Genomic DNA, 57671 nt, shown 5'->3' on the forward strand with positions numbered 1-57671 from the left:
TTGCCGAGACCGCCACGGCCGCCCTGCGCGGCGACGAAGGTGGTGCCGGGGCCGACCAGGTCGGCCAGGATCTCGCCGTCCTCGGTCATCACGACGGTGCCGGACGGGACGCGCATCTCCAGCGTCTCCCCCGCCGCACCGGCGCGGTTGCCGCCCTGGCCCAGCTTGCCGTTGCCGGCTCGGGCGTGCGGGCGGAAATGGAAGTCGAGCAGCGTGTGGACGTTCGGGTCGACGACCAGCAGCACGTCGCCGCCGTTGCCGCCGTTGCCGCCGTCCGGGCCGCCGAGGGGCTTGAACTTCTCGCGGTGCACCGAGGCGCAGCCGTTCCCACCGTCGCCGGCGGCCAGATGGATCACCGCTCGGTCCACGAACCGGGACGCCATGACTTGCCTCTATTCACTCTCGAGAAAAAGGGGGATACATAAAACAAACGAGGGGTGGGCCCGGATATTCCGGCCCACCCCTCGTCAGAGGTTCTAACTCGAAGCCGGAACTCAGGCTTCGGTCGGCACGATGTTGACCGTCTTGCGGCCACGCTTCTCGCCGAACTGGACCGCACCGGCGGCCAGCGCGAACAGCGTGTCGTCGCCGCCACGGCCGACGTTCACGCCGGGGTGGAACTTGGTGCCACGCTGGCGGATCAAGATCTCGCCCGCGTTGACTTCCTGACCGCCGTAACGCTTGACGCCCAGTCGCTGCGCGTTCGAATCGCGACCGTTGCGGGAGCTGGACGCACCCTTCTTGTGAGCCATGGCTCAATCCTCTTTCTGACGAAGATCCGGAGAAAGTCCTACTTGGAGATGCCGGTGACCTCGACGCGGGTCAGCTTCTGCCGGTGACCCTGGCGCTTGTGGTAGCCGGTCTTGTTCTTGAACTTGTGGATCCGGATCTTCGGACCCTTGGTCTGCTCGACGACCTTGCCGGTGACCGAGACCTTCGCCAGCGCGTCGGCGTCCGTGGTGACGTCGCCACCGTCCACAAAAAGGACTGCGGGGAAGGTGTGCTCGGTACCCGGCTCGCCTTCGAGCTTCTCGACCTCGACGACGTCGCCGACGGCCACCTTGTACTGCTTGCCGCCAGTCTTGACGATCGCGTACGCCGACACGGAAGTCTCCTGCTTACTCGACAACGGGTGGGGGCTTGCGTGACCCGGCCCAACAAGAAATTCTCGGTGGGCAGATTCTGCGCAAGGTGCCCGCCGCTAAGTGGCGGGCCGCTCTATAGGTTACGTGGGGCTCCCCGGTGCGATCACACCGGGGTGCCCCTAGGTGTTCACTAGCTCTTTTCCGACGCCTTGACCGGCGGACCGGCCGGTCGTGAGGCCGCCCGTCGCGGACGACGGCGGGTCGTGGAGCGCACGGCCGGGGCCGGGACGTCCACCTCGGGCTCGGTCTCCTCCTGGGCCACCGGGGTCTCGGACGCGGAAACCTCTTCCGTCACAACGGTCTCAGCAGTCACCGGAATCTCGGGTGTTTCGGGCTCCGGGCCGGATTCCGCGACGACGGCGATCTCTTCTTCACGCACGGCCGGAGCCTCGTCGTCCGAAGTCGTCACCGGCTCACCGGCGAGTTCGGACGCGGGCGCCTCGGCGACCGGCTCCCGCACCGGCTCGGAAGCCGCCTCGGCCGCCTGTTCGACGGTCGCGTCGGCAACGGGCTCCGAATCCGCCGCCACCGGCTCAGCGGGCCGCTCAGCCACCTGAGGGGCGTGGCCGTTGAGCGCGGCGCCCTCGACGTTCTCGGTGGCCTCGTGCGAGTGCTCGCCCTTGGCCGCCTTGGTGGCGTTGGCCACGGCTTGGACCGCCGAAACCACCGACTCGCGCTGAGCAGGCGCCGTCGGCGCCTCGGTCTTGGCCGCGGCGGGCTCGTTCTGGCCCTGATCCTCGCCCTTGCCCCGGCCGCGGGACCGGCGTGAGCCCTGCTCCTTGCCGCCACCGCCACCACCGCCGCCGTGGTTGTGGCCGTTTCCGCCACCACCGGTGCGCTGCGGCTCGGTCGAGACGACCACGCCACGGCCCTTGCAGTGCTCACACGGCGTCGAGAACGCTTCGAGCAGCCCGGTGCCGATCTTCTTGCGGGTCATCTGCACCAGGCCGAGCGAGGTGACCTCGGCGACCTGGTGACGCGTGCGGTCGCGGCCGAGGCATTCGGTCAGCCGTCGCAGCACGAGCTCGCGGTTGGATTCGAGCACCATGTCGATGAAGTCGATGACGATGATGCCGCCGATGTCCCGGAGCCGGAGCTGGCGGACGATCTCCTCCGCCGACTCCAGGTTGTTCCTGGTCACCGTCTCTTCGAGGTTGCCACCCGATCCGGTGAACTTGCCGGTGTTGACGTCGATGACCGTCATCGCTTCGGTGCGGTCGATGACGAGGTAACCACCCGAGGGCAGCCAGACCTTGCGGTCCAGCGCCTTGGTGATCTGCTCGTCGATCCGGTGGTCGGCGAAGGCCGAACCGGTGCCCGTGTACCGCTTGACGCGATCCGCCAGGTCCGGCGCCACGTGCTGCACGTAGTTGTAGATGGTGTCCCAGGCCTTGTCGCCCTGGATCTCCAGCTTGGCGAAGTCCTCGGTGAACAGATCGCGCACGACCTTGACCAGCAGGTCCGGCTCTTCGTAGAGCATGACCGGGGCGCTGTTCTTCTTGCCGCCGTTGCCTGCTTCGGCCTTCTCCTTGATGACGTCCCATTGCGCCTTGAGGCGGCGGACGTCGCGGTCCAGCTCCTCCTCGCTGATGCCTTCGGACGCGGTGCGGATGATCACACCGGCGTCCTCGGGGACGATGCGTTTGAGGATGTCCTTCAGGCGACGGCGCTCGTTCTCCGGGAGCTTCCGGGAGATGCCGGTGGCGCCGCCCGCGGGCACGTAGACCAGGAAGCGGCCCGGCAGCGAGATCTGCGTGGTCAGGCGGGCGCCCTTGTGCCCGACCGGGTCCTTGGTGACCTGGACCAGCACGGAGTCGCCGGTGGAGAGCGCCTGCTCGATCTTGCGGGCCTTGCCCTCGAGACCGGCGGCGTCCCAGTCGACCTCACCGGCGTAGAGCACGGCGTTGCGGCCGCGGCCGATGTCGATGAAGGCGGCCTCCATCGACGGCAGCACGTTCTGCACGCGGCCGAGGTACACGTTGCCGACGATCGAGCCGGTGCCCGACGAGGTCACGAAGTGCTCGCACAGGACACCGTCCTCGAGCACGCCGATCTGCGTGGAGTCGCCCTTCTCGGCGACGACCATGGTGCGCTCGACCGACTCGCGGCGGGCGAGGAACTCGGCCTCGGACAGGATCGGCGCACGACGACGGCCCGCCTCGCGGCCGTCCCGGCGGCGCTGGCGCTTGGCCTCGAGCCGGGTCGACCCGCGCACGCTGCGGACCTCGTCCCTGGCGGGACGCTCGATCTCGGCGGCCTTGGCCTGGCGCACGTGGACGACCGTATTGGGCGGGTCGTCGCTGGTGGCCTCGGCGTTGTCGTCGTCCCCGCCCTTGCGACGGCGGCGGCGACGGCGGCGCTTGCTGCCACCATCCGAATCGCCCTCGGTTTCCGAATCGGCCTCGGCGGACGCCTCTTCGGCGGTCTCGGCGCCGGCCTCTTCGGCCTCTGCGTCCTTGTCCTTCGCGCGCTGCTGACGGTTACGCGGGGCTTCGGGCTGCTCGTCTTCGTTCTCGGACTCGGCCGAGCTCTCGTCGCCGCCCTTGCCCCGGCCGCGACCACGACGCCCGCGACGACGGCGGCGACGGCCGTTGGCGTCGTCACCGTCCTCGTCGGTGCCGTGGCCTTCGGCCTGCTCGGTCTGCGTCTCGTCCTCGTCGGAGGCGGTTTCCTCGGTCGGGGCGAAGGCGGGCTCCGGCTTGCGGACGGGCTTCGCCGCGACGGGCTCCGGCGGCAGGAACACCGGCGACGGCGCGGCGAACACCGGGACGTGCACGGCCGCCTTCGCGGGCCTGGTCGTCGGCTGCGGCGGCTCCGGCGTCACCGGGGCGGCGAGCGCGGGCGGAACACGCCGCGAAGGGGCCTCCACCTGGGAGGCGGGCTCCGGCTCGGCCTCGGGCTTGGTCTCGGGAGCCGCCGGGGTCTCGGCGACGGGAGCTTCGGCGGCAGGGGCCGCCTCGGCGGTTTCGGGCTCGTCTCCGCCGGCGAGGGCTTCGGCGAGCTTGTGCGCCACCTCACGGGTGACGCTGGACTGCGCGCTCCGGACGGTTTCGCCGAGCTCACCGAGCTTGGCCATCAGTTCACGGCTGTTGGATCCCAGCAGCTTCGCCAGCGCGTGCACCCGGATCCGGGGAGGCAGTTCGCCCAGCTGGCCTGCGATGGGTGTGGCGGTATTCCCGCCGGTGACGGCGGGTGTGTCCGCGTTCGACATATATCTCCTCCGCCCCCGGGCGCGTCGGCTGGCTCACACCGGCTCGACGCGGCCGCGCAGGGGCCCCTTTCTGTTCGTTCCGCCGTGGTGGTCACCAGCAGCGGGAATCCTTGCCCGGCACCGCGACGGCGCCGGGGTTGTCCGGGCGCCGCGTACGGCTGAAGGTCTGCTCGGCGGAGCGCTGGCCACGTTCGCGACATCGGGCCGCCCGCCACGTCGTCGAGCCTCATACAGCGGCGACGCGTGTGGAGGATGTGCAGCACACCACCGGGCCACGAGACCGCGAGCGCCACCTCTCACGTGTGCCCGTCGGCCAGCGGCCACCGCGAGTATCCCACACCCCGGCCCCACTCCGGTGTACTCGGTGCCACAGAGCCTGCTCCCGGGCGCGCCGCGGCCACCGGCCGAGCGAACTTCGCGGAAGAGCTTGTCGACCCGGCCGAGGGTGGCTAGCGTGCCGCTCGGGGGGTACCGACGTCCAGCCCAGCCCAGGCCGCGGTGCCCTCGTTGTCCGATGTTCTCCGGTGGGAGGTCCGGTGTCCCTGCTGGGGCGGTCCCTGCGAGCGGCCGTGTGCGCCTTGGTGGTGCTCTGCGGCTCGGTCGCCGCTGTGGCGACGGCCGAGGCCGCGCCATCGTGTCATCCCCAGGGACGGGCGCTGCGTTACGTCGTCGCCTTCGACAAGGGCACTTCCGAGGCCGAGGCCAGGGCCGCCATCGACGGAGGCTGTGGCAGCACGACGACCTACTATCCGCAGATCGCGGTGGCCGTGGCGACCTCGGCCGACCGTGCGTTCGCCGAACTGGTCCGGCCCGCCGCCGCGTTCAGCGCGCAGGCGGAACGGCTGGCGGTGCAGCGGGCCAACGGCTCGTCACCGGCCAGATCCGCGCCCGCTCGCGCCGAACTCCAGCCGACGGATCCGGCGAAGGTCCCTTCCACCGACCGCACCGGCGAACAGTGGGACATGCGCGCGATCGGCGCCGACAAGGCCCGCGTGATCGAGCCGGGCGACCGGGACGTCGTCGTCGGCATCCTCGACTCCGGCGTCGACCCCGCCCATCCCGAACTGGCGAGCGCCCTCGACCCCGAGAAGTCCGCGGGCTGCCTGACCGGCGTGCCCGACCGCAATTGGGCCGCGACGACGTCAGTGCACGGCACCCACGTCGCGGGGATCATCGCCGCGGCCGACGACGGCAAAGGCGTCACCGGGGTGGCGCCCGGCGTCCGGATCGCCTCGGTGAAGGTGATCGACGATCGCGGGTACGCCGACCCCGAAGCCGCCGTCTGCGGGCTGATGTGGGCCGCCTCACAGGGCATGGCGGTGACGAACAGCAGCTACTTCGTCGACCCGTGGTCGCTCTCGTGCGCCCACAACGACGAACGGGGCGTGGTGAACGAGGTCATGGCCCGTGCCGTCGAGTACGCGACCTCGGCGGGCACCCTCACCATCGCGGCGGCGACCAACGAGGCCTCCGAGCTGGTGCCGTCGCCGCGCTCGGGTGCCCGGTCCGGCTCCGAAGGCTGCCAGGCGCTGCCCGCGGGCCTGCGTGACGTCGTCGCGGTGTCGTCCGTGAGCGAGGAGCGGGTCAAGGCCGGCTACAGCTCGTACGGACTGGGCGTGATCGACGTGGCCGCTCCCGGCGGCGAGGCCGGGCGATGCGTGCTTTCGACCGTTCCCGGCGGATACGCACCGCTGTGCGGGACGTCGATGGCGGCGCCGCACGTCGCCGGGGTCGCGGCGTTGCTCGCGTCGAAGCATCCCGGCTACGGCGCCCGCCAGCTGAGGCGGACACTGGACGCCCAGGCCACCCCGATCGCGTGTCCCGCCGACTACGACCTGACCGGTGACGGCTCGCAGGACGCGTACTGCACCGGATACGCGGGATTCAACGGCTTCTACGGGCATGGGATGGTCGACGCGCTGGCCGCGGTGGCGCCCCGGCGGACCGGCGCGAACCCGGCCCGGTGACGGGTCAGCGCAGCAGGAGCTTGCCGAACCGCTTCGAGGACGCGTAGATCCCGACCGCCGCCAGCGCCACCAGGTACGCCACGTTCCCGATCATGCCCCACGACAGGACGCCCACCGAGAGCCCGCGCATCAGCTCGATGCCGTGGTACAGCGGGAAGACCTGCACGATCCACTGGATCCCCGCCGGGTACACCGAAAGCGGGTAGAACGTCGTGGAGAACAGGAACAGCGGCATCAGCACGAGGTTGATGTAGTCGAACTGCGACACCGACCGCAGGAAGGTCACCAGCACGATGCCGATGGCCGAGAACGCCATCGCGATCAGCAGCGCCGCCGGGATCATCAGCAGGGCCCACCACGAGCCGGGCAGCCCCATCACGGTCATCACGCCGAGGAACGTCGCCGAGTAGATCCCGCCGCGCAGCACCGACCAGCCGACTTCGCCGAGCGCGATGTCCAGCGGCCCGATCGGGGTGGCGAGCATGGCGTCGTACAGCTTGGCGTACTTCAGCTTGAAGAACAGGTTGTACGTCGAGTCGAGGATCGCGCCGTTCATCGCCGACGCCGCGAGCAGGCCGGGCGCGACGAAGGCGACGTAGCTCATCGCCTGCCCGCCGGGCCCCACGACCTCGCCGACGAGCTTGCCGAAGCCGAGCTGGAAGGCCATCAGGTAGAACAGCGGCTCGAAGACGCCGGACACGAACAGCATCCAGGCGTGCGAGTACGTCAGGAAGGTGCGCTCCAGCACCGCCGTCGACCGGCCGCTGTACAGCGCGGACGGCAGGATGCGCAGCAGCACCCCACGCCTCGGCTTTCCACGTCGCAGCGCTTCGGTGAGGACTGCCATCAGACCACCAGCCGTCGGTAGAAGTACTTGTGCGCCAGCGCCCAGCCCACCCCGGCCAGCACGACCAGGAAGGCGAGGTGGCCCAGCGTGGCGAGCGGGCCGACGGTGCCGAGACTGACCGCCCTCGCCGCCTCGTTGCCGTGCCACAGCGGGGAGATCCAGGCGATCCACATCAGCGGGGCGGGCAGTTCGGTGATGGGGAAGAACGTGCCGGAGAACAACGTCATCGGGATCAGGACGAACCGGAACACCAGGCCGAACCGGGTGCCCTCGTCGTAGGTGGTCGCGGCCAGCGCCATCACCGGGGTGCCGCACGCGATACCGGTGAGCGTCCCGATCAGGATGACGGCGAGCACGCCGAAGCTCGTCCAGGATCCGAAGAGCGCCGCGATGACGGCGTAGATCGTGCCGGCCAGGGTCAGCCGCAGGCTCACCCACATGATCTGGCTGCCGAGTACCTGCCCCGGCGTGATCGGGGTGGCGGTGACGGCGATGTAGTCCTGCTGCCACTTGAACCCCGAAAGCACCGGGTAGCTCGACTCCCCCACCGCCAGCTGCGCGGCACCCGCCACGAGCAGCGCGGGGGCGACGTACTCCAGGTACGAAAACCCGCCCGTCGCCGCACCGGCCTGGACCTGTGAACCGAATCCGAGCCCCATCGCGGCCAGGAAGAGCACCGGTTGCAGGCCCGTCGAGTACAAAGTGGACACCCAATACCGGCGGTACCACATCCAATGGCCCTCGACCCGCAGCCAGGCTCCCGCCCAGCGCGAGACCACGCGGCCCGTCGACGCCTTCGTCTGCGCGGTGGTCATCAGTCCACCAGCGTCCGGCCGGTGAGGCGGAGGAAGACGTCCTCCAGCGAACTGCGGCGGACCAGGCTCGACAGGGGACGCAGCCCGCGCGCGTGCGCCTGCTCGAGGGTGGCCTCGCCGGTCATCGTGTAGAGCAGGACACGGTCCGGCAGTACCTCGACGCGTTCGGCGAGGCCCTCGATCCGCTTCGCGGCCGCCTCCTGCTCGCCGTTCGGGAAGCGCAGCTCCACGACCTCGCGGGTGGAGTACCGGCTGATCAGGTCCGCGGGCGAGCCTTCGGCGGCGATCCGGCCGTTGTCCATCACGACCAGCCTGTCGCAGAGCTGCTCCGCCTCGTCCATGTAGTGCGTGGTGATGATGAGCGTGGTCCCGCCCGCTTTGAGCCGGAACAGCCTGTCCCACAACAGGTGGCGGGCCTGCGGGTCGAGCCCCGTCGTCGGCTCGTCGAGGAGGAGCAGCTCCGGGTCGTTGACCAGGGACCGCGCGATGGTCAGCCGCCGCTTCATCCCGCCGGAGAGCGAATCGACCTCCGCGTTCGCCCGGTCGGTGAGCTGGGCGAACTCCATCAGCTCCTCGGCCTTGCTCCGCACGTGCGACCGGGAAAGCCCGAAGTAGCGGCCGTAGATCTGCAGGTTCTGCCGGACGGTGAGCTCGGTGTCCAGGTTGTCCTGCTGCGGCACCACCCCGAGCCGGGCGCGGATCTTCGGCCCCTCGACGTCCGGATCCATGCCGAGGACCCGCAGGTCGCCGTCGGTGCGCGGGGAGACGCTCGCGATCATCCGCATGGTGGAGGACTTGCCCGCGCCGTTGGGCCCGAGGAAGCCGAACGCTTCCCCCGGGCGGACCTCGACGTCGATCCCGCGTACGGCCTCGAAATCGCCGAACCGCTTGACCAACGCCTTCGCCTGCACCATCGCCGGTTCGTGCTCTGAGTCACCCACGGTAGGCACCCTAGGACCTGCCACCGACAAAACTCGACCGGTTTATCCAGCCCTTGTTGGACGGTGGCCGCTCGTCGATACTCACCGACCATGAGCCTCAAGCCCAAAATCGCCCTGTTGTCCGTTTTTGTCAGCGCCGGGCTCCTGGTGGCGCCCGCCGCGCGGGCCGAGACCACCGCGGCCACTGTGGACCCGCGGCCGTCCACCGCCAAACTGGCCTTCGAACTGCACAAGCTGGCGGTGCTCAGCCACGGCAAGATCCGGGTGGACAGGATCGGCCGCAGCAACGAGGGCCGACCGGTGTGGGCGGCGAGGGTCGGCCACGGCAAGACGCGGATCCAGTACGTCACCCAGCAGCACGGCGACGAGCCGCTCGGCACCCCCGCCGCGCTCGAGTTCCTGCGCAAGGTCGGGGTCGAACACAGCCCGTGGGCGCGGAAGCTGCTGGCGAAGGTGACCGTCGACATCGTCGTGCGCGCCAACCCCGACGGGCACGAGCGCGACTGGCGCTACAACTACGCCCCGGACGCCACTCCCGAATACGGTGAGAAGGGCAAGGGATACGACATCAACCGCTACCACGACCCGGCCGTGGCGCCGAAGGACAATCCTGCCACCGAAGCGGGCCTGATCCAGCGGCGGAACGCGTCGTTCAAGCCGGACATCATGGTCGACTACCACATGCAGGGCCGTTACCGGGACGGAGGAGGCAAGGAGATCACGGCTTCCACGATGTGGCCCACGCATCCGGGCGTGAAACAGTCCGATGTGGACTTCGCGAAGCAGATCGCGGTCGTGGTGCGGCGGTCGATCGACGCGAACGGCGGCCATGTCTCGCAGTATCCCGGCGGTTCGTACCAGGGCATCGCGCGCAACGGGTACGGGCTGCTCGGCAACGGCAGCGTGCTGATCGAACTGAGCCTCATCCCGGAGCGGGAGCAGCAGCAGATCCAGGACGCGCTGGCCTCGATGGTCGCGATCGCGCAGTCCGCGGCCGACGGTTCGGTGCGGAAGGTGGACCCGGCCGACGCCGAATCGATCCCGCCGCGGGGTCCGGCGCTGCCGGGCACGGTCGAAGAGGCGCACGAAGCCGCCTGACGCGTGCAATGAAAGGTCCTTTCCTTGCGAATTTCGCAAGGAAAGGACCTTTCGTAGCGCTAGCGGACGGTGACCGACAGGCTCTTCGTGACCCCGTTGACGGTGACCGAAAGGCTCGCCGTCCCGGGCCGCAGCGCGGTCAGCACCCCGGTCGCCGGGTCGAACGACGCGACGTCCCACGGCATCGCGGGCAGGAACCCGCCGGCGACATGCGTGCCCCAGCCGCCCTTCCAGTCCGCGCTGACCGGGTACGAAACCGGAACCTGACGGGCTCCCTGCGTCACCACCGCCCGGATGTCCGCCTTCTCCCCGCGCGCCAGTGACGAGGGCCCGGACAGCGTCAGCGCGTCGACGTTCGGCCGGGTCTCGAACCGCACCGGCTGCGCCTTGTCCCCCGGCTCGAACCGGACCATCGTCCAGCCGACGAACCCGCCGTCACCCGGCGCCGCGGCGGGCGACTTCCCGGAGTTGCCGTTCACCAGATACGGCACGCCGTCGACGCGCGAAAGGTTGAAGACGCCCGCGTGCGAAGCGATCGCGGCCGCCTGCTTCCCGGATTCGCGTTCGAAGGCGGTCAGCCAGCCGGTCAGCATGGCGGCCTCCTTGCGGTCGGCCAGCTGCGAATTCCCGGCGGGGCTCGGATCCTTGACCGGATGGTGCATCGCGACGACCACGCCGCGGATCCGCCGGTCCGCCTTCGCCCCGTCCAGCGCCTCGCGCAGCATCCGGATCTGGTCGAACCCGCCCGCGCGCAGCGAACCGCGCGAGGAATCCATCAGCACCAGCCGGATCCCGGCGACGTCGGCGACGCGATGGGTCGCCCCGAACGCCGCCTGGAACTCCGCGAGCCCGTGCCCGCCGTCGGCTTCGTGGTTGCCCGGCACGTAGTACCACGGCGCCTTGCCGACGAGTTCCTCGTCGATGACCGACTTCGCCAGCACGAAATCGGCGGCCGTACCGCGGTCGACGAAGTCGCCGTTGATCAGCACGAGATCCGGTTTCGCCGCCACGGCCTCGCGCAGCGCGCGCCGGGCCTGGGCGACCAGCGGGCCGTCGGGCTGGTCGGCGGTGAACTGCGCGTCGCTGACCACGGCGATCCGCAGGCCACCGGTCGCCGCGCCGTCGGTGATCAGCGCCGGGTCACGCGGCGCCGGATCGGCGGGGACGGCGGCCTCGGGCGCGACCTCGAAGGTGAGGTCGTCGAAGACCAGCCGTCCTTCGTACTGCTGGGCAGGGACGTTCTCGACGGCGTAGAACTTCGTCAGCCGCTGCCCGTCGGGAAGGCCTGCCGGGATGGCCGCGCGCACGTAGCGCCAGCCCGTCCAGTCGACGCTCAGCGACAGGTCCACGACGGACGGGACGTTGGCGGCGTCACGGAGTTCCGCCCGCAGCCAAGCGCCCTTCGCGTCGCCGTTGACCCATAGGCCGACACGCTGGGTGCCGGGCGGCAACGCGATCGGCGCCGCCGAGTTGACGTAGGCCGCGCGCGTGGCGTTGGTCCCGTTCAGCCGGTAGTCCAGCGCGAGACCGCGTCCGCCGTCACGGCCGGGTACCTCGGAAAGCGCGGCGCCGACGACGGCCGGGAACACGCTGGCAGTCCAGCCCGCCGGGCCGTCCAGCGGCGCGGCCACCCGGGATTCCGTGCCGACGGACGCCGCCAGATGCGTCACCTTCCCGCCTGCGGTGGCGGTGATCGCCGAAGCGCCCGAGGCCTTCAACGCGGTGACCGCGAACCCGTCGCCGGACGGTTCGATCTTCACCACCGCGGGGTCGTAATCGAGTTTGACGTCGTCGGGCTCGATCCACGTGCCGTAACCGTCGGCGTCGTAGCCGAACACCTTGAACGTGCTCTTGGCGCCTTCGCCGGACAACGCGACCTGTTCGGTGCTCGTGCCAAGGCGTACCGGTGAACCGAGGACGTTCAGCGTGGTCTTGCCCCTGACGCCGCCGCGTTTCGCGTAGACGTCGACGTCCGCGGGCGCGTCCGGCCGGAGCCGGTCGGCGTGCGCGGTGAACACGCCGTCGGTCACGGTGCCGCGGAAGGGATTCGTACTGAGCCACTGGACGTGGGCGTCGACGGCGGCGCCGGTCTCGTCGTGACCGCCGGCGGCGAGTTTCCGCGTCAGCCCGGAAAGCACACGCGTCGCGTCGGCGGTGTCCTGCGCGGGACGGGGCGCGAATCCGGTCAGGCGTCCGCTTCCCGGCGTGGTCGTGACGCCGATCCCGTTGGGCACCAGGCGTTCCCCGCCGTCCGACGGCGAGTTGCGGATCAGCGGTGCCTTCTCGCCCTCCTCGCGGGCGAGCATGGTCGACGAGCCGCCGCCGTCGAGGTTGAGGGCGTCGTCCGCGCCGAGCGACTTCATGTGCCGGGCGAGTTCCAGTTCGGTCATGCCGCGGCTGTCCGCCTGGCGGCCGTCGACCGTCGCCAGCCACATCTTCGTGCCGTCGGCGGAGAACCCGACCGCCGTCCGGGGGTGCATGGCGACGTTGTCGACCGGCTGGACCGCGCCGTCACGCAGCAAGACCTTGTTCCCGCCGACCGAGACGGACAGCTTGCCCGCGTCGCTCTTCGGCGCGTACGCGACGCCCACCTTGTCACCGGGCTTCAAGCCGGACAACGAGTCCACACCGCCGTCACGGGCGAGCAGGATCGCCGCTCCCGCGGCGATCGGGCCGTCCGCGGGCAGCGGCCGCACCTGCGTGACGACGCCGTCCGAGATCTCGACCTCGACGACGCGCTGGGCCCCCGCGACCGAGGTCCGCCGCGAGGCCGCGCCCCACAACGGCGTATAGACGCCGATCGCGTCACCGCTCAGCACGGGGCTGTTGAAGTTCGACGCGGGCACGACCCGGCCGTCGGGCAGGGTGACCGACGCGTCGAGGAACACCTCCGCGAGCCGGGCCTTGCCTTCCTCGGTGATCGACGCGGTCAGGTTGTGGCCGCGCGCGGGGGCCGTCTGGAGCTTCCCGGCGTCGATGCCGACGCCGATCGGCGCTCCGGTGGCGTTGATGTCGAAGAAGTCCCCGTTGACCCCGGCGACCGCACCGGACCTGGCGACCTGGTGCGAGAGCGGCGTCCGCGCGGAAACCGTGCCGGGGCTGAGGTAAGACGGCTTGAGGGTCTTGCTGGTGAGATCGACGGCGAGGGTGTCGCCGCGGATCCAGCCCGCCGGGTCGTACCGGTCGAACTCGGTGAGACTCAGGCCCGGTGCCACGCGCGAAGTCGCGCTGGTGGTGACGAGACCGTCGTCGGGCGCGGCCACGGCGTACGCGGACGGCCCCTCCTTCGCCGACGAGGCCGCTGGGGCGGCTTCGACGGGCGCCGGACCGAGCGGAGCGGCCAAAGGATCGGCGTGCGCCGGTGCGGCGACGAACAATCCGGGCAGCAGGGCAGCGAGCAACAATAAGCGTGAATTTCTCACGAGATACCCCACGATCGAGTGACAGGCAGCACCGCTCAGCACAGCGGACGCGGACCGCCAGGAGAAGACCCCGGGGTGAACGTGAACCGAACGGCGTAGGGCGCGAAGGTCAGGGCGTGACCGGCCCGGCGAGGAAGGTCTTCGCCGCCGCGGCGTCACCGGTGATTTCGATGCCCGCCCCGTCGAACTCGATCCGTTGCCATAGCAGCAAATCCAGCCCTTCCGCGGTCCCTTCGACGACGGCACCCGCCGCTTCGGCGGGGTCTGCCCACCGAGAGCCGGGAACGTCGGTTTCACCCGGCGGTGTGATCAACCAGGCGTGTCCGGTATCGGAGGTCTTCAGCAGCAACGGGACGGTGACCGCCGGCGGGGTGTGCCAGCGTTTCACCTTCGGCAGCATGCCGAGGAGGACCTCGTCCACGCCGTCGGCGGCGAGGGACGGGTCCAGGGTGTATTCGGTCCCTGCCGCGCGGTGCGCGTCGAGCAGGTGCACCGCGGTCTCGTGGACCTGGCGGCGGAACCAGAAGGCCTTGGTCTTGGCGGCCGCGGTGAAGTTCCAGGCGCCGTCTTCGGGAGATGCCTCGCGCAGTGCCCCGATGAGGTCTGCCGCGCTTTCGCGGTACCAGGCGGCGAGGTCCGTGCCGGGTTCGTCCTCGAAGCTCTGCGGGCCGAGTTCGCCGGTGCGCACGATCCCGGCCGCCCAGCGGTGCACGTTGCCGAGGTGCACGACCAGGTCACGCAGGCGCCAATCACCGCAACACGGCACGGGCGCGGCTTGGTCCCCGGTGCTCGCGACCCGCGCGAAACCGGCGGTGAGTTCCCGCAGGCGCTCCAGGTACTCGTCCGGTGTCATCGAAACTCCCCGATTCGTGGACGGCACGGCGATACCGCGCCGTCCACGAGTGTGTCAGACCTCGGGGAACCAGAGCTTGAGCTCGCGCTCGGCCGACTCCGGGGAGTCCGAACCGTGCACCAGGTTGTACTGGGTCTCCAGTGCGAAGTCGCCGCGCAGGGTGCCGGGGGTGGCCTTCTCGACCGGGTCGGTGCCACCGGCGAGCTGACGGAAGGCGGCGATGGCGCGCGGGCCCTCGACGGCGATCGCGACCAGCGGGCCCGAGGTGATGAACTCGAGGAGGTCGCCGAAGAACGGGCGCTCCTTGTGCTCGGCGTAGTGCTCCTCGGCGACCGACCGCTCGACGGTGCGCAGTTCGAGGGCGGCGAGCTTCAGGCCCTTGCGCTCGATGCGAGCGATGACCTCGCCGACGAGGCCGCGCGCGACGCCATCGGGCTTGACGAGGACCAGCGTGCGTTCAGTCACGGCGGTATTTCTCCTTGGGTGGGATTCGTGCTATTCGCCCGGAGCCTACTGGGTGCTTCGCCGCTCACTTCACGTCGGACCAGGGAATGGCCTCGATGCGTTCGAGGTGCTCCTCGCCCCACTCCCCGAGTGCGACCATAGCGCTGTTGAGGGAATCCCCGAATCCGGTCAGCGAGTACTCCACCTTCGGCGGAACCTGGTGGTACACCTCGCGATGCAGCAGTCCGGTGGTCTCCATCTCGCGCAGTTGCAGGATCAGGACCCGCTCGCTGATGCCGGGCACAGCGCGCCTCAGCTCCCCGAACCGCAGCGGACCGTCCTGGAGCGCGAACAGGATGAGGCCTTTCCATTTGCCGCCCATGACGGCGATCGCGGCGTCGAGGCCGCAGGTGAACGTCCGGTTCTTGGTCATCGCTTCACATACCTTTTTGTCAGTACCCGGCAAAATAGTAGGTACTTGATCTAATGTACGCAACCGCCCAGCATGGAGCCATCCCGAAGATTTCCTTTGACTGGAGCGAAAAATGCCGAAGACGCCGGTGACCGTCGTGGGCCTCGGTTCGATGGGCTCGGCCCTGGCGGACGCCTTTCTGGCGGCCGGGCATCCGACCACCGTGTGGAACAGGACTGCCTCGAAGGCCGATCCCCTTGTCGCACGGGGAGCGACCCTGGCCGCGACGGCCGGGGACGCGGTGCGGGCGAGCCCGTTGACCATCGCCTGCCTGACGACCTACGAAGACACGCGCGCGGCCTTGGAGCCCGCTTCCCTGACCGGACGCGATTTGGTGACTTTGAACAGCGGCTCACCGGCGGGAGCGCGCCGGATGGCCGAATGGGCGAAGGAGTACGGCGCGCGATACCTCGACGGCGCGATCAAGAACGTGCCGTCTGCCGTCGGAGCGCCGGACACACTGCTGTACTACGGCGGCGACAAGGCCGTCTTCGACGAGCACCTGGATACGTTGCGGGTGCTGGGCGGCGACACCGTCCACCTCGGCGAAGAGACCGACCTCGCGGCGCTGTACGAAACGGCCGTCGGCGGCACCCTGCTGCCCGCGCTGGTCGGGTTCTTCCAGGGTGCCGCCGCGCTGCGGTCGCGCGGGCTCGAAGCCGCCACGCTCCTGCCCTACGCCACCAAATGGTTCGAGATGATCATTTCGGTGCTTCCGATGTACGCCAAGGAAATCGACAGCGGCGACTACTCGGATCCCGCGGCCTCGGTGGACATCTTCCACGCCGGCGCCGCCGCCGACCTCGAACTGGCCGAGGAAGGCGTCGACGTCGGCTGGCAGTCGCCGATGCACGACCTCGTGCGGCGGGCCGCCGAGGCCGGGCACGGCGACCGCAGCATCGCGGTCCTGACGGAACTGCTCAGCGTTGGGGCCGCAGGGTCTTCGACCACAGCGAAGCGCCCGTAGCGTCCCTCAGGTCGACCGTGAGCGCGCCGCTTCGTCCGTCGATGTTCACCTCGCCGAAGTGCTGGAAACCGTCTGCGGGCGAGGTGTTCGCGGCGGGCGGGGCGTGCACGAACACCGCTTCCGGCCCGAAGGTCGGGTCGAGGGTGTTCGGGCCGAACGCGCCGGCGTTGAGCGGGCCGGACACGAACTCCCAGAACGGATCGAAGTCGGAAAACGACGCGCGATCCGGCGAGTAGTGGTGCGCCGCGGTGTAGTGCACGTCGGCGGTCAGCCAGACGACGTTGCGCACCCGGCGCCGCGAGATCTCCCGCAGCACCCAGGCGAGTTCGGTCTCGCGGCCGCCGGGGGCGCCGGGCAAGCCGTTGGCGACGCCCTCGATGGCCTTGCCGTCCGGGACGGTGAGACCGATCGGGAGGTCGGCCTGGATGATCTTCCAGGTGGCGGTGCTGCGGTCGAGCGCGTCGACGAGCCATCGGGCCTGGCGGTCGCCGAGGACACGGCCGGGTTTAGTCTGGTCCGAGGTGTTGGCGTCCTTGTAGGTCCGCATGTCCAGCACGAAGACCTCGGCACGCGAGCCGTGCCGGAAGTTGCGGTAGACGCGGCCGTCGACGGCCTGGCGCCGGTCGATCGGGTGCCACTCGTGGAACGCCTGGAACGCGCGGGCGGCGAGCACGTCGACGCGTTTCTCGGTGTATTCAGGGCGGTCGTTGAGGATCTCCCCGGGGTACCAGTTGTTCACGACTTCGTGGTCGTCCCACTGGACATAGGCGGGCACGTTCGCGGTGAAGCGCTTGAGGTTCCCGTCGAGCAGGTTGTAGGCGAACTGGCCGCGGTACTCGTCGAGCGTCTCGGCGACCTTCGCCTTCTCCGGGGTGACGATGTTGCGCCACACACGCCCGCCGGGCAGCGCGACGGTCTCGGTGAGCGGCCCGTCGGCGTAGACCGTGTCTCCACAGTGGAGGAACAGATCGGGGCGGCGATCGGCCATCGCGCGGTAGATCGTCATACCGCCGAGTTCGGGGTTGATGCCCCAGTTCTGCCCGGCGACGTCGCCGGACCACAGCAGCCGGACGTCCGAGCGGCCGACCGGAGCGGTGGCGAAGCGGCCGGTGACGGCCTCGCTGCGAGTGCGGCCATCGAGGTCTTCGGCGGTGACGCGGTAGTGGACCTCGGTCCCCGGCAGGAGGCCCGCGATGCGGACCTTGCCGGTGCCGCCGGTCTCCGGGCTCATCACCGGGCCGAGCACGCGGCGCGCGTGCCGGAACGACGGATCCCTGGAGACCTCCACGATCAGCCGCGAAGGCCGGTCGGCGCGCGACCAGACGATGCCGGAACCGGTGGTGACGTCGCCCGACTGGACACCGTGGGTGAGCACCGGACGGTCACGGCGGAGCAGCGGGACGGGATTCGCGGTCGCGGTTCCGGGGAGGAGCAGGCCGCCCGCGACGGCTCCGGCGCCGGTGAGACCGGCTTTGAGCAGCGTGCGGCGGTTGTGGTGGGAAGCGGTCATGGCGCGGTTCTATCCCGCGGCCACGGCCGGTGGGCCAACAGCGGTTGACCTGGTGATGAACGAACGGACGGTAGCTGTTCCGGTGGTCTCCGCGACTCTATTCGGCTTGTCACCGAATGACGTCCTTCGCGTGTTCTGGGCGGCGAAGCAAGCTTTCGCAGCCTAAGAAGCGCTAAAGCTTGCTTCGCGCGGCGGCCGCTCCTTTAAAACCGGCCGTCTCCAGACGGCGACGCCGTTACTGCGGTTGCTGCTGGCTGGGCAGGGTCCCGGCCGCCATCCGCCGCGCCACGTCCCGCCGCAGCCACAGCAGCCACAGCCAGATCCCGAGGAAGATCACCCCGAGGATCGCCACGGCGGGAAGCGCGACGAAGAAGGCGATCAGCGCGACCTGCAACACCAGCACCGCGGGCACCGCCCAGGGCTTCTTCAGGAAACCGCACAGCACTATCAGCGCGACCGCGATGACGATCACCGACCAGCCGGTGAGCGAGCCGACGCCGCCGCCGAGTTTCGCCACCACCGGCAGCGCGAGCGCGACGGTGATGCCCTCCATGATCAGGGAACCGGCCATCACGCCACGGAATGACTTCATCGGGTCCTTGGCGGGCGGCTTCGGGGTTTCGTCGGTCACGCCGGCTCCTTACCGAACAGGGTCCTGGCCTCACCCGCGGTGACGATCGAGCCGGTGACCAGCACGCCGCCGCCCGCCAGGGGCTCCTCGGGGTCGTCGCTCTGCTCGACGAGGCCGATGGCGGTCTCGATCGCGGCGTCCAGGCTGGGCTCGGCCACGACACGGTCTTCGCCGAAGATCGAGATGGCGATGTCGTTGAGCTCGTCGAGCGGCATCGCGCGCGGGGACGAGTTCTTGGTGACGACGATCTCGGACACCACGGGTTCGAGGGCGTCCAGGATGCCGCGGGCGTCCTTCTCCGCCATCACGCCGACCACGGCGGCGAGGCGGCGGAAGGCGAACTCCTCGGCGACGGTGGTCGCGAGTGCCTTGGCGCCGTGCGGGTTGTGGGCGGCGTCGAGCAGCACGGTCGGCGCGGCGCGGACGCGCTCCAGCCTGCCGGGGGTCTCGACCTCGGCGAAGGCCTCGCGGACGGCTTCGATGACCAGTTGCTTGTCCTTGCCCGCGCCGAAGAACGCTTCGACGGCGGCCAGCGCGAGCGCGGCGTTGGCGGCCTGGTGCGCGCCGTGCAGCGGCAGGAAGATCTCGTCGTACACCCCGCCGAGACCCTGCAGTTTCAGCATCTGCCCGCCGACGGCGACCTCGCGCTCCAGCACGCCGAACTCGCTGCCCGCGCGGGCGACGCTCGCGTCGACCTCGACGGCGCGTTCCAGCAGGATCTTCTGCACTTCGGGGTCCTGCTCGGCGATGACCGCGACGCTGCCGGGTTTGATGATCCCGGCCTTCTCCACCGCGGCTTTGGCCGGAGAGCCGCCGAAGTACTCGACGTGGTCGACGCCGATCGGGGTGATGACCGCGACATCGCCGTCCACGACGTTGGTGGCGTCCCAAGAGCCGCCGAGCCCGGTCTCGATGACCGCGGCTTCGACGGGCGCGTCGGCGAAGGCCGCGAACGCCATGCCGGTGAGCACCTCGAACTTGCTCATCGGCACCGCGTCCTGGCCGCCGGCGTTGTCCACCATGTTCACGTACGGCGCGACGTCGCGGTACAGGTCGACGTACGCGGCGGCGGAGATGGGGGCGCCGTCGAGCGCGATCCGCTCGGTGACCAGCTGCAGATGCGGGCTCGTGTACCGGCCGACGCGCAGGCCCATGCGGGTCAGCAGCGCGTCGATCATCCGGGTGGTCGAGCCCTTGCCGTTGGTCCCGGCGACGTGCAGCACCGGATAACCGCGGTGCGGCTCGCCCATGAGGTTGACCAGGGCCGCGATGCGGGCGAGGGACGGCTCGATCTTGGTCTCGGGCCAGCGCTGGTTCAGTTCGGCCTCGACGGCGAGCAGTTCGCGGCGCGCCTGCTGCCCGTTGGGGTCGGACGGGGCGAATTCGTCGCCCTGGTCGTCCAGTTCGTGCAGTTCCACGTCCTCCGGGGCGACGAGGTCCGGCACGGGGCCGAGCGCGAGGTTGTCCCCCAGCTGCCCGATTCCGCCGATGCCGCCCCGTGAACCGCCGCCCGCCTGGTACGCGGCGTCGGGTGCGTCCAGATCCGGGTCGGTGTCGTCGGACGGATCGTGGGCGCGGGCCCCCAATTCGTCGACACCGGCGAAACTGTCCAGATCTGCCAGGTCCGGGGATTCCCTGAAATCTTCGGAATCCCGGCCGTCACCTCGCGGCACGAACTCTCCTCTTACCCTTGCTGCCTGTCGGACCGAGTCTACGTGCGGCTTTTCCTGGCACTCTCGACGCATGGGGTTCAACCACAACGACCACTACCACCCGCTGCTGCTCGACCAGCTGCCTCCCGGCCCCGGCGTGGCGCTGGACGTGGGCTGCGGCGGCGGGCGGTTCGCGCGGCGGCTCGCGGCGACCGGGATGCACGTCGAGGCGATCGACCGGTCCGGCCCGATGATCGAGCTCGCCAGTGCCGCCGGTTCCCCGGGGCCCGGCACGATTTCCTACCGGCAGGCCGACGTGGTCGCCGAAAAGCTGCCAGAGGCGGCGTACGACTTCATCTCCTGCCTCGCGTCGCTCCACCATGTGCCGTTCGACACGGTCACGAAGCTGCGTGACGCGCTGGTCCCGGGCGGTGTGCTGGCCGTGCTCGGCCTCGGCAGGCCCAGCACGTTCGCCGACTACGCGCGGGCCCTCGTGGCCTCCCCGGTCAACGCCGTGGCCAGGGTGATCGTGTACGCGGGCGACCGGCTGAACGGCGGGGTCGATCCGCTGCCGACGGCGCCGATCGCGGAGACCTTCCCGCCGATGAACCGGATCCGGCGCGACGCGGCCCGGCTGCTGCCGGGGAGCAAGGTCCGGAACCTGCTCTTCTACCGCTATCTCCTCGTCTATCGCAGGCCGGAAGACGATCACCCGATGTGACACCCCGAGCGGGTGAAACAGGCGCTCGACCACCCGATCGGCGGCGCCGACCCGGCCGGATCCGGTTCATTTTTGAGAGGCCATCCAGTCCGGAGATCGGGGTCCTCATGCGCTTCAGACGCGTCCTGTTCGCGGCCGTCTCGACCGTCGTCCTGCTGATCGCCTCCGCGACGGCGGCCACCGCCGCCACGCGGTCCTACCGGAATTACGTCGCGCTGGGTGATTCCTACACTTCCGGACCGCTCATCCCGCTCCCCCGCCTCGACCCGCTCTTCTGCGGCAAGTCGACGCAGAACTACCCGTCGATCCTCGCCGAGGCGCTGCGGGTCCGCTCCTTCACCGACATCAGCTGCGGCGGCGCCGACACCACCGACATGACGCAGCCGCAGAACGTGACCCTCGGCAGCAACCCGCCCCAGTTCAGCGCCCTGCGCGCGGATACCGACCTGGTCACGGTCGGTATCGGCGGCAACGACTACGGCGTCTTCGGCACGCTGGTCGGCACCTGCCCCTCGCTGCGCGCTGCCGATCCCACCGGGAACCCGTGCCAGGACAGGTTCACCGTCGGCGGTGTCGACAGCGTCAAGGCCAAGATCGCCGACACCGGCAAGAACGTCGAGAAGGTGCTGGCCGGGATCCACGCCCGCTCGCCGCGCGCCGACGTGCTCGTCGTCGGCTACCCGCGGATCGCGCCGGAATCCGGCTACTGCCCGAAGATCCTGCCCTTCGCCGAGGGCGACTACGCCTGGCTCAACGACGTCGAGAAGGCGTTGAACTCGGCGATCGAGAAGGCCGTCGCGGCCGACGGCAAGGCGACCTTCGTGGACACGTTCGGTCCGTCCGCCGGGCACGACGCCTGCGCGCCGAACGGCGCGGCGTGGATCAACGGGCAGCACACGAAGCTGCTCGCCGCGGCGGCTTACCACCCGTATCGCACCGGGATGGCGGGTGTGGCCGGAGTGGTCCTCCGTCACCTCCGCTGAGCCACCCCACGCGCAATGAAGGGGCCTTTCATCGCAAATTTTGCGATGAAAGGCCCCTTCATTGCAGTCGTCAGGAGGCGGGCAGCGTCGCCAACCGGGCGTTGATGCGCTCGATGTCCGCGACCGCGGTCTCCTTGCGGGCCCGGATCTTGCCGATCACCGGCTCCGGCGCCTTGTCGATGAAGGCCTGGTTGCCGAGCTTGGCCTCGGCCTGCGCCAGTTCCTTCTCCGCCGCGCCGAGGTCCTTCTGCAGGCGCTTGCGCTCGGCGGCGACGTCGATCGTGCCGGACAGGTCCAGTTCGACGGTGACGACACCGGCCGACAGCCCGACCTCGAGCGACGCGCTCGGCGCGAAGCCGTCTTCGGGCCGCGTGAGCCGGACCAGCGAGCGGATGGGCTCGTCGTGCCCGGTGATCTCGGCGAACCCGTCGCCGGACAGCCGCGCGGCCACCTTCTGGCTGGGCTTGAGGCCCTGGTCCGCGCGGAAGCGGCGGACCTCGGTGACCAGCTTCCGCACGTCCGCGATCCGCTTGTCCGCCACGGGATCGGCGTACGAGGCGTCGGCCACCGGCCACGGGGCGATCACCAGCGACTCGCGGCCGGTCAGCGCCGTCCACAGCTTCTCGGTGATGAACGGGATGAACGGGTGCAGCAGCTTCAGCACCGTGTCGAACACGTGCCCCAGCACCGCGCGCGTCGCCGTCACGCGGGCCTCGTCGCCCTGGAAGACCTGGACCTTCGACAGCTCCAGGTACCAGTCGCACAGCTCCGTCCAGGTGAACTGGTAGAGCGTGTCGGTGGCCTTCGCGAACTGGTAGTCCGCCAGGTACCCGGTGACCTCGTCGACGACGTTGCCGAGCCTGCCGAGGATCCAGCGGTCGGCCTCGGTGAGTTCGGTGGCCGGGGGCAGCGGGGCGTTCGCGTCCGCGCCGTTCATCATCGCGAACTTGGTGGCGTTCCAGAGCTTCGTGGTGAAGTTCCGGGAGCCCGCGACCCACTCCTCGCCGATCGGCACGTCGGTGCCCGGGTTGGCGCCCCGCGTGAGGGTGAAGCGCAGCGCGTCGGTGCCGTACTTGTCCATCCATTCGATGGGGTCGACACCGTTGCCCGCGGTCTTCGACATCTTCTTGCCGAACTGGTCGCGGACCATGCCGTGCAGCGCGATGGTCTTGAACGGCGCCTCGCCGGTGGCGTAGAGGCCGAACATCATCATCCGGACGACCCAGAAGAACAGGATGTCGTAGCCGGTGACCAGCACCGACGTCGGATAGAACTTGTTCAGGTCCGGGGTCTTCTCCGGCCAGCCGAGAGTGGAGAACGGCCACAGGCCCGACGAGAACCAGGTGTCGAGGACGTCCGGGTCCTGGGTCCAGCCCTCGCCCGAAGGCGGCTCCTCGTCCGGTCCGACGCAGACGACCTCGTCGTTCGGGCCGTACCAGACCGGGATGCGGTGGCCCCACCACAGCTGGCGCGAGATGCACCAGTCGTGCAGGTTGTCGACCCAGTCGAAGTAGCGCTTCTCCATCTCCGGCGGGTGGACGTTCACCCGGCCGTCGCGCACCGCGTCGCCGGCGGCCTTGGCGAGCGGGCCGACCTTGACGAACCACTGCAGCGAAAGCCGCGGCTCGATCGGCTCCTTCGACCGCTCGGAATGCCCGACGCTGTGCAGGTATGGACGCTTCTCCGCGACGATGCGGCCCTGCTCGCGCAGCTTCTCCCGCACCGCGACACGGGCTTCGAAACGGTCCATGCCGTCGAACTCGGTACCGGTGCCGTCGATGCGGCCCTGCTCGTCCATGATCGTGATCATCGGCAGGTCGTGGCGCTGGCCGATCTCGAAGTCGTTCGGGTCGTGCGCGGGGGTCACCTTGACCGCGCCGGTGCCGAACTCCGGGTCGACGTGCTTGTCCGCGACGATCGGGATCTTGCGCCCGGTCAGCGGCAGCTCGACCTCGGTGCCGATGAGGTGGGTGTAGCGCTCGTCGTCCGGGTGGACCGCGACGGCGGTGTCGCCGAGCATCGTCTCCATCCGGGTGGTGGCCACGACGATCGCGTTCTCGCCGTCGCCGTAGCGCATCGAGACGAGTTCGCCCTCGACCTCTTCGTGCTTCACCTCTGCGTCGGACAGCACCGACCGCAGCTCCGGCGACCAGTTGACCAGCCGCTCGGCGCGGTAGATCAGGCCGTCGTCGTAGAGCTTCTTGAAGATCGTGTTGACGGCCTTGGACAGGCCGTCGTCCATGGTGAACCGCTCACGGGTCCAGTCCACGCCCTCGCCGAGGCGCTTCATCTGGGCGAGGATCTTGCCGCCGTGCTCGTTCTTCCACTGCCAGACGCGCTCCACGAAGGCCTCACGGCCGAGCTCGCGGCGGCTGGTGCCCTCTGCGCGGAGCTGCTTCTCGACCAGCGCGTGGACCGCGATGCTCGCGTGGTCCATGCCCGGCAGGTACAGCGTCTCGTCGCCGAGCATGCGGTGGTAGCGGGTGATGGCGTCGATCAGGGTGTGCTCGAACGCGTGCCCGATGTGCAGCGAACCGGTCACGTTCGGGGGCGGGATGACTACCGTGAACGGCGGCTTGTCCGACGTGGGGTCTGCCGTGAAGTAGCCGGCGTCTATCCAACGCTGGTAGAGCGAGGCTTCTTCGTCGGCCGGGTTCCAGGTACCCGGAAGGTCGGTCTGCTGCTGCTGGGCGTTCTCGGTCACAGTTGACAAGTCTACGAACCCCCTCTATCGACTTCCTCACCGGCCGTAACGCCCGCCGTTCCCAGCCGATGAGGGGATGTCGTGACGCACTGGGGAGGGGCGGGCTCTTGGAAGACCGGCGGCTGGAGACGCATCCGGATCTGATGGATCCGGATTGGCGCGAGCACGCGGAAGTGGACGCCTGGCTCGGCGCGAAGAAGGACCTCAAGAAGCGGCGGAAACAGTCGTCGCGCCGCGGTTTCCGGGTGTCCGGCGGTCCCGTCCTCGTCCTGACGCTGATCGCGCTCGTAGTCGCGGCGGTCGTCGTGCACCGGGTACAGGGCCGCGGCGTCAACGACGTCCCCGGCTTCGGGCAGCCTCCGAAGGCTGTCCCAGTGTCCGGCGGGGTCGACCTGAACCGGCCTTATGACCGCACCCCCGCCGCGAACTGGCGCGAAGGCATTGCCGGGGTCATCGTGCCGCCGGGGCGGGCCGTCGGCGATTTCACCGCCGAGGAGGTCGACGCGGCGTACCGGACCGTGACGGAGGCCATCGCGGCCGCCCGGCTGGGTTCCAGGGCGCTGCAGTACGCGGACGGTTCGGAGCTGCTCCGCTTGCTGGCGCCGAACGAACGCGTCCGGCTCGAACCGGCGCTCACCAGCGCGCTCACCGTCGAAAAGGGCAAGTACCTCACCCTCATCGGCCCGAACCGCCTGCTGCAGGTGAGCCCGCGCATGACCGGCTTCCTGACGGCGAAGCCCGGCGAGAAGGGCGAACTGGTCGTTCACGCGAGCTACACGACCGCGTACGCCTTCGACGCGCATCCGGGCGAGGCCCGGTCGCCGTCGGACATCGTCCCGTTCGTCCGCGACGAACAGGACTACGTGATCCGCAAGGCGCCGCCGTTCGCCCAAGCCGACGCCGGGCTCAGTTTCGGCGAAGGCGCGCGCTATCACTCGAACATGGCGTGCGACGCGTCCAAGGCCGGCCTCCTCGCACCCCAGTACGCTGACAAGAGCAAACCCGTCGACGGAGCGCCCGTGGTCGACGAAGTGGACACCTACGACCCGACGAAACCCCTCCCATCGACGGGTAACTGCGGGTAGCGGCCGACACGGGGGAAGAGGACGAGATGGACGAAGAGGACCGGCGGATCGAGACCCACCCGGACCTGGTCGACCCGAACTGGCAGAAGCACGCAGAGCTGGACGCCTGGCTGGGTGCGAAGAAGGAACTCAAGAAGAAGCGCCGCAAGCAGCGCAAGGCGGCCGCGGCCTCCGGTGGCGGCTACTCCGCGCCGGGGACGAGCCGGTGGCCGGGCATCGCCGCGATCGTCGGCCTGATCGTGCTGGTCGTGGCCGCGGTGACGGTGAACGCGGTGCAGGAGCGCGGCGTCAACGAGACACCGTGGTTCCCGCTGGACGAATCGCAGATCACCCGGCTCGCCACCGACGCCTGACCCCTCGGTCGCGCGCGGGAGCGGCAAGGCGCACGATGGGGTCATGACCCGCGAAGCACCCGCGAACGACGTTGACGAGACACAGCTCGAGGTCGGGAAACCGAAGAGCTGGGCGGCCGGGATCCCCGGGGTCGCCGTCTCCCTGATGCGCGGCATGGAACAGATGGGCGCCGCGCGCACGGTGAAGACGCTGCGCCTGCTGAACCAGCGCGACGGCTTCGACTGTCCCGGTTGCGCCTGGCCGGAGCCGCGCGAGGTCGACGGCGAGCACCGCAAACTCGCGGAGTTCTGCGAGAACGGTGCGAAGGCCGTCGCCGAGGAGGCGACGAAGCGCCGCGTCGGCCGCGAGTTCTTCGCCGCGCACTCCATTCAGGAACTGGCCGGGAAGACGGACTACTGGCTCGGCCAGCAGGGCCGCATCACCGAGCCGTTCGTGCTGCGCGAAGGCGCGACGCATTACGAGCCGATCTCCTGGGACGACGCGTTCACGCTGGTCGCGGACGAGCTTCGCGCGCTGCAGGACCCGAACGAGGCGATCTTCTACACCTCCGGCCGCACCAGCAACGAGGCCGCGTTCCTCTACCAGCTGCTCGTGCGCTCCTTCGGCACCAACAACCTCCCCGACTGCTCCAACATGTGCCACGAGTCCTCCGGAGCGGCCCTCGCGGCCACGACCGGGATCGGCAAGGGCTCGGTGTCGCTCGCCGACATCCACAAGGCGGACCTGATCGTGGTGGTCGGCCAGAACCCGGGCACCAACCATCCGCGCATGCTGTCCGCGCTGGAGGAGGCCAAGGGCAACGGCGCGAAGATCATGGCGGTCAACCCGCTGCCCGAAGCCGGTCTGATGCGGTTCAAGAACCCGCAGAACGTCCGCGGCGTGGTCGGCAAGGGCACCCCGCTGGCCGACGAGTTCGCGCAGATCCGGCTCGGCGGCGACCTCGCGCTGTTCCAGGCGATCGGTCATCTGCTGCTGAAGTGGGAAGAGGAGACTCCCGGCACGATCGTCGACCGCGCGTTCGTCGAGTCGTCCACCGAGGGGTTCGAGGACTACGCGAAGCATCTGCGGGAGATCGACTGGACCGAGGTCGGCGCCGCGACCGGGCTGCCGCGGGAGCAGATCGAGCGGCTGGCACGGATGATCGCGACGTCGAAGCGGACCATCTACTGCTGGGCGATGGGCCTGACCCAGCACAAGCACGCGGTGCAGACGATCTCCGAGATCGCGAACCTGGCGCTGGTGCGCGGCATGATCGGCGAACCGGGCGCGGGCCTGTGCCCGGTGCGCGGGCACTCCAACGTCCAGGGCGACCGGACGATGGGCATCTGGGAGAAGATGCCCGAGTCCTTTATGGACAGTCTTGACGCCGAGTTCGGCATCAAGGTGCCGCGGGAGCACGGCCACGACACCGTCGCCGCGATCCGCGCGATGCGGGACGGCAAGGGCAAGGTCTTCTTCGCCGTCGGCGGCAACTTCGCGTCCGCCACCCCGGACACGGAGCTGACCGAGAAGGCGCTCAAGTCGTGCTCCCTGACCGCGCACGTGTCGACGAAGCTCAATCGCTCGCACGTCGTCCCGGGCAAGACCGCGTTGATCCTGCCCACCCTCGGCCGCACGGAACGCGATGTCCAGGCCGGCGGCGAGCAGTTCGTCACCGTCGAGGACTCGATGTCGCAGGTGCACACCTCACGCGGCAGGCTGGCCCCGGCCAGTGAGCACCTGCTCTCCGAAGTCGCGATCATCTGTCATCTCGCGGAAGCCCTGCTCGGTGCCGGGCACGCGGTGCCGTGGCGGGACTTCCACGCCGACTACGACCTCATCCGCGACCGGATCGCCCGCGTCGTCCCCGGCTGCCATGACTACAACGCCCGGGTGCGCGAGCCCGACGGGTTCGTCCTCCCGCACGCGCCGCGCGATTCCCGGCAGTTCAACGGAACCGCGAACGGCAAGGCGAACTTCACCGTCTCCGAACTCGAATACCCCGAGGTGCCCGAAGGCAGGCTGCTGCTGCAGACGATGCGCAGCCACGACCAGTACAACACCACCATCTACGGCCTTTCCGACCGTTACCGCGGCATCGAGGACGCGCGGCGCGTGGTGCTCGTGAACCCCGAGGACCTGGTCTCGCTCGGGCTCGCCGACGGCGCGATGGTCGACCTGGTCTCGGAATGGCGGGACGGCGACCGCCGGGCCCCGCGGTTCAGGGTGGTCTCCTATCCGACGGCGAAGGGCTGCGCGGCGGCGTACTTCCCCGAGGCGAACGCGTTGGTGCCGCTGGATTCGGTGGCGGACAAGTCGAACACCCCGGTGTCGAAGGCGATCGTGGTGCGGCTGGAGCCGGTGACCGCACCTTAGGCTGCCCGGTCGGCGGTGTCGGGCGGGCTTGGCCGGGGTCCACCGTGAAGTGGCCAACCCACTTCGCGGAAAGGCCCCGCGCCGCCGGAGATCCTGTCGTTCGCGCGGCACATCGATCTCGAGTGCTACGCCCTGCGCGTCCTCGGCATCCCCACCATCCCGTTCCCGCTGACGCTGGGCCATCTCAATCCGGTGCCGGCCGAGCGGCCGAAGGTGGACGTCAGCACCGGCCCGAGCGTCGTCGGACCGGTCACGCTGAAACTGACCCACCTGAACCCGGTGCTGGCACGGCTTCCCGGCGAAGAGGTCGTCATCACCGAACCGTCCAGGTGGGCCTTCCGGTGGCGAAGAACGGCAAGGTCCCGCCGGGGGAATGAGCTCGCTCAGTTGATGCACCCGGTGTCGTCGGAGGTGATGGGCTCGTCGGTCCGGACCCCGGCCGCCCCGCCACCCGAAGACACGCCCGGTCCCTTGTAGACCTGGCCGAGGACGACCTGGACATGGCCCGCCGGAACGGAATCGGCCTTCTGGGTTTCCAGCCCGCCGAGCAGCTTCGCGATCTCCGTGGCGGGCCCGGACGCGTCGCTGAACCGGACGACGGAGGTCCGTCGTCCGGTGTCGGCCGTCGCCTCGCCCTTGCCGAATCCCTTCTCCGCCAGGAGATCCGAGACGCGAGCGGCCAGGCCGTCCTTGCCGCTCGCGTTGACGACGTCGACCTTGGGGCCGGCGGGCGCCTGCGGCGTCGTGGGCTGGGCACCGATCAGGGACGCGGCGAAGGCCCGCACCTGGGCGGGGTCCACCTGCACGGCGGTCGCGGTCGGTTGCCTGGGGTTGTAGCGGTAGTCGGGGTTGACCACGGGAATCGTGTCGAAGGCGATGCCGCCGCCGGTGACGCCTCGCATCTGCCGGACGAAGTCGAGCAGGTCCCACGAGCCGTCGAGCACGACCGAACGTTTCACCGCGTCGATCAGTTCGGAGAGACGGGCCGGGTTGGCGAGCGTCCCGGCGGAGAGCACCTGCTTCGCCAGCCCGGCGAGGAACACCTGCTGACGGCGGACGCGGTCGAGGTCGCTGCGGGGCAGATCCTCGCGCTGGCGGACGAAGGCGAGCGCGTCAGCGCCCTGGATCGTCTGCTTGCCCGCCTTGAAGTTCGCACCGGACTTGATGTCCTTGGTGTCCCGCTTCAGGCACACCTCGACGCCGCCGACGGCCTTGCTGATGTCGTAGAAACTCTGCAGGTTGACCTCGGCGAAGTGATCGATCTTGACTCCGGTGAGGTCCTCGACCGCCTTCAAGGTCGCCTTCCGCGCGGCCGTGATCGCCACCTTGTCGATCTCCGCCTTGTCGGTCTTGCCCGCCTCGCGCTGCGCACTCGCCGAGGCGAACTTGGCGTGACCGAAGATCCCGTTGATCTTGGTCTTGTCCTTCGTCCCCGGCTCCGCGACCCAAGAGTCGCGCGGGATGGAGAAGGCCTTCACCGCCTTCTGGCCGTTGGGGATGCGGAGCACGATGAGCGTGTCGGTCAGGTCGTCGCCGTTCGCACCCACGCGCAGTTCACGCAGCATCTCCGGGGACAGCGGGTTGCCGTGCTCGTCGGTCCGCGAATCGCGCCCGACCAGCAGGATGTCCAGCGAACCGTCGGCGGGCTGTTCCCCCGGGTCCGGCGCTTCGATCACGTCTTCGCGGGTCACGCCGTCCAGCGACTCCAGCGTCGTGTATCCGTACGCGGTCCCGCCGAACACCGCCACCGCGAGCGCGGCGATCAGGACCTTCCCCAGCTTGTGCACGTTCCTTGGACGCGCGGGAGGCCGTCAGTGCTGCATGAGTGATCCAGTTCACATCCGCAGATGCGACGCGCCGTTCAGGTCGAGGATCGCGCCGGACGCCCACGCGGCCTCGGCGGAAGCGAGGTAGACCACCGCCGCCGCGACCTCCTCCGGCGTGCCGACCCGGCCGAACGGGCTCTCGCCGCTCGCGCCTTCGACCTTCGCCGCGACCCGGTCCGTCGCGGTGAAACCGGGCGCGACCGAGGTCACCGCGATCCCGTGCGGGGCGAGGGCGACGGCGAGCGACTGCCCGAGCGAGTGCAGCGCGGCCTTGCTCGCGCCGTACGCCGGGAACTCGGGCTCGCCCTTGAAGGCGCCCCGCGAGCCGATGTTGACCACCCTGCCTGCCTCTGCGCGCTCGATCATGTGCCGGGTCACGCAGTAGGTCACGTTCGCGGTGCCGAGCACGTTGACGTCGAGCATCCGCCGCCAGGCCCGCTGCCAGTCCTCATAGGACACTTCCGCGAGGGGATGGGCGACCGCCGCGGACGGCGCGAAGGCGGCGTTGTTCACCAGGACATCGACGCCGTCCACCAGCGCCTCCGCCTCGTCGGCGACCCGCTGCGCCACTTCGGGATCCGAGAGGTCGCCCTGGACCAGCCCGTGGCCGGAACCGCGCAGCTCGCCGAGGGTCCGCTTGGCATCCTCCCGCTTCGAGGCGTAGTGGACGGCGACTCGGTCGCCCTTTTCCGCGAAGGCCCGCGCGATCGCCCGGCCGATACCGCGCGACGCCCCGGTCACCAGAGCTCCCACGAGCAGACCTTAGCCGCCGAAGAGCTGGACGACCTTCCGGAACAGTTCGTAGACGCCGTAGGCGAACGGAACCGCGACCCACAACCAGGCGAAGACCATCAGTCCGGTGCGGCGGCGTTCGGGGGCCTGTCCGGTCATCGGGCCTCACTCCTCGCGGGCTCGCCGGACGACGCCGGCTCGTGGTACTTCGGCTTGACCGGGCGCACCAGTTCGTTGGCCACGAAGCCGACGACCAGCAGGCCGATCATGATGAACAGCGACGTCGTGTAGAGGTCGGGGCCGACCTTGCCCGCCGCCTTCTGGCTGTCGGAGATGGCGTTGACGATGAGCGGCCCGAGCACCCCCGCCATCGACCACGCGGTCAGCAGCCTGCCGTGGATCGCGCCCACCTGGTAGGTGCCGAAGAGGTCCTTCAGGTACGCGGGCACGGTCGCGAAGCCGCCGCCGTAGAACGACAGGATCAGCATGGCGCACAGGACGAACACGAGCTTCGACGCGTTGGTGGTCAGCGCGATCACCAGGTACAGCAGCGCGCCGGCACCGAGGTAGAGCCGATAGATGTTCTTGCGCCCCACCAGATCCGAAGTGGACGACCAGACGAACCGGCCGAGCATGTTGGTCAGCGAGAGCAACGCGACGAACCCGGCCGCGGCGGCGGTGCCGACCGGTGTCGAGGTCTCGCGGAAGAAGTCCGCGATCATCGGCGACGCCTTCTCCAGGATGCCGATACCCGCGGTCACGTTGAAGCACAGGACCACCCAGAGCAGCCAGAACTGCGGCGTCCTGAGGGCGTTGCGCGCCGACACGTTCGCGGTGGTGATCATCGCGTTGCCGTGGTCGGTCTTCGGTTCCCAGCCGGACGGCTTCCAGCCGTCGGCGGGAACCCGGACCAGCAGGATGCCGAGGGTCATGAAGACCGCGTAGACCAGGCCGTGCACGAGGAAGGCCGTCGCGACGGTTCCGACCGACCACGGCGCCGCGCCCAGCATCTGCGAGGACCACGGGGAGGCGATCAGCGCACCACCGCCGAAGCCCATGATCGCGATCCCGGTCGCCATCCCCGGCCGGTCCGGGAACCATTTGATCAGCGTCGACACCGGCGAGATGTAGCCGATGCCGAGCCCGATGCCGCCGATCCCGCCCCAGCCGAGGACGACGAGCCAGTACTGCGACGTCGCCACGCCGAGCGCGGAAAGCAGGAAACCCGAGCTGAAACAGACCATCGAGACGAACATCGCCCAGCGCGGCCCGTTGCGTTCGACCAGCGTCCCGCCGAACGCGGCCGACAGCCCGAGCATCACGATGCCGAGCTGGAACGGCAGAGCGCTTTCCGTTCCGCTGAGCCCGAGGGTCTTCTCCAACGGCGGTTTGAAGACGCTCCACGCGTACGCCTGCCCGATCGACAAGTGGACGGCCAGCGCGGCGGGCGGCACCAGCCAGCGGCTCCAGCCCGGCGATGCGACGATGCGGGAACGGTCCAGGAAGCCGACAGCCATCCGGCGCCTCCGTACTCTGAGGATGTGCACTGGGAATGTATTACTTAATTCCCGACGTTGCAGTACTCAAGTGTCGAACAATCGGTCAGAAGGGTGGACAAGTGGGCAGGGTGACGGTGCGGCGTCCGGTGCGGAAGATCTCCGCGGCGAAGGACGTACGGCGGCCCGACGTGCTCGCGGCCGAAGAACCGCTGGAGATCCGCGTCGGCGGCAAGGCACTCGCGGTCACCATGCGGACACCCGGCAACGACGTGGAACTGGCGCACGGGTTCCTGCTGTCGGAGGGCGTGCTCACCTCGCGCGAGGACGTCGCGGTCGCGCGGTACTGCGACGGCGTCGACGACCAGGGCCGCAACACCTACAACGTCTTGGACATCGCGCTGGCCTCTGGGGTGGCTCCGCCGGAGACGGGCGTCGAGCGGAACTTCTACACCACGTCCTCGTGCGGCGTCTGCGGCAAGGCCGCGCTCGACGCGGTGAAACTGAAGGGCCGGTTTTCGCCGGAGAAGTCCGAGTTCGCGGTGAGCACCGGAGTGCTGTCGAAACTCCCGGACACGCTTCGCGCACACCAGAAGGTCTTCTCCAGCACCGGCGGGCTGCACGCGGCCGCCCTGTTCGACGGTGACGGGAACCTCGCCGTCGTCCGCGAAGACGTCGGCAGGCACAACGCCGTCGACAAGGTCCTCGGCTGGGCGCTGCAGGAGAGCCGGATCCCCGCGTCGGACGTCGGACTGCTGGTGTCCGGCCGCGCCTCGTTCGAACTGGTGCAGAAGGCCGCCATGGCCGGGATCGGCCTGCTGGCGGCGGTTTCCGCGCCGTCGTCGCTGGCCGCGGAACTGGCCGACGAGAACGGCATGACCCTCATCGGTTTCCTGCGTGGCGACAGCATGAACCTCTACAGCGGCGAACAGCGGGTGCTCGGCCTCGTGAGTGGTAAGGACGGTTAGAGAGGGGAAGGTCAAATGTGGCGTGCTGCGTGCTGGAGGCCCGGCCTGCCGGACTGATCGCGACCCCACTGTCTACAAAGGACACAAAAACACCCCGCGTGCCCGATTTGGGCGCTTTGTGCGGGGGTCGTGAGTGGCGATTCGGGTTCTAACCGTCTTTACCACTCACGACCTCGGCAAGAAGCGGACATCATGACATCAATCGGGCGCGCAATCGGCGTGAAGCCGCCCAGGTGGACACGTCACGCCGGAGCCGGCCGGCAAGCCAGTCCGGAACCCTGTTGTCCAGCGCGGCGATTTCATCACGAAGTCGGCGAAGACGGCCCGCGTGACAGGGAGTCGATCACGCCACGTTTGCCCTTCCCCCCATTAGAACCGTCCTTACCACTCACGAGGACCTTTACTCGGAGGCGACCCAGTTGCCGTGGAAGCCGTTCGGGACCCGGTCCGGCAGGTGCACGGCACCGACGGTCTCCAGGGTCCCCGCGTCCAAAATGGTCAGCTCGCTCTTCTGCGTCGCGGCGTCGTAGACGAAGCCCATCAGCACGCCCTCGTCCTCCCCTGCGTCCACAGAGGACGGAACGAAGACGAACTCCCCCACCTGGCTGCCCGCACCGAATTCCCTCGAAGCGACCGAACGGTTCCACAGGTCGTGCTTGAGCAGTGCACCGGAGGACGCCGATCCGTCCCTTGTGGACACCGAGTAGCCGTAGCGGTGCCGCCGTCCCACCAAACGCTCGTCGACACGCGGGAACTCCTGCCCCTGGTCGTCGAGGCGTTCTTCGACGACCTTGCCGACGGTCAGGTCGATGGTCCAGCGATCCAGGGTCGGCGGGCCCTCTGCGGGTCCGAGCAGTTCCGTGTCGAACATCTTCGGGTGCCGGACGACGTCCAGCACGATGTCGTCGCCGTCGTCGTAGGCGTTCATCGGGTGGAAGACGTAGCACGGCTCGATCTCGAACCAGCGGACGTCGCCGTTGCCGCCGTCGCGCGGCATGACCCCGATCCGCGCCGGGTACCTCGGGTTCCAGCGGTACGGCAGGCCCGCGTTGCCCGAGATCCGCTGACGCAGCTTCGCCCCGAAGGGATCCGGCACCTTCACCTTGCCCACCAACGCGGACATCACGAGCCGCGCGGGCGCGCGCAGGACCGACGGCACGGACGCGGCGACGGCCTGCTCACTGTCGAAGGTGACCGGGAGGTCGTAGAAGACCACGTGCTTCTCGGTCAGGGAGAAGTCGTGCATCATCGGCGAGCCGGCGACCTCGATGCCGACCGTGCGGCGCGCACGGCCTTGCGCGTCGATCACCGAGTACTGGACCTTGTTGCCCGAGCCGAAGAAGTACGACACGGCGTGCAGTTCGCCGGTCTCCGGATCACGCTTCGGATGGGCGGTGTAGCCGCCCGGCAGCGTGCCGTCGAAGTCGCAGGCACCGACGGTGTCGAGTTCGTCGGTCAGTTCGAAGCTGGTCGCGCCGCCTTCGATCAGCGCGAGGGTCTTACCCGCGTGGCCGATCACGTTCGTGTTGGCCCCCAGGGACGCGGTCACACCGCCGCCCCAGCTCTCGCCAAGCTCCCCGGACAGCCGCGGGTTGCGCACCCAGCGGTTGCGGTACCACTCGGCGCGGCCGTCCCGCAGCCGGACGCCGTGCACCATGCCGTCGCCCATGAACCAGTGGTAGGTCGCCGGGTCCACTTCGGACAGCGGGTTCGGCCCGTTCCTCAGATAGCGCCCGTCCAGGTACTCCGGGACATGCCCGGTGACGCGCAGTTCGGTGATCGTGTGCTCACGGCTGACCGGGGCGAAGTTGCCTTCGAGGAACTTGTTGCCCATAACTGACCCCCTAGCGCTGGAATAACAATGTTATGTACTCGTTTATAACAGGGTTATGAGACACTGGCAAGCATGGCACCGAAACCCTCCGCCGCCGAGGTCAAGGCCAAGCTGATCGAGGCGGCGATCCGGCTGCTCTCGGACGGCGGCCCCGAGGCGCTCCAGGCCCGCAAGCTGGCGGCCGAGATCGGCGCGTCGACCATGGCCGTGTACACCCATTTCGGCGGGATGGGCGCGCTGGTGGACGAGGTCGCGCGCGAGGGGTTCCGGCGGCTGTCGGCGAATCTGGGCGAAGTCGGGGAAACCGACGACCCGGTGGCCGACATCCTCACCCTGGCGCTGGCGTACCGGCGGACCGTGGTGGACAACCCGCAGCTCTACGCGGTGGCCTTCGGCCAGAGCCAGCCCAGCGGGCAAAAGGCGGCGCTGGGCGACATGACCAAAGAGGAGACCCGCCAGAACGCCAGCGAAGAGGGCATCGAGGCGTTCGGCTTCCTCGTCCGCGCGGCGAAGCGGGTGATCGACACGGGCCGGTTCCGCCCGGCCCCGGAGTTCGCGGTCGCCGCCCAGCTCTGGAGCGCCGTGCACGGCTACATCACGCTGGAGGTCGCCGGCCACTTCGGCGACGGCGACAATGGTGTGGACCACATCCTGATTCCCCTGGCCACCGCCCTCGGCGTGGGTCTCGGCGACACTTACGAGGCCGCGACGCGGTCCGCGCGGATCTCGATCGAGGCCTGGCGCGCGAAAGAGGGAAACATCGGCACCTGATCCGGCGATACCCCGGTCACAGGTCGGTGAATCGTGCAACCTTCGAGCGGAAACGCTCGTCTGACCTGGTGGAAGCCTGCCGCCTGGTAAGAGACCGCGGGGGGGACTGGGAGGGGGAACGGGGATCGGTGAACGAGGACGACCAGGGGCATACGACGCTGCCGGGGGTGGACGGCGCCCGCCGGTGGCTGAGCCGTCGTTCCGTGCTGATCGCCGGCGCCTCCGGTCTCGGAGTCGCCGGGCTCGCCGCCGGAACGGCCACCGGAGCTCTGCCGTTCAGCGAAGCGCTCCAGCGGGCGCTCGGCGTCGCGTCGCCGACGCCGGCCACTCAGCTGGGCAGCCCCCGCGTCGAACGCGTCTACTCCGAAGCCCGCGGCCGCGAGGTCGATCTCGTGCTCATGCTGCCGACCAAGGCCCCGCCCAAGGGCCTGCCGATGTCGCTGATGCTGCACGGCCTCCACGGCACCGCACGTCACGCGGCCCCCACCGGGCTGCTCAAGCAGCTCGGCAGCGAGGTCGCCCGCAAGGCGGTGCCCCCGTTCGGGTTCGTCGCCGTCGACGGCGGTGACCACTACTGGCACGAGAACCAGCCCGGTGACAACCCGATGGCGATGCTGCTCGAAGAGGTCCCCCGCTGGCTGGCCGCACGCGGCCTCGGCGGCCGGGACGGGCAGCCGTTCGCCGCCACCGGACTTTCGATGGGCGGCTTCGGCGCGCTGCTGTACACCCGGCGCCGCCTGGAACGCCGTCGTCCGCCCGCCGCGGTCGCGGCGCTCGCGCCCGCGCTGATCACATCGTGGGCCGAGATGAGCAAACGGCGCGCGTTCCGCGACGCCGCCGACTGGGGCTCGCTGGATCCGTTGCGCCACATCGACGTCACCAAGAGCGTGCCGACCGGGATCTGGTGCGGGACCGAAGACCCGTTCATCGGCGGGGTGCGGAAGTTCATCTCCGAAGCGCGTCCCATGGTCGCGCACACCGCGCGCGGCAAGCACGGCGACACCTTCAACCGCACGGTCGTGCCGAGCCTGATCGCGTTCCTCGGCAAGCACGTCCCGAAGCACGCCTGAATTCAGACGCGGAAGTAGATCCTGGTCACGGTCGAGCCCGGTCTGAGGTACTGCCGGACCAGGTCGGCGACCTGGTTCACCAGCACCAGGCCACGTCCGCCGAGCTGCCCCGGCGAAGCGGGACGGCGGCCCGCCAGCGGATCGCTCAAGGTGCCTTCGTCGAGGACCTCGCAGAGTACGTGGCCCTCGTCCCGCCAGACACGGACGACACCGTGGCCCGAACCGTGCAGCACGCTGTTGGCGGACAGTTCCGCCACGGCGAGCACGAGATCCTCCACCCGGTCCGGGGCGAGCCCGCTCTCTTCGGCCCTGGTCTGCGCGAACCTGCGCACCGCTGCGAGCCTGCCGAGGTCGAAGCGGAACGCGTCGGCCGACCGCGGCTCGGGCAGCGGCAGGTTGTACTTCTCGACGACCGCGTCGGGCGCGTAGCCCGCGCTCGGGCGATCTCCGCCGGCACCGGACAGGGTCGGATGGGTCCGCTCGGCGTCGGCGAGGACGTCGTCTTCGAGCCGCGTCCGGTCGTAGGGGCACAGGATGCTGAGGTCGCGGTCACCGAAGGCGAAGTTGATCAGCGCTTCGTGCTGCGCGCACGCCGGGTACTCGACGGCCGAGCGGCCCGCCCAGATCGGCTCGCCGATGATCCGGACCGGCCCCGGCCGGTTGTCCGCGAACGCGAGCAGCACACAGGGAAGGATGCGGCCCGGATTCCGGCCCGCTTCGCTCATGTCGATGAGTTCGACCTCGGCGGCGGAATCCCCCAACGCCCTTTCGATCAGGGCCAGGTTCCGGCCCGGCACGGCCACCGCAACAGGCTCGTCGTGCTTCAAGCCCTCCAGGATGTACGGAATCGTACCGTCCAGGTACTCGGAGTCACCGGAGTAGAGCAGGCCCACATGAGAGAAGGGACCCGCGGTGACTGTCACAGAGTCGTCTTACCCCGTTCGGGGAGTTCTGAAACCCTGCTAACGGAGGGAGATCGAAAAGGAGTGCCAGGCCCGATCAGCCGAGCCAGCGTCCCGCCATCGAGATCAACCAGAATCCGGCGAGCGTCGCACCGGTGAACAGGCCGGTCCAGGCGACAAGCGACTGGTTCGCCTCCGCGCTCCGCGCCGCCTTGACGCGGATCAGCGCGTACGCCGAAACGGCGAAGAACGGCAGCGGGATCAGCGGCAGCGGCGAGAGGCGCACGACACCGGCCACCAGGCAGGTCGCCACCAGCACGCCCAGCGCGATCGTCAGCGCGCGCGGGATCCACGGATGCCCGCGGTAGGCCCCGACGACGATGCGTTCGGTGAGCTCGACGAGTCCCCTGACCTCGCGCGGACTCGCGGCTGCCAGCTCGGGAGCCTCGTTCTCGTCCTTCGTGGGAGTCAGCGGCACCTTCGCATCCTATCCCGGTCCGGTCACCGGCCGGACCGGGCCGGAGAAACCGACGCCCCGGCCGGAAGGATCCGGCCGGGGCGTCGGTGACGACAGCGTACTTTCAAAGATGCGTTCTCTAGGCGGACTTCTCGCCGCGCTCGCTGCTGCGACGGCGTGACGGCTGACGCGCCACGATCGTCGGGTTCACGTTCTCGCGGACGGTCTGCTCGGTGATGACGACCTTCGCGACGTCGTCGCGGCTGGGGATGTCGTACATGACCGGCTGCAGGACCTCTTCCATGATCGCGCGCAGGCCACGGGCGCCGGTGCCGCGGAGCACGGCCTGGTCGGCGATGGCCTCGAGCGCGGTCTTGGTGAACTCCAGCTCGACGTTGTCCATCTCGAAGAGCTTCTTGTACTGCTTCACCAGCGCGTTTCGCGGTGTGGTCAGGATGCTGACCAGCGAGTCCTTGTCGAGGTGGGTCACCGTCGCGACGACCGGGAGGCGGCCGATGAACTCCGGGATCAACCCGAACTTGATCAGGTCCTCCGGCATGGTGTCGGAGAAGATGTCGCTCTCGTCGATCTCGGCCTTGGTGCGGATCTCCGCGCCGAAACCGAGGCCGCGCTTGCCGACCCGCTCGTTGATGATCTTCTCCAGCCCGGCGAACGCGCCTGCCACGATGAACAGCACGTTCGTCGTGTCGATCTGGATGAACTCCTGGTGCGGGTGCTTGCGGCCGCCCTGCGGCGGCACCGACGCGGTGGTGCCCTCGAGGATCTTCAGCAGCGCCTGCTGCACACCCTCGCCGGACACGTCGCGGGTGATCGACGGGTTCTCCGACTTCCGGGCGATCTTGTCGACCTCGTCGATGTAGATGATGCCCGTCTCGGCGCGCTTGACGTCGTAATCCGCCGCCTGGATCAGCTTGAGCAGGATGTTCTCGACGTCCTCGCCCACGTACCCGGCTTCGGTGAGCGCCGTGGCGTCCGCGATCGCGAACGGGACGTTCAGCATCTTCGCGAGGGTCTGGGCCAGATAGGTCTTGCCGCAGCCCGTCGGGCCCAGCATCAGGATGTTGGACTTCGCCAGTTCGACGGTCTCGTCCTTGGAATCCTTGGGCCCAGCCTTGTCGTCGGACTGCACACGCTTGTAGTGGTTGTACACCGCCACGGCCAGCGATCGCTTCGCGTCGTCCTGGCCGATGATGTACTGCTCGAGGAACTCGTGGATCTCGGCGGGTTTGGGCAGCTCGTCGAGCTTGACCTCACCGGCCTCGGCCAGTTCCTCTTCGATGATCTCGTTGCAGAGATCGATGCACTCATCGCAGATGTAGACCCCGGGGCCGGCAATGAGCTTCTTCACCTGCTTTTGGCTCTTGCCGCAGAAAGAACATTTCAGCAGGTCGCCGCCGTCACCGATCCGTGCCATGGCCGTTGACCTCGTCCCCTCCGGCGCGATATGCGCCTGACTGTCTTACCGCCCCGGTCACGGATGACCGCTCGGAGCCTCACACACTGCCACTGACGGTACCCGCCCGATGCCGTCGGCGGGAGAACCAACGCCACATCTGAGCACGCCAGAAGCTGACCATAGACCAGGGATCCGGTGCGTGTCGTCTCCCGACACGCACCGGTCCCCTCCCGCGATCAGCTGCTCGAAGCCTTGCGGTACTCGAGCACCTCGTCGACGATCCCGTACGCCTTGGCCTCGTCGGCCGTCAGGATCTTGTCGCGCTCGATGTCCTTCTTGACCTCGTCGGCGTCCTTGTTCGTGTGCTTCGCCAGGATGACCTCCATCTGGCGCCGCACCCGCTGGATCTCGTTGGCCTGGATCTCCAGGTCCGACACCTGGCCGTACGTGCCCTCGGTGGCGGGCTGGTGGATCAGCACACGCGAGTTCGGCAGGGTGAACCGCTTGCCGGGGGTACCGGCGGCCAGCAGCACCGCGGCGGCCGAAGCGGCCTGGCCGATGCACATGGTGACGATGTCGGGGCGGACGTACTGCATCGTGTCGTAGATCGCCATCAGCGCGGTGAAGGAGCCACCGGGCGAGTTGATCAAGATCATGATGTCGCGGTCCGGGTCCTCGTGCTCGAGGTGCAGCAGCTGGACCATGACGTCGTTCGCCGACGCGTCGTCGATCTGCACGCCGAGCATGATCTGGCGCTCTTCGTACAGCTTGTTGTACGGGTTCGATTCCTTGATGCCGTAGCTCGTGCGCTCGACGTACGAGGGCAGGACGTACCGCGACTGCGGCAGCTGGAGCCGCGACTGCATCCCGGGCACCTGCGACCCGTTCGGAAGCTGGAAGTCGTTCATTGAAATTCTCCTGTGTGCCGGGCGCGGATCAGCTGTTGGGAAGCGGGTTCTCACGAGTGAGGACCTGGTCCACGAAGCCGTAGTCCTTCGCCTCCTGCGCGGTGAACCAGCGGTCGCGGTCACCGTCCTTGACGATCTGCTCGACCGTCTGGCCGGTCTGCTCGGCGGTGATCCGGGCCAGCTCCTGCTTCCACTTGCCGAACACCTCGGCCTGGATGGCGATGTCGGAGGCCGTACCGCCGACCCCCGCGGAGGGCTGGTGCATGAGGATGCGCGCGTGCTGCAGCGCATACCGCTTGCCGGGCGTGCCGGAGGAGAGCAGGAACTGCCCCATCGACGCGGCCAGGCCCATCGCGTAGGTCGCGACGTCCGGGCGGATCAGCTGCATGGTGTCGTAGATCGCGAAACCCGCGGTGACCGAGCCACCGGGCGAGTTGATGTAGAAGCGGATGTCCGACTCGGAGTCGTCTGCGTCGAGCAGCAACAACTGGGCGGTGATCCGGTTGGCGACCTCGTCGTTGACCTCGGAGCCGAGGACGACGATGCGCTCCTGGAGCAACCGCTCGAAGACCGAGTCGGTGAGGTTGAGCCCTGCGGTACCGGTCCGCGCCTGGGGCGTGTGCTGCGTCACGTCATGCCTGCCTTTTCGCCGACGGCGGCGGGTGGAACCTTCGCCGCCGCGTATGTCCAGATGCTTGAGATCTTGCAACCGACCCTAACGAACTTGGGCGGTGCAGAATGCCTGACACCGCCCAAGTTCGCTTACAGCTTTACGGTCCGTTTCGGACGGACCGGATATTCCCTACTCGGCCGCAGTCTTCGCGGGTTCCTCGGTGACCTGCGTCTCCTCGGTTGCGGGACCGAAGAGCTCTTCGAGGTCGACCGTGGCGCCGGAAGCGTCGGTCACGGTGGTCTTGCGGACCACCGAGGCCAGCGCCTTGCCGCGACGGACGTCGGCGTAGATCGCGGTCAGCTGGCCGGACTGCTGCGCCCGCTGGACGTACTCGTCCGGGCTGACGCCGAAGCGCTGCGCCTGGTAGATGATCCGTTCGGTGAGCTCGCCGTCGTTGACCGACGTCTGCTCGGCGTCGGCGATGCTGTCCAGCAGCAGCTGCGTGCGGACCGCCTTCTCCGACTCCTCGCGGACCTCCGTGTCGAACTCCTCGATCGTGCGGCCTTCGGCCTCGAGCGCCTTCGCGAACTGCGCCTCGTCGTGGTCGAAGGGGTGGATCGCGTCGTGCTTGCGGTTCTCGATCTCGGCCTCGAGGACCTTCTCCGGGATCGCGACCTCGGTGCGCTCGAGCAGCTCCTCGAGGACCTTGTCGCGGGCCTGGACGCCCTGCTGCATCTTTTTGACGCGGCCGAGCCGCTCGCGAAGGTCGGCCTTCAGCTCGTCGATCGTGTCGAACTCGCTCGCCATCTGGGCGAACTCGTCGTCCGCCTCGGGCAGCTCGCGCTGCTTGATGGTCTGCACGGTGACGGTGACGTCGGCGTCCTTGCCGGTGTGCTCGCCGGCGACCAGCTTCGTGGTGAAGGTCTTGGTCTCGCCGGCGTTCGCGCCGATGATCGCCTCGTCGATGCCGTCGACGAGCTGGCCGGAGCCGATCTCGTAGGACAGGCCGGTGGTCGAGGCCTCCTCGACCTCCTGACCGTCGACGGTGGCCGCGAGGTCGATCGAGACGAAGTCGCCGTTCTCGGCCGGGCGGTCGACACCGGTGAGCGTGCCGAACCGGGCGCGCAGCTCGTCGAGCTGCTCGTCGACCTCGGCGTCGGTCAGTTCGACGTCGTCGACGCTGACCGAGAAGCCCTCGAGGTCGGGCAGCGAGATCTCCGGGCGGATGTCGACTTCGGCGGTGAACTCGAGGACCTCACGGTCCTCCAGCTTGGTCACCTCGAACTCGGGCTGGCCCAGCGTGCGGACCTCGCCCGCGCGCACGGCTTCCATGTACTTGGCCGGAATGACCTCGTTGACGACCTCGTCGAGCACCGGGGCTCGCCCGATCCGGCTTTCCAGCACGCGAGCCGGCGCCTTGCCCGGACGGAAGCCGGGGATGCGCACCTGCTGGGCGATCTTGCGGTAGGCGCGGTCGAAGTTCGGCTTGAGCTCGTCGAACGGCACCTCGACATTGATCTTGACTCGCGTCGGGCTGAGCTGCTCGACGGTGCTCTTCAACGTATTCTCCTCGAGCGGTAAACGATGTGTTTGAGCATCCGCATGTCGTCGACGGCGGATGTGCCCTGGTCACCTTGCAGACCGGGCCGACCGAGTCTAGGCCGTGTCCTGTGGGTCTGTTCGATGGGGTTCGTGATCCAGGTGGTTCCCGGCGGTGCGGGCGGATCGGCCTCGTACCGGGTCGTACTCGGCCGCGTCCGCCCGTGCCGTGTCGCTCGCCGGTCCGTTCCCGGGGCCATCACCACCGCCTCGTGCTCGGTCACCATGCCCAGCAGAGCTTTCGGGGCGTGTCCGGCGAACCACCCACCGACCACCCGATCGGACCAGTTTTCGGTTCTTCTCTGTTACGAACCGACCCTTTCCTGGACACGGATGCGTGCCACGCTTCACCATCGGGCGCCATGACGAGGCGTTTCGGCGATCGGATGAAGTTTACAAACCAATACTAATTGTCTACGGTGTGACAGCTTGTCCCGGTAGCATCGACCGAGGGGAACGATCGATGACCGTCGCCGTAACCCGGTCCGAGGACACGGGGGAATCACCCGAGAGAAGACTGAGACGCGGCGTGCCCAACCCGCGTCTTCCGCTGCCGGTGGTCTCGGTGCCGACAGTGTTGTTGTTCATCGGCGGCGCCATGGTCTGGACGGGCGCCACCTGGCTGGTCGTCAACGAGACCGGGCCGCTCTGGGTGACCATTCCCCTGCACGCGCTCGTCACCTTCACCATGTTCACCGTGCTGCACGAGTCGACGCACCACGCGGCCGGGCAGCTCACCTGGGTCAACGAACTGCTCGGCAGGCTCGCGATGCCGTTCGTGGCGGCCTACGGCTCCTTCCCCCTGGTGCGGTACATCCATCTGGAGCACCACCGCAACACCAACGAGGACGCCCACACCGATCCCGACGCCTGGACCGCGCACGGCCCCTGGTGGCAGTTGCCGCTGCGCTGGCTGACCATCGACTTCTGGTACGCCCGCTTCTACGTGGCGCGGCAGCGCACGCGGCCGCCGTCGGAGCGGGCCGAGACCGCGGCCGTGGTCACGCTGAGCCTCGCCGCGTTCGCCTGGCTGACCGTGAGCGGTCACGGCTGGGAACTGCTGATGGTCTACCTGATCCCGCAACGCGTCGGACTGGCCGTGCTGGCCTGGTGGTTCGACTGGCTGCCGCATCACGACCTCGGCGCGCGGCGGCAGAACCGGTTCGGCGCCACGCGCGTCCGCGTCGGGCTCGAATGGCTGATGACGCCGATCATGCTGTGCCAGAACTACCACCTGGTGCACCATCTCCACCCGGCGATCCCGTTCTACCGGTACCTGCGCACGTGGCGGGACAACCGCGACGCGTACCTCGCCAGGGACGTCCCGATCGCGACCCCGTGGGGCCGCGATCTGACGTCGTCGGAGTATCGCGAATGGCGTCAGCTCACCGGCTCGTTCGACGAGGAACCGCCCGCACCGCAGCCCCGGCGGCCGAGCCGGTTCCATTCGCTGCGGGTCGCCGAGGTCCGGCCGTTGTGCGAGGGCGCCGTCACCGTGACGTTCGACGTCCCGGAACGGCTGCGGGAGACCTTCCGGTTCACCCCCGGCCAGCACCTCGTCATCCGCGCGGAGGTCGACGGCGAAGAGGTGCGGCGCGCCTACTCGATCTGCTCGACGCCGGACTCCGGTGTGCTGCGGATCGCGATCAAGCATCAGCTCGGCGGCGCGTTTTCGACGTTCGCCAACACGGAACTCGCGGCGGGCGACGCGCTGGACGTCCTGCCCCCGGACGGCGAGTTCACGCTGACCCCGGCGCGGAGTCGCGCGGGCCGGTACGTCGCGCTCGCCGCGGGCAGCGGGATCACGCCGATCCTGTCGATCCTGACCGCGACCTTGCAGGACGAGCCGAACAGCAAGGCGACCCTGCTCTACATCAACACCTCCGGCGCCAGCACGATGTTCGCCGACGAACTCGGTGCCCTCGCCGCGCGGCTGGGCGGGCGGCTGCACGTCGTGCACTACCGCACCGACGAACGCGACCCGGACCTGCGCGCGCAACGACTCGAGAGGCCGTTCGACATCGTGGGCGAGGCGCTCGCCATCTCGCACGAGCGCTACCAGCGCGGCCGCCTGGACGGCACCCGTCTCCGCGCGCTGCTGCAGTCGCGGCTGCACCCGGCGAAGGTGGACGAGTGGTTCCTGTGCGGCCCGCGCGACCTCGTCGACATGGCCCGCCGGACCCTCGCGGACCGGGACGTGCCCGAGGAGAACGTCCATTTCGAGCTGTTCCAGGGCGCGCTTCCCGTCCGCCCCTCACGGCGGCCGGGCCCGACGCTGACGGTGACCGCGGGCGGGAAGACCGCCGAAATCCCCGCGACGGTGGGCGAAACCGTGCTCAGCGCCGCGCTCCGGCACGGCGTCGACGCGCCGTACGCGTGCATCGGCGGGGCCTGCGGCACCTGCCGGGCGACGGTGGTGCGGGGCAGCGCGCGGATGGACGTGCACTACGCCCTCGGGGACGACGAGGTCGCGGCGGGGCGGATCCTGACCTGCCGGGCGGTGGCCACCTCTCCCGAGCTGGGCGTGGACTACGACCGCTGACGCTTCCCAGCGACGCCGGAGGGTAGTGAAGGCCTCCTTCACTACCCTCAGGGTAGGCAAGGAGGCCTTCACGGACCGGCCTCCACCACAGAAGCACACAGCGGGCTCACAGGCGGGACACAACGCGCGCATACGACCGCGGCGCACGCTCGGCTCATGGCAACCGGCTCGGCCCCGTCCACCGGCCCGCGCCGGTGGCCCCGGCCCGGGCGGCTTTCCCTGCGCGCCAAGCTGACCGGCTCGATGGTGCTGCTGCTCACCTTCGTCTGCCTGGTGATCGGCGTCACCGGCGAGATCGCCTTGCGGTCGTTCCTCACCCGCCAGATCGACGATCAGCTCTCGGCCGCGTCGGCCCGCGCCCACGACTTCGCGAGACGGCCACCGGAGGACGGCCTCGGTCCCGATCCGCTCAACGCGCCGGGCCAGGCCTCCGGGACGCTCAGCGTGCGCTTGTCCGGTGACCGGGTGTTGTACGCGGGAGTCCTTACCGTGCAAGGACTTCCCCAGGGCCTCTCGGCCGAGCAGGAGTCCGGCCTGTTCATGATCCCGGCGGACCGGCCGCCACTGACACTGACGCTCGGCGGCCTGGGCGACTACCGCGTGCAAGCCGTCTCGATCCCGGGTGGCGTGGTCGTCACCGGGCTCCCGCTCGCGCCGATGCAGGACACCTTGGCCACCCTCCGGTGGATCCTGTTCGGGGTCGCGGCGGCGGGGGTCGCCGGCGCCGGGTTCCTCGGCGCGTTCGCGGTCCGGCGCACGCTGCGGCCGCTCGACCGGGTCGCGGCGACCGCGGGCCGGGTGTCGGCCATGCGGCTCGACCGCGGACAGGTCGCGCTTTCCGTGCGGGTGCCCGAGATCGACACCGATCCGCGGACCGAGGTGGGCCAGGTCGGTTCGGCGCTGAACCTCATGCTCGGGCATATCGCGCGGGCGCTGGAAGCACGGCACGCCAGCGAGACCCGGGTCCGCCGGTTCGTCGCCGACGCGAGCCACGAGCTTCGCACCCCGCTCGCGGCGATCCGCGGGTACGCCGAACTCGCCGGCCGCGGCAGCGCGCTGGCGCCGCCGGAGGTCGCTCACTCGATGTCCCGGATCCAGTCCGAGGCCGCGCGGATGACGACCCTGGTCGAGGATCTCCTGCTCCTGGCGAGACTCGACGCGGGACGGCCACTCGAAGCGGGCGAAGTCGACCTGACCCGGCTGGCCGCGGACGCGGTCGGCGACGCGTATGTCGCAGGCCCGGAGCACCGCTGGGAACTGCGGCTCCCGCCGGGCCCGGTGCTCGTCCGCGGTGACGTCCAGCGTCTGCATCAGGTACTGGCGAACCTGCTGTCCAACGCGCGCACGCACACTCCGCCGGGCACCACGGTGATCACCGCGCTGACCCGCTCGCCCGGCGGGGCCGCGGTGCTGACCGTCACCGACGACGGCCCCGGTATCGCGCCCGAACTCCTGCCGAGCGTGTTCGAGCGGTTCGCCCGCGGCGACTCCTCCCGGTCCCGGACCGCGGGCAGCACCGGGCTCGGGATGGCGATCGCGTCGGCCATCGTCGTGGCCCATCACGGCACGATCGAGGTGCACAGCCGTCCGGGACGCACCGAGTTCGCCGTCCGGCTGCCGGTGATCGGCTCCTCACAGCGGGTGCACAGCTTCGGCACAACCACGCCCCAGGTCGGCCCCCGACGCTGACGCCATGACCCTCCTCGCCTCCCGCGACGAAGCCGATCGAACCGCTCACCCCGCCCGGGACAAACCGGCCGATCCGCGCTGGGTCCGGCCGTCCGTGGCCGCGCTTCTGCTCGCGACCGCCGTCCTGTATCTCTGGAACCTCGGGGAATCCGGCTGGGCCAACGCCTTCTACTCCGCGGCCGCGCAGGCCGGGTCGGCAAGCTGGAAGGCGTTGTTCTTCGGTTCCAGCGACGCCGCGAACGCGATCACGGTCGACAAGACACCGGCCGCGTTGTGGGTGATGAGCCTTTCCGCGCGCCTGTTCGGCGTCGATTCCTGGAGCGTCCTGGTGCCGCAGGCGTTGATGGGCGTCGGTTCGGTGGCGTTGCTGTTCGCCGCGGTGCGCCGGACTTCCGGTCCGGCGGCGGGTCTGCTGGCGGGTACCGTCCTCGCGCTCACCCCGGCCGCCGCGCTGATGTTCCGGTTCAACAATCCCGACGCGCTGCTCGTCCTGCTCCTGACCGCGGGCGCCTACTGTGTCGTCCGCGCGCTGGAGAAGGCGAGCCCGCGCTGGCTGGCGCTGGCCGGGGTCGCCATCGGTTTCGGCTTCCTCGCCAAGATGCTGCAGGCGTTCCTGGTACTGCCCGCGTTCGCGCTCGCCTACCTGATCGCCGCGCCGGCGCCGGTGGGCCGCCGCCTGCTGCACCTGCTCGGCGCTTTGAGCTCAACCCTCTTGTCAACCGGCTGGTACCTCGCCGTCGTCGCGCTGTGGCCCGCCGCCGACCGGCCGTACATCGGCGGCTCGCAGGAGAACAGCCTGTGGGAGCTGGCTTTCGGCTACAACGGGCTCGGTCGCATCACCGGCGACGAGGTCGGCAGTGTCGGCGGAAGACCCAACGGCGGCTGGGGCGGCACGGGCTGGGACCGGTTGTTCGGCAGCGAGATGGCGGGCGGGATCGCGTGGCTGCTTCCGGCCGCCGTCGTCGCGCTGGCCGCCGGGCTGTGGTTCACCCGCCGCGCGCCACGCACCGATCGCGGGCGTGCGGCGCTGATCGTCTGGGGTGGCTGGTTCCTGGTGACCGCCGTGGTGTTCAGCTATATGGGCGGCATCATCCACGCGTACTACACGATCGCGCTCGCGCCTGCCGTCGCCGCTCTCGTCGGGATCGCGAGCACCCAGTTGTGGCGCGCGCGAGGGAATCCGGCCGCCGCGGGCACCCTGAGCGCCGGGATCGGCTTGACCGCGTTGACGGCGTACCTCCTGCTGTCACGGCGATCCGAGTGGCTTCCCGGGCTGTCGATCGCGATTCTCGTATCCGGTCTCCTGTGCGCTCTTCTGGTGTTCTTCGCCTCGCGATTGCCCGACGTGGCAAGGCGACTGGTCGCCGTCGGCGCTCTGGTCACCGTTCTCGCGGGCACCGGCGCGTACACCGTCGCGACGGCCGCCACGCCGCACTCCGGCGCTCTTCCCTCCGCAGGGCCGGAAACGGGCGGGGGTATACGGATGGGTGGCGCCGGCGGACTGCTCGGGACGAGCCTGCCCGGAGACGACCTCGCCGCCCTGATCCGGCAGGACAGTGCGAAGTACACCTGGGCGGCGGCGACCTTGGGCTCCAACAACGCGGCGGGCTATCAGCTCGGCAGCGGCGCGCCGGTGATGGCCGTCGGCGGGTTCAACGGGACGGATCCGGCTCCGACACTGGAACAGTTCCAGCACTACGTCCGAAGTGGACGGATCCACTACTTCCTCGGCGAAGGCATGATGATGCGCGGGGAGACCGGCAGCGACGCCGCCGAGCGGATCGCCGCCTGGGTCGCGGACACCTACACACCGACCACTGTGGACGGTGTCACCGTCTACGACCTGAGCCGGTGAATCCCGTGACAGGACACAGCGACCGCACAGCTCGGGCACAAGGCGACCTCAGCGCGACGACCGAGATTGACACCATGACAACCGCGATCCTCTCCGGCGCCGACTCCGGCCGCCGCCCCGCCATCGCCCCGGACGGCTCCCCCGTCCTCGACGTCGTCATCCCCGTCTACAACGAGGAGACCGACCTCGAACCGTGTGTCCGGCGGCTGCGCGCGCATCTCGTGGAACAGTTCCCGTACCCGTTCCGGATCACCGTCGCGGACAACGCCAGCACCGACGGCACCCTGCGGGTCGCCGAACGGCTGAGCCGCGAGTTCGACGACGTCGAAGTCCGCCACCTCGAAGAGAAAGGCCGCGGCCGGGCACTGCGCTCGGTCTGGTCCGCTTCGGACGCTCCGGTGCTCGCCTACATGGACGTCGACCTCTCGACCGATCTGGCCGCGCTCGGCCCCCTCGTCGCGCCGCTGCTCTCCGGACATTCCGACCTCGCCATCGGTAGCAGGCTCGCCCGCGGCGCGCGGGTGGTGCGCGGACCGAAGCGGGAGTTCATTTCCCGCTGCTACAACCTGATCCTGCGCGGCACGCTCGCGGCGAGGTTCAGCGACGCGCAATGCGGATTCAAGGCGATCGGCGCCGATGTCGCCGAACGACTGCTCCCCCATATCCGGGACACCGGCTGGTTCTTCGACACCGAACTGCTCGTGCTGGCGCAGAAAGCCGGGCTGCGGATCCACGAGGTCCCCGTCGACTGGGTGGACGATCCGGACTCGTCGGTGAACATCATCGCCACCGCGACCGCCGATCTCAAAGGGATCGCACGGCTGACCAAGGCGACGATGACCGGGCAGATCCCGATCAGCGGCCTTCGCGAGCAGCTGGGCCGCGCGCCGATCCAGGTGCGGGCGCCGGGCGTGGCACCCAGCCTGGTGCGGCAACTGGTGCGGTTCGCCGCCGTCGGCGTCGCCAGCACCATCGCCTATCTCGTGCTGTTCCTGCTGCTGCGGACGTTCACCGGCGCGCAGGCCGCGAACCTCGTCGCGCTGCTGGTGACGGCGATCGGCAACACAGCGCTCAACCGGCGCCTGACCTTCGGCATCCGCGGCCGGGAAAGCGCCGGGCTGCACCAGTTCCAGGGCCTCATCGTGTTCGGCCTCGGGCTCGCGCTCACCAGTGGTGCGCTGGCGCTGCTGCACACGATGACGGCCCCCGGCCTGCCGCTCGAGATCACCGCGCTCGTGCTCGCGAACCTCGCGGCCACCGTCCTGCGCTTCCTGCTGCTGCGCGGCTGGGTGTTCCGCCGCCCCGCCACCGAGATGGAGAGCTGACCCATGACCACCGCACTCGCTTCCCGGGCGGAACCCGGCCACGCCGGGGAAAACGCCACGAAGCCGCCCGGCCGGTGGGTTCGGCCGGCCGTCTTCGGGCTGCTCGCCGCCACCGCACTGCTGTACTTCTGGAACCTGACCGCCTCCGGCTACGGCAACTCGTTCTACGCCGCGGCGGTGCAGTCCGGCACGCAGGACTGGAAAGCCTGGCTGTTCGGCTCACTCGACGCCGGGAACGTGCTCACCGTCGACAAGCCGCCGGCCGCGCTCTGGGTGACGACGGCGTTCGCCCGGCTCTTCGGTTTTTCCAGTTTCACCGTGCTGGCCCCGCAAGCGCTGATGGGGGTCGCCTCGGTCGGCCTGCTGTACCTGACAGTGAAGCGAACCTCAGGACCCGTCGCCGGCCTGTTCGCCGGGGCGGCGTTCGCCGTCACCCCGGTCGCCGCGCTCATGTTCAAGTTCAACAACCCCGACGCGCTGCTGACGCTGCTGCTGATCGCCGGCGGGTACTGCACGATCCGCGCGATCGAAAAGGCGAGCCCGCGCTGGCTGGCCTTCGCCGGCGTCGCCGTCGGGTTCGGCTTCCTGACCAAGATGATGCAGGCGTTCCTGGTGCTGCCCGCGTTCGGCCTCGCCTACCTGATCGCGGCGCCGACCACGCCGGGAAAACGCTTGCTTCACTTGCTCGGAGCTTGGGGCTCGACCGTCCTGTCAGCCGGCTGGTTCATCGCGCTGGTCGATCTGTGGCCGACCGAGTCCCGGCCGTACATCGGAGGTTCGGACGGCGACAGCCTGCTCGAACTGGCCTTGGGCTACAACGGCCTCGGCCGGATCTTCGGCATGGGCGGCGGCGTGATGGTCGGCGGCCCGAACGGGGCTGTGAGCGGCTCGGCCGGTGGGAACGTCGGCTTCGGCGGCGAGAGCGGCCTGACCCGGATGTTCGGCGCGAGCTTCGGCGGCGAGGTGTCGTGGCTGCTGCCCGCCGCGCTCATCGGGCTGGCCGCGGGGCTGTGGTTCACCCGGCGGGCCGCCGGCACCGACCGGACGAGGGCCGCGCTGATCCTGTGGGGCGGCTGGATGCTCGTCACCTCGCTGGTGTTCAGCTTCATGAGCGGCATCGTGCACCCGTACTACGCCGTCGCGCTGGCGCCGTCGATCGCCGCCGTGGCGGCGATCTCCGGGACCTCGCTGTGGCGCGGCCGGGCGTATCTCACGCCGCGGGTGTTCCTGTCGCTGATGATCGCGGCCAGCGCCGTCTGGGCGTACATCCTCCTGGACCGCAACGCCGGCTGGCTGCCCGCGCTGCGCTGGATCATCGCCGGGCTCGGCCTGCTGACCGCGACCATCGTGCTCGTGGGTATCCCGCCCGCGCGCCGACTCGTCGCCGTCGTCGCGACGGCCGCCGTGCTGACCGTCGGCCTCGGCACCACCGCGTTCGGCGTCGAAACCGCTTCGCAGGCGCACTCCGGCTCGATCCCGATCTCCGGCCCGGCCACCGGTGGCGAGCGCGGAATGGGCATGGAAGAGGGGTCCTCGGCGGAGATCGGGGCCGTTCTCGCCGCCACCACGACGAAATGGGCGGCCGCGACGTCGAGTTCGCAGTCCGCGGCGAACCTCGAACTCGCGAGCGGGAAGTCGGTGATCGGCATCGGTGGCTGGAGCGGCAGGGATCCGGCTCCGACACTGGCGGAATTCCAGCAGTACGTGGCGAACGGTGACATCACCTACTACGTCGAAGGCGGCCGCGGCGGTGGGCCGGGTGGCGGCTCGAACGAGATCTCCGAATGGGTCGCCGAGAACTTCACCGCCACCACGATCGGCGAGCAGACGGTGTACCACCTGCTTTCCTGAAAATGCGTCGACAAAGGTTGGGGCGCACGGGAATCCTGGACGGCGTGAATCGGCCGTACCGCTGGGATCTCGTGCGCCCCGACCAGCTCGGGACGCTACTGGAGCGCGCCGGAAAGCCGACGCTGTGGTTTCTGGACGAGCTGATCGAATGCGCCGCGAAGGTGATCGCCCGCGCCGGTGACGCGGATCTGTACTTCGTCGGGCGCTCCGCGGACAGCGTGCACGACCTGCTGAGCGGAACCCCTTGGCGGGAAAGGATCCATCAGTTGCCGCTGTCGTTCGCGGGCACCTGGGACGGCCTGTCGGAGTCCGATGTGGACACCCTTCGCGGATATCTCGCCTCGGCGGGCCTGAGCCCGCACGACCTGGCGCGCGGACGGCCGAAGGTATTCGTCGACCTCGTCTACACAGGACAGACGTTCACCGGGCTCTACGGACTGCTGCGAAGGTGGATCGACGATGAACGCGAGGCCTGGAGCATCATCCGCGGGCGGCTCCGGTTCCTCGGGATCACCATCCGCGAGGACACGAGCCCGTCGGCCTTCCGCTGGCAGCAGCAGTTCACCTGGCCCGCCGACCTGCCCGCGCACGCCGTGCGGAACATCTCGCTCGACGAGCCGGTCTGGCTCTACTTCGGGAACACCCAGCCCAAGCTCACGGCGTCGTTCCCGCGGCCGCGCTGGTCGGACGAGAACGGCCGCGCGCCGGAGCATTCGGAAATGCGGCTGCGGGGGCTGGCCGAGGCGGTCGCGATCGTCGAGGCGGGGCGCTCGAAGGCGGGGCGGGACCTGCTGGTGCGGCATCTGCGGAAGGAACCGGCGATGGCGGAGAGCTGGCTGCGGACGCTGATCACGCGACTGCGCTGATCTGGCCACGTGACTCGCGTGCTTGGAGGCGTAACTCGCGTGATCAGACGCCGTGCACCCGAGTTACGCCTCCAAGCACGCAAGTTACGCCGCCAAGCACGCGAGTTACGGGTTTCGTCCCGGCGAAGGGGCCCGGCCGCACACGACGCGTGACCGACAGCCGCCCGACACCGAACCCTCAGGTCGTCCACAGGAAACAGGCGGATCCTGGAAGTGGGCAGGGAATCACCCAGGGGTGAGGAGAAGACCATGAGGGAGCTTCCACACTGGCACACGGCGAGCGCGCGGGGGCCGCGCGAGCACAACGCGGACGCCGTCGCGGCGTACGCGGCCCCGGGCGGCAGGGGGATGGTGTTCGCGCTGGCCGATGGAGTCGGAGATCACCCGAACGCGGCACGCGCGGCCCGGACGGCGGCCTCAGCGGCGGCAAGGACACCGGTCGACCAGGGGGCGGCCGGGGCCGTTCTCGCAGCTCAGCGGGCCGTGCTCGCCCTCGGCGAGACCGGTGACTGCGTCCTCGTCGTGGCCGTGCGGACCGACGAGGGGTATGGCATCGCGTGGGTCGGGGACGCACGGGCGTACGCTTGGGACGGTTACACCGTGCGGCAGGTGACGAAGGACCATACGCTCGCGCAGTACTTCCGCGACCACGGACAACCCGTGACACCGCGGATGGAACACGTCGTCACCACCAGCGTCCGCACGGCCGGTGCGCACGAGATCGGCACGGCCAGCGTCACGACCGGCGGACTTCTGCTCACCAGCGACGGTGTGCACAAGACGCTCAGCGGCCCGACCATGCTCGACATCCTCGGGATGCCGGACAGGGCGGCCACCGAGCTGGTGCGGACGGCGATCTCGCTCGGTGGCTCCGACAACGCCACCGTGCTCGTGGTGGATCCGCCCGGCGCGGAGGTCACCACGGAAAAGTTTCGCGTCGCGGCCTGAACCGGGCGGTCAGGCCGCGACGCGATCCCGTTTGAGCTGCCGGTACTCGCGCAGGACCAGCACGACGATCACCACGTCGAGGGCGGCGAAGAACGGAAGCGCGAGTGAGTGCGTGTGGATCGCACGGAAGATCTCGTAGACCACGAACGCCGAGAGCACCACGGCGGCGACGGGGTACGCCCGCATCACCTTCTTCGCCAGCGCCCAGACCAGGCCGAGTTTGATGAGTCCGTGCGCCACGAGGTACACGACGGCGAACGTCCGGCCTTCGGCGAAGTGACCGGCGGCGAGTTCGAGGTGCCGGGCCAGCGTCCCTTCGGGGTCGCCGAGCAGATCCCGGGTGACGACGGCGTGCGCGAAACCGGAGATGACCGACGCCGGCACGATCAGCAGGATCAGCCCGCCCACCAGCTGTAACGCGCCGTCGAGCCCCTTCAGGGTGATGGCGATCCGGAACAGCTTCTCGGTGCTCATGTCACCTCACCCTGCCGCACCCCGCCGCCGCGCGCAGCCGCCGTCACCGGAACAGGCGGTCCCGGCAGGTCGGGCACCGCTCGTGGCGGGCGGTCCGCCCGGAGAGGTCCCTGCCGTAGAAGGGGAAGCACGGCGCACCGCAGAGGGCGAGATAGATCCGCCCGCAGCGCAGCGGCCGCTCGCCGACCTGGTGGGCCACGACCAGCGCCCGGTGGTGCGCGCCCGCTTCGGGCAGCCAGCCGTTCTCGGGCAGCATCGCGAGCACGTCGGCGTTGACGTCGTCCGAGCGGCGGAGCAGTGCCGTACCCAGTTCGGTGAGCCGTTCCCCGAGATCACGGAGGACGTCGGCGCGCGGCACGTCCTCCTCGACCATCCGGGTGACGAAGCTGATGTCGGTGCTCAAGGAGCCGTGGAGGTCCCGGAGCCGGTCGAGCAGGCGGTGATCCATGCCCTTCCATTAAGACGTTGCGCCCGGGCAAGGAAAGACTCAGGAGGCGTGGGTGACACGGCCGTCCATGACCGTGGCGGTGATCGGGATGTCGCGCAGGCCCGCCGGCGACAGCCGCGCCGGATCCACCGCGGTGACGACCAGATCCGCCACGTCCCCGACGGCCAGCCCGGTCCGGCCACCTGACGACGCCGCGAGCGCGGCCTCCAGCGGCATGGCCTGCTCGGGATGCCACGGCGGACGCTCGTCGTCGGTGCGGCTGACCGCCGACGCGATCGCGTCCCACGGATCCAGCGGCGCGACCGGCGCGTCCGAGCCGAACTCCAGCGTCACCCCGGAGCGATGCAACGCGCCGTACGGGAAGGCCCGATCGGTCCAGCCGTGCCAGTGCCGGTCGGCGACGTCGCGGTCGTCCGGCTGATGGGCGGGCTGCACACTCGCCACGACTCCCAGCTCGGCGAAACGCGCGACGTCCTCGGCGCGCAGGAGTTGCGCGTGCTCGATACGGCCCGCGCGGCCGACCTTCGCGAAGGCGTCGAGCGCGATCTTGTTGGCGTGGTCGCCGATCGCGTGCACCGCGGGCGAAAGGCCGTGCTCGGATGCCTTGCGCATCAACGGTTCCAGCTCCTCGGGCGGCAGTTCGAGCAGTCCGTGGGACTCGGTTCCGGCGTAGTGACCCACGCAGTACGCGGTGCGCGTGTTCAGCGAACCGTCGACGAACAGCTTGAACGGGCCGACCGTGAGCAGCCCGCCGCTGTCCTCCAGGACGTCCCCGGACCGGTGGCCGCGTTCGATGGCGGTGTCGAGCAGGTACTTCGCGATCACGCAGGAAACCCGGACCGGCAGGGGTTTCCGTGCCAGCCGTCGCCGCCAGTCGGTGACCGTGTCGGCGTATTCGTAGTCGACGATCCTGGTGACACCGCGGGCGGCCGCCGCGTCGAGGGCGTCGGCCACCCAGCCGTCGATGACGTCCTCGGGAGCGATCGGGAGTTCGGCCGTCGCGCTCATGCAATCGTTCTCCAGCAGCACCCCGGTCGGATGCTCGCGGCCGATGAGCTTCAGCGCGGCCGGGCTGAGCCACAACGTGTGGAGGTCGGCGCTGAACAGCGCGACCGGATGCCCTGGCAAGGCTTTCCGCAGCAGATCCTTGTGCGGGGCGTCGGGCCAGAGACCGTCGCGGAACCCGGCACCGAGCACGAGCTCGCCGGGCGGCGCCGGATGTGCCAGCAGATGGGCGAGCACGAGATCGACCGCGTGCGCCGCGGAGGTCGCCTCCCCCAGCGGGATCCGGCGGCGCGCGGCCGACCACTGGGCGGTGTGCACATGCGCGTCGACCAGACCGGGCAGCAGGGTGCCGCCGTGCCCGTCCAGGATCTCCGACGCCTCACCCGCCTGCCCCGGGCCCGCGATGGCCGCGATCCGGCCGCCCTCGATCCGCACGTCCGACAGGGAACCCGCCAAGCCGACCCGGACCCGGCGCAAGAGAAGATCGTCCACGCCCTCACCTTGCCAGCCCGCCCGCGTTTAGTCCTCTGGATGCGCTCCTTGCGCACGCCCCCGACCGCGTTTCGTCCTCTGAACGCGGTGGTTCGCGATGCCAACTACCGCATTCAGAGGACGAAATGCGCGGGATCAGGAGCGGGCGAAGGTGAGCTTTCCGAGCGCGGCGACCAAAGGCGCGAGTTCGGGGAGTTCTTCGGCGGCGGCGAGCGCCTCGGTGAGGACGGTGTCGTGCGTCGGCCGTGCGGCCGCGAGCAGCTCCTGCCCCGCCGGAGTGACCTCCGTGTAGATCCCCCGCCGGTCGTCCGGGCACAGGTACCGCTGCAGCAGCCCCCGGTCCTCCAGCCGCGACACCAGCCGGGTCGTCGCCGACTGGCTGAGCACGACGGCGTTCGACAGCTGGTTCATCCGCAGATGGAAACCGTCCTGACGGGCGAGCACGTCCAGCACGGTGTACTCACTGACGGACAGCGAGTGCTCCTGCGCCAGCGCGCGCTCCAGCGCGTCCTCGATCCGCGCGTGCAGTGCGGCCAGGGTCCGCCAGCCCTGCGCGCGTGCCTCCACGGCGTCGTCGGCCAGTGACACGGTTCACCTCTTCCCCGGTTGCCCGAGCTTCGTTGCGTCATGCATCATCAAGCGTGTGCAATATACGGCGCGTGCAACTATTTCGGACGCCCGTAGTTGCCAACGCCAGACAACACCACTCTACGGGAAGAAGTGAGCCTCCAATGCCTGCCGCCCTGCTCGCACTGGCGATCAGTGCCTTCGGTATCGGCACCACCGAGTTCGTGATCATGGGCCTGCTGCCCGAGGTCGCGGGCGACTTCGGCGTGTCCATCCCCTCCGCCGGGCTGCTGATCTCCGGATACGCGCTGGGCGTCGTGGTCGGCGCCCCGCTGCTGACCGCGCTCGCGTCGCGGGTGCCGCGTAAGACGGTGCTGGTCGGCCTGATGGTCCTGTTCATCGCCGGCAACGTCGTTTCCGCGCTGGCCCCCACCTACGGCCTGCTGATGACCGGCCGCGTGGTCGCCGCGCTCTCGCACGGCGCGTTCTTCGGTGTCGGCGCCGTCGTCGCCGCCTCACTGGTCGCGCCGAACAAGCAGGCCGGCGCCATCGCGATGATGTTCACCGGGCTGACCGTCGCCAATGTCCTCGGCGTTCCCGCCGGGACCGCGCTCGGCCAGGCACTGGGCTGGCGTTCGACGTTCTGGGCGGTCAGCGCGCTCGGCGTGATCGGCCTGATCGGGATCCTCGCGCTGGTCCCCGTGCAGGCGACGACGAAGAGCGCCGGACTGCGCAGCGAACTGGCCGTGTTCCGGCGTCCGCAGGTGTGGCTCGCGCTGGCGATGACCGCGCTCGGCTTCGCCGGGGTGTTCGCGTCCTTCACCTACATCGCCCCGATG

49 protein-coding genes (2 of these 49 running past the window's edge) are annotated in these 57671 nt (G+C 69.5%); 19 read left to right on the forward strand and 30 right to left on the reverse strand.

Features of this window, described 5'->3' with window-relative positions; genetic code table 11:
* The 4 genes from obgE to AC069H_RS11325 all read right to left on the reverse strand — a co-directional run.
* Window positions 1-383 carry the 5' portion of a GTPase ObgE gene (obgE, locus tag AC069H_RS11310; RefSeq protein ID WP_340685497.1) on the reverse strand. It extends 1081 nt beyond the left edge of the window, so 383 of the gene's 1464 nt are visible here — the first part of the coding sequence; the start codon lies at window positions 381-383; its stop codon lies off the left edge, out of view.
* Window positions 384-494: 111 nt separating this feature from the next.
* Window positions 495-752, reverse strand: a complete 258-nt coding sequence (gene rpmA, locus AC069H_RS11315) for a 50S ribosomal protein L27 (protein WP_007034782.1) — start codon at window positions 750-752, stop codon at window positions 495-497.
* Window positions 753-790: 38 nt separating this feature from the next.
* Window positions 791-1105 carry a 50S ribosomal protein L21 gene (gene rplU / locus AC069H_RS11320; RefSeq protein WP_005158538.1) on the reverse strand — a complete coding sequence of 105 codons (315 nt, stop codon included), beginning with the start codon at window positions 1103-1105 and terminating at the stop codon, window positions 791-793.
* 170 nt (window positions 1106-1275) lie between these two features.
* Window positions 1276-4356: a translation initiation factor IF-2 N-terminal domain-containing protein gene (locus tag AC069H_RS11325; RefSeq protein WP_478232163.1), complete on the reverse strand. Its 3081-nt coding sequence runs from the start codon at window positions 4354-4356 to the stop codon at window positions 1276-1278.
* Window positions 4357-4892: 536 nt separating this feature from the next.
* Between AC069H_RS11325 and AC069H_RS11330 the strand changes: the two genes are divergently transcribed.
* A complete protein-coding gene (locus AC069H_RS11330; RefSeq protein ID WP_478232164.1) occupies window positions 4893-6323 on the forward strand; it encodes a S8 family peptidase in 1431 nt (476 codons plus the stop codon).
* 4 nt (window positions 6324-6327) lie between these two features.
* On the opposite strand, the gene AC069H_RS11335 is transcribed toward AC069H_RS11330, so the two are convergent.
* The 3 genes from AC069H_RS11335 to AC069H_RS11345 are packed head-to-tail and all read right to left on the reverse strand — an operon-like array spanning window position 6328 to window position 8899.
* The gene (locus AC069H_RS11335) at window positions 6328-7170 is read right to left on the reverse strand and encodes an ABC transporter permease (protein WP_478227660.1); all 843 of its coding nucleotides are present in this window, start codon (window positions 7168-7170) and stop codon (window positions 6328-6330) included.
* Window positions 7170-7985: an ABC transporter permease gene (locus AC069H_RS11340; protein WP_478227659.1), complete on the reverse strand. Its 816-nt coding sequence runs from the start codon at window positions 7983-7985 to the stop codon at window positions 7170-7172. The genes AC069H_RS11335 and AC069H_RS11340 overlap by 1 nt, the downstream gene beginning before the upstream one ends.
* On the reverse strand, window positions 7985-8899 hold the full coding sequence (locus AC069H_RS11345) for an ABC transporter ATP-binding protein (protein WP_046199923.1): 915 nt from the start codon (window positions 8897-8899) through the stop codon (window positions 7985-7987). Before AC069H_RS11345 ends, AC069H_RS11340 begins: the two co-directional genes overlap by 1 nt.
* Window positions 8900-9016: 117 nt before the next feature.
* Here AC069H_RS11345 and AC069H_RS11350 point away from each other — a divergent pair, with 117 nt between their 5' ends.
* Window positions 9017-10024, forward strand: a complete 1008-nt coding sequence (locus AC069H_RS11350; RefSeq protein ID WP_478227658.1) for a M14 family zinc carboxypeptidase — start codon at window positions 9017-9019, stop codon at window positions 10022-10024.
* A 59-nt stretch (window positions 10025-10083) separates the two neighbouring features.
* Here the strand turns inward: AC069H_RS11350 and AC069H_RS11355 are convergent, their stop codons facing one another.
* From AC069H_RS11355 to AC069H_RS11370, 4 genes are all read right to left on the reverse strand, one after another.
* Window positions 10084-13428 (reverse strand): phosphodiester glycosidase family protein, encoded by a 3345-nt coding sequence (locus AC069H_RS11355; protein ID WP_478232165.1) that lies wholly within the window; start codon window positions 13426-13428, stop codon window positions 10084-10086.
* Window positions 13429-13555: 127 nt separating this feature from the next.
* Window positions 13556-14299, reverse strand: coding sequence for a maleylpyruvate isomerase family mycothiol-dependent enzyme (locus AC069H_RS11360; protein WP_478227656.1), 744 nt, complete (start codon window positions 14297-14299; stop codon window positions 13556-13558).
* A gap of 54 nt (window positions 14300-14353) precedes the next feature.
* Window positions 14354-14764 carry a nucleoside-diphosphate kinase gene (ndk, locus tag AC069H_RS11365; RefSeq protein WP_005158515.1) on the reverse strand — a complete coding sequence of 137 codons (411 nt, stop codon included), beginning with the start codon at window positions 14762-14764 and terminating at the stop codon, window positions 14354-14356.
* 64 nt (window positions 14765-14828) lie between these two features.
* Window positions 14829-15176, reverse strand: a complete 348-nt coding sequence (locus AC069H_RS11370) for a winged helix-turn-helix transcriptional regulator (protein ID WP_478232166.1) — start codon at window positions 15174-15176, stop codon at window positions 14829-14831.
* A 112-nt stretch (window positions 15177-15288) separates the two neighbouring features.
* Here AC069H_RS11370 and AC069H_RS11375 point away from each other — a divergent pair, with 112 nt between their 5' ends.
* Window positions 15289-16182 (forward strand): NAD(P)-dependent oxidoreductase, encoded by an 894-nt coding sequence (locus tag AC069H_RS11375; protein WP_478232167.1) that lies wholly within the window; start codon window positions 15289-15291, stop codon window positions 16180-16182.
* On the opposite strand, the gene AC069H_RS11380 is transcribed toward AC069H_RS11375, so the two are convergent.
* From AC069H_RS11380 to folC, 3 genes are all read right to left on the reverse strand, one after another.
* Window positions 16136-17692, reverse strand: coding sequence for an alkaline phosphatase D family protein (locus AC069H_RS11380; protein WP_478232168.1), 1557 nt, complete (start codon window positions 17690-17692; stop codon window positions 16136-16138). The genes AC069H_RS11375 and AC069H_RS11380 overlap by 47 nt on opposite strands.
* Before the next feature lie 235 nt (window positions 17693-17927).
* A complete protein-coding gene (locus tag AC069H_RS11385; protein ID WP_007034768.1) occupies window positions 17928-18323 on the reverse strand; it encodes a DUF4233 domain-containing protein in 396 nt (131 codons plus the stop codon).
* Window positions 18320-19996: a bifunctional tetrahydrofolate synthase/dihydrofolate synthase gene (gene folC, locus AC069H_RS11390; RefSeq protein ID WP_478227653.1), complete on the reverse strand. Its 1677-nt coding sequence runs from the start codon at window positions 19994-19996 to the stop codon at window positions 18320-18322. Before folC ends, AC069H_RS11385 begins: the two co-directional genes overlap by 4 nt.
* Window positions 19997-20066: 70 nt before the next feature.
* Between folC and AC069H_RS11395 the strand changes: the two genes are divergently transcribed.
* The gene (locus tag AC069H_RS11395; RefSeq protein WP_340685508.1) at window positions 20067-20696 is read left to right on the forward strand and encodes a class I SAM-dependent methyltransferase; all 630 of its coding nucleotides are present in this window, start codon (window positions 20067-20069) and stop codon (window positions 20694-20696) included.
* A 107-nt stretch (window positions 20697-20803) separates the two neighbouring features.
* On the forward strand, window positions 20804-21679 hold the full coding sequence (locus AC069H_RS11400; protein WP_478232169.1) for an SGNH/GDSL hydrolase family protein: 876 nt from the start codon (window positions 20804-20806) through the stop codon (window positions 21677-21679).
* Between the two features lie 70 nt (window positions 21680-21749).
* On the opposite strand, the gene AC069H_RS11405 is transcribed toward AC069H_RS11400, so the two are convergent.
* Window positions 21750-24383, reverse strand: a complete 2634-nt coding sequence (locus AC069H_RS11405) for a valine--tRNA ligase (RefSeq protein ID WP_478232170.1) — start codon at window positions 24381-24383, stop codon at window positions 21750-21752.
* 107 nt (window positions 24384-24490) lie between these two features.
* On the opposite strand from AC069H_RS11405, the gene AC069H_RS11410 reads away from it, so the two are divergent.
* The 3 genes from AC069H_RS11410 to AC069H_RS11420 are packed head-to-tail and all read left to right on the forward strand — an operon-like array spanning window position 24491 to window position 28177.
* On the forward strand, window positions 24491-25468 hold the full coding sequence (locus AC069H_RS11410) for a hypothetical protein (protein WP_478232171.1): 978 nt from the start codon (window positions 24491-24493) through the stop codon (window positions 25466-25468).
* A 26-nt stretch (window positions 25469-25494) separates the two neighbouring features.
* A complete protein-coding gene (locus tag AC069H_RS11415) occupies window positions 25495-25821 on the forward strand; it encodes a hypothetical protein (protein ID WP_478227649.1) in 327 nt (108 codons plus the stop codon).
* Window positions 25822-25864: 43 nt separating this feature from the next.
* Window positions 25865-28177, forward strand: a complete 2313-nt coding sequence (locus AC069H_RS11420; protein WP_478227648.1) for an FdhF/YdeP family oxidoreductase — start codon at window positions 25865-25867, stop codon at window positions 28175-28177.
* A gap of 383 nt (window positions 28178-28560) precedes the next feature.
* Here AC069H_RS11420 and AC069H_RS11425 read toward each other — a convergent pair whose 3' ends face one another.
* The 4 genes from AC069H_RS11425 to AC069H_RS11440 are packed head-to-tail and all read right to left on the reverse strand — an operon-like array spanning window position 28561 to window position 32252.
* Window positions 28561-29964 (reverse strand): LCP family protein, encoded by a 1404-nt coding sequence (locus tag AC069H_RS11425; protein ID WP_478232172.1) that lies wholly within the window; start codon window positions 29962-29964, stop codon window positions 28561-28563.
* Window positions 29965-30012: 48 nt separating this feature from the next.
* A complete protein-coding gene (locus AC069H_RS11430) occupies window positions 30013-30756 on the reverse strand; it encodes an SDR family NAD(P)-dependent oxidoreductase (RefSeq protein ID WP_478232173.1) in 744 nt (247 codons plus the stop codon).
* A 9-nt stretch (window positions 30757-30765) separates the two neighbouring features.
* Window positions 30766-30894 carry an MFS transporter small subunit gene (locus AC069H_RS11435; RefSeq protein ID WP_340685516.1) on the reverse strand — a complete coding sequence of 43 codons (129 nt, stop codon included), beginning with the start codon at window positions 30892-30894 and terminating at the stop codon, window positions 30766-30768.
* Window positions 30891-32252: an L-lactate MFS transporter gene (locus tag AC069H_RS11440; protein ID WP_478227645.1), complete on the reverse strand. Its 1362-nt coding sequence runs from the start codon at window positions 32250-32252 to the stop codon at window positions 30891-30893. The genes AC069H_RS11435 and AC069H_RS11440 overlap by 4 nt, the downstream gene beginning before the upstream one ends.
* A 101-nt stretch (window positions 32253-32353) precedes the next feature.
* Here AC069H_RS11440 and fdhD point away from each other — a divergent pair, with 101 nt between their 5' ends.
* Window positions 32354-33199 carry a formate dehydrogenase accessory sulfurtransferase FdhD gene (gene fdhD, locus AC069H_RS11445; protein WP_478232174.1) on the forward strand — a complete coding sequence of 282 codons (846 nt, stop codon included), beginning with the start codon at window positions 32354-32356 and terminating at the stop codon, window positions 33197-33199.
* A 400-nt stretch (window positions 33200-33599) separates the two neighbouring features.
* Here fdhD and AC069H_RS11450 read toward each other — a convergent pair whose 3' ends face one another.
* Window positions 33600-35033 (reverse strand): carotenoid oxygenase family protein, encoded by a 1434-nt coding sequence (locus tag AC069H_RS11450; RefSeq protein ID WP_478232175.1) that lies wholly within the window; start codon window positions 35031-35033, stop codon window positions 33600-33602.
* Between the two features lie 72 nt (window positions 35034-35105).
* Between AC069H_RS11450 and AC069H_RS11455 the strand changes: the two genes are divergently transcribed.
* Both AC069H_RS11455 and AC069H_RS11460 read left to right on the forward strand, forming a co-directional pair.
* Window positions 35106-35804 carry a TetR/AcrR family transcriptional regulator gene (locus AC069H_RS11455; RefSeq protein WP_478227642.1) on the forward strand — a complete coding sequence of 233 codons (699 nt, stop codon included), beginning with the start codon at window positions 35106-35108 and terminating at the stop codon, window positions 35802-35804.
* A 128-nt stretch (window positions 35805-35932) separates the two neighbouring features.
* Window positions 35933-36874 (forward strand): alpha/beta hydrolase-fold protein, encoded by a 942-nt coding sequence (locus AC069H_RS11460; protein ID WP_478232176.1) that lies wholly within the window; start codon window positions 35933-35935, stop codon window positions 36872-36874.
* 2 nt (window positions 36875-36876) lie between these two features.
* On the opposite strand, the gene AC069H_RS11465 is transcribed toward AC069H_RS11460, so the two are convergent.
* From AC069H_RS11465 to tig, 6 genes are all read right to left on the reverse strand, one after another.
* Entirely contained in the window at window positions 36877-37797 is a 921-nt protein-coding gene (locus AC069H_RS11465) for an anti-sigma factor RsbA family regulatory protein (protein ID WP_478232177.1), read from the reverse strand.
* Window positions 37798-37873: 76 nt separating this feature from the next.
* On the reverse strand, window positions 37874-38254 hold the full coding sequence (locus AC069H_RS11470; RefSeq protein WP_478227639.1) for a hypothetical protein: 381 nt from the start codon (window positions 38252-38254) through the stop codon (window positions 37874-37876).
* A gap of 118 nt (window positions 38255-38372) precedes the next feature.
* Window positions 38373-39668: an ATP-dependent Clp protease ATP-binding subunit ClpX gene (clpX, locus tag AC069H_RS11475; protein WP_016332355.1), complete on the reverse strand. Its 1296-nt coding sequence runs from the start codon at window positions 39666-39668 to the stop codon at window positions 38373-38375.
* Window positions 39669-39886: 218 nt separating this feature from the next.
* A complete protein-coding gene (locus AC069H_RS11480) occupies window positions 39887-40558 on the reverse strand; it encodes an ATP-dependent Clp protease proteolytic subunit (RefSeq protein WP_340687665.1) in 672 nt (223 codons plus the stop codon).
* A 28-nt stretch (window positions 40559-40586) separates the two neighbouring features.
* Entirely contained in the window at window positions 40587-41189 is a 603-nt protein-coding gene (locus AC069H_RS11485; RefSeq protein ID WP_016332353.1) for a ClpP family protease, read from the reverse strand.
* 171 nt (window positions 41190-41360) lie between these two features.
* Complete coding sequence (tig, locus tag AC069H_RS11490) at window positions 41361-42731, reverse strand: trigger factor (RefSeq protein WP_340687664.1); 1371 nt, start codon at window positions 42729-42731, stop codon at window positions 41361-41363.
* A gap of 568 nt (window positions 42732-43299) precedes the next feature.
* Between tig and AC069H_RS11495 the strand changes: the two genes are divergently transcribed.
* The 7 genes from AC069H_RS11495 to AC069H_RS11525 all read left to right on the forward strand — a co-directional run bounded on the left by AC069H_RS11495 (window position 43300) and on the right by AC069H_RS11525 (window position 53846).
* Window positions 43300-45312 carry a fatty acid desaturase gene (locus tag AC069H_RS11495; protein WP_478227763.1) on the forward strand — a complete coding sequence of 671 codons (2013 nt, stop codon included), beginning with the start codon at window positions 43300-43302 and terminating at the stop codon, window positions 45310-45312.
* Between the two features lie 156 nt (window positions 45313-45468).
* A complete protein-coding gene (locus tag AC069H_RS11500) occupies window positions 45469-47001 on the forward strand; it encodes a sensor histidine kinase (protein WP_478232178.1) in 1533 nt (510 codons plus the stop codon).
* A gap of 4 nt (window positions 47002-47005) precedes the next feature.
* Window positions 47006-48856 carry an ArnT family glycosyltransferase gene (locus AC069H_RS11505; protein ID WP_478232179.1) on the forward strand — a complete coding sequence of 617 codons (1851 nt, stop codon included), beginning with the start codon at window positions 47006-47008 and terminating at the stop codon, window positions 48854-48856.
* A gap of 74 nt (window positions 48857-48930) precedes the next feature.
* Window positions 48931-50181, forward strand: a complete 1251-nt coding sequence (locus AC069H_RS11510) for a bifunctional glycosyltransferase family 2/GtrA family protein (RefSeq protein WP_478232180.1) — start codon at window positions 48931-48933, stop codon at window positions 50179-50181.
* 3 nt (window positions 50182-50184) lie between these two features.
* On the forward strand, window positions 50185-52032 hold the full coding sequence (locus AC069H_RS11515) for a glycosyltransferase family 39 protein (RefSeq protein ID WP_478232181.1): 1848 nt from the start codon (window positions 50185-50187) through the stop codon (window positions 52030-52032).
* A gap of 44 nt (window positions 52033-52076) precedes the next feature.
* The gene (locus AC069H_RS11520) at window positions 52077-52898 is read left to right on the forward strand and encodes a hypothetical protein (protein WP_478232182.1); all 822 of its coding nucleotides are present in this window, start codon (window positions 52077-52079) and stop codon (window positions 52896-52898) included.
* Window positions 52899-53147: 249 nt separating this feature from the next.
* Window positions 53148-53846: a PP2C family protein-serine/threonine phosphatase gene (locus AC069H_RS11525; protein ID WP_478232183.1), complete on the forward strand. Its 699-nt coding sequence runs from the start codon at window positions 53148-53150 to the stop codon at window positions 53844-53846.
* 9 nt (window positions 53847-53855) lie between these two features.
* Here the strand turns inward: AC069H_RS11525 and AC069H_RS11530 are convergent, their stop codons facing one another.
* The 4 genes from AC069H_RS11530 to AC069H_RS11545 form a co-directional block, all read right to left on the reverse strand.
* Entirely contained in the window at window positions 53856-54320 is a 465-nt protein-coding gene (locus AC069H_RS11530) for a DUF2127 domain-containing protein (RefSeq protein WP_478227632.1), read from the reverse strand.
* A gap of 43 nt (window positions 54321-54363) precedes the next feature.
* Complete coding sequence (locus AC069H_RS11535) at window positions 54364-54768, reverse strand: hypothetical protein (protein ID WP_340687656.1); 405 nt, start codon at window positions 54766-54768, stop codon at window positions 54364-54366.
* A gap of 39 nt (window positions 54769-54807) precedes the next feature.
* Window positions 54808-56265 (reverse strand): amidohydrolase, encoded by a 1458-nt coding sequence (locus tag AC069H_RS11540; protein WP_478232184.1) that lies wholly within the window; start codon window positions 56263-56265, stop codon window positions 54808-54810.
* Between the two features lie 135 nt (window positions 56266-56400).
* The gene (locus AC069H_RS11545) at window positions 56401-56853 is read right to left on the reverse strand and encodes a MarR family winged helix-turn-helix transcriptional regulator (RefSeq protein WP_034313971.1); all 453 of its coding nucleotides are present in this window, start codon (window positions 56851-56853) and stop codon (window positions 56401-56403) included.
* Between the two features lie 143 nt (window positions 56854-56996).
* On the opposite strand from AC069H_RS11545, the gene AC069H_RS11550 reads away from it, so the two are divergent.
* Window positions 56997-57671 carry the 5' portion of an MFS transporter gene (locus AC069H_RS11550; RefSeq protein ID WP_478227629.1) on the forward strand. Its footprint extends 507 nt past the window's final position, so 675 of the gene's 1182 nt are visible here — the first part of the coding sequence; the start codon lies at window positions 56997-56999; the stop codon falls past the right edge of the window.

The sequence above is a fragment of the Amycolatopsis sp. NPDC043887 genome (genome assembly GCF_056435665.1).

What these genes read in the sequence shown, in the direction of transcription:
- AC069H_RS11340 (WP_478227659.1), bottom strand. Translation starts at nt 7,985, where the DNA reads ATGACCACCGCGCAGACGAAGGCGTCGACGGGCCGCGTGGTCTCGCGC.
- AC069H_RS11370 (WP_478232166.1), bottom strand. Translation starts at nt 15,176, where the DNA reads ATGACCAAGAACCGGACGTTCACCTGCGGCCTCGACGCCGCGATCGCC.
- AC069H_RS11435 (WP_340685516.1), bottom strand. Translation starts at nt 30,894, where the DNA reads ATGACCGGACAGGCCCCCGAACGCCGCCGCACCGGACTGATGGTCTTC.
- AC069H_RS11420 (WP_478227648.1), top strand. Translation starts at nt 25,865, where the DNA reads ATGACCCGCGAAGCACCCGCGAACGACGTTGACGAGACACAGCTCGAG.
- AC069H_RS11350 (WP_478227658.1), top strand. Translation starts at nt 9,017, where the DNA reads ATGAGCCTCAAGCCCAAAATCGCCCTGTTGTCCGTTTTTGTCAGCGCC.
- AC069H_RS11525 (WP_478232183.1), top strand. Translation starts at nt 53,148, where the DNA reads ATGAGGGAGCTTCCACACTGGCACACGGCGAGCGCGCGGGGGCCGCGC.
- AC069H_RS11415 (WP_478227649.1), top strand. Translation starts at nt 25,495, where the DNA reads ATGGACGAAGAGGACCGGCGGATCGAGACCCACCCGGACCTGGTCGAC.
- AC069H_RS11480 (WP_340687665.1), bottom strand. Translation starts at nt 40,558, where the DNA reads ATGAACGACTTCCAGCTTCCGAACGGGTCGCAGGTGCCCGGGATGCAG.
- clpX (WP_016332355.1), bottom strand. Translation starts at nt 39,668, where the DNA reads ATGGCACGGATCGGTGACGGCGGCGACCTGCTGAAATGTTCTTTCTGC.
- AC069H_RS11440 (WP_478227645.1), bottom strand. Translation starts at nt 32,252, where the DNA reads ATGGCTGTCGGCTTCCTGGACCGTTCCCGCATCGTCGCATCGCCGGGC.
- AC069H_RS11360 (WP_478227656.1), bottom strand. Translation starts at nt 14,299, where the DNA reads ATGACACCGGACGAGTACCTGGAGCGCCTGCGGGAACTCACCGCCGGT.
- rpmA (WP_007034782.1), bottom strand. Translation starts at nt 752, where the DNA reads ATGGCTCACAAGAAGGGTGCGTCCAGCTCCCGCAACGGTCGCGATTCG.
- AC069H_RS11455 (WP_478227642.1), top strand. Translation starts at nt 35,106, where the DNA reads ATGGCACCGAAACCCTCCGCCGCCGAGGTCAAGGCCAAGCTGATCGAG.
- AC069H_RS11400 (WP_478232169.1), top strand. Translation starts at nt 20,804, where the DNA reads ATGCGCTTCAGACGCGTCCTGTTCGCGGCCGTCTCGACCGTCGTCCTG.
- AC069H_RS11535 (WP_340687656.1), bottom strand. Translation starts at nt 54,768, where the DNA reads ATGGATCACCGCCTGCTCGACCGGCTCCGGGACCTCCACGGCTCCTTG.
- AC069H_RS11450 (WP_478232175.1), bottom strand. Translation starts at nt 35,033, where the DNA reads ATGGGCAACAAGTTCCTCGAAGGCAACTTCGCCCCGGTCAGCCGTGAG.
- AC069H_RS11395 (WP_340685508.1), top strand. Translation starts at nt 20,067, where the DNA reads ATGGGGTTCAACCACAACGACCACTACCACCCGCTGCTGCTCGACCAG.
- AC069H_RS11515 (WP_478232181.1), top strand. Translation starts at nt 50,185, where the DNA reads ATGACCACCGCACTCGCTTCCCGGGCGGAACCCGGCCACGCCGGGGAA.
- AC069H_RS11500 (WP_478232178.1), top strand. Translation starts at nt 45,469, where the DNA reads ATGGCAACCGGCTCGGCCCCGTCCACCGGCCCGCGCCGGTGGCCCCGG.
- AC069H_RS11345 (WP_046199923.1), bottom strand. Translation starts at nt 8,899, where the DNA reads ATGGTGCAGGCGAAGGCGTTGGTCAAGCGGTTCGGCGATTTCGAGGCC.
- AC069H_RS11380 (WP_478232168.1), bottom strand. Translation starts at nt 17,692, where the DNA reads ATGACCGCTTCCCACCACAACCGCCGCACGCTGCTCAAAGCCGGTCTC.
- AC069H_RS11530 (WP_478227632.1), bottom strand. Translation starts at nt 54,320, where the DNA reads ATGAGCACCGAGAAGCTGTTCCGGATCGCCATCACCCTGAAGGGGCTC.
- AC069H_RS11505 (WP_478232179.1), top strand. Translation starts at nt 47,006, where the DNA reads ATGACCCTCCTCGCCTCCCGCGACGAAGCCGATCGAACCGCTCACCCC.
- AC069H_RS11510 (WP_478232180.1), top strand. Translation starts at nt 48,931, where the DNA reads ATGACAACCGCGATCCTCTCCGGCGCCGACTCCGGCCGCCGCCCCGCC.
- AC069H_RS11325 (WP_478232163.1), bottom strand. Translation starts at nt 4,356, where the DNA reads ATGTCGAACGCGGACACACCCGCCGTCACCGGCGGGAATACCGCCACA.
- AC069H_RS11335 (WP_478227660.1), bottom strand. Translation starts at nt 7,170, where the DNA reads ATGGCAGTCCTCACCGAAGCGCTGCGACGTGGAAAGCCGAGGCGTGGG.
- AC069H_RS11375 (WP_478232167.1), top strand. Translation starts at nt 15,289, where the DNA reads ATGCCGAAGACGCCGGTGACCGTCGTGGGCCTCGGTTCGATGGGCTCG.